61 protein-coding genes and 2 tRNA genes (2 of these 63 only partly in view) are annotated in these 53,967 nt (G+C 68.0%); 27 read left to right on the top strand and 36 right to left on the bottom strand.

Translation table 11 applies throughout. The features are described from left to right. Both F3H10_RS03165 and aglJ read right to left on the bottom strand, forming a co-directional pair. Positions 1-163 carry the 5' portion of an AI-2E family transporter gene (locus tag F3H10_RS03165; protein WP_149783387.1) on the bottom strand. 1,067 nt of this gene lie to the left of the window's left edge, so the window shows 163 of its 1,230 coding nt (coding positions 1-163); its start codon is at positions 161-163; the stop codon falls past the left edge of the window. 54 nt (positions 164-217) lie between these two features. Continuing rightward, entirely contained in the window at positions 218-1,240 is a 1,023-nt protein-coding gene (gene aglJ, locus F3H10_RS03160; RefSeq protein ID WP_149783386.1) for an S-layer glycoprotein N-glycosyltransferase AglJ, read from the bottom strand. Between the two features lie 125 nt (positions 1,241-1,365). On the opposite strand from aglJ, the gene F3H10_RS03155 reads away from it, so the two are divergent. Beyond that, entirely contained in the window at positions 1,366-1,746 is a 381-nt protein-coding gene (locus F3H10_RS03155; protein WP_149783385.1) for a DUF7522 family protein, read from the top strand. Positions 1,747-1,820: 74 nt separating this feature from the next. Here the strand turns inward: F3H10_RS03155 and F3H10_RS03150 are convergent, their stop codons facing one another. The 4 genes from F3H10_RS03150 to F3H10_RS03135 form a co-directional block, all read right to left on the bottom strand. After that, positions 1,821-2,189: a rhodanese-like domain-containing protein gene (locus F3H10_RS03150; RefSeq protein ID WP_149783384.1), complete on the bottom strand. Its 369-nt coding sequence runs from the start codon at positions 2,187-2,189 to the stop codon at positions 1,821-1,823. Beyond that, on the bottom strand, positions 2,189-2,515 hold the full coding sequence (locus tag F3H10_RS03145) for a cupin domain-containing protein (RefSeq protein WP_149783383.1): 327 nt from the start codon (positions 2,513-2,515) through the stop codon (positions 2,189-2,191). The genes F3H10_RS03150 and F3H10_RS03145 overlap by 1 nt, the downstream gene beginning before the upstream one ends. 47 nt (positions 2,516-2,562) lie before the next feature. Further along, entirely contained in the window at positions 2,563-3,513 is a 951-nt protein-coding gene (locus tag F3H10_RS03140) for an alpha/beta fold hydrolase (RefSeq protein WP_149783382.1), read from the bottom strand. Positions 3,514-3,599: 86 nt separating this feature from the next. Continuing rightward, entirely contained in the window at positions 3,600-4,481 is an 882-nt protein-coding gene (locus F3H10_RS03135) for an NAD(P)-dependent oxidoreductase (RefSeq protein ID WP_149783381.1), read from the bottom strand. A 311-nt stretch (positions 4,482-4,792) separates the two neighbouring features. On the opposite strand from F3H10_RS03135, the gene F3H10_RS03130 reads away from it, so the two are divergent. The 4 genes from F3H10_RS03130 to F3H10_RS03115 are packed head-to-tail and all read left to right on the top strand — an operon-like array spanning position 4,793 to position 8,938. Next, positions 4,793-5,905, top strand: coding sequence for a branched-chain amino acid ABC transporter permease (locus F3H10_RS03130; protein ID WP_149783380.1), 1,113 nt, complete (start codon positions 4,793-4,795; stop codon positions 5,903-5,905). After that, positions 5,902-7,278 (top strand): branched-chain amino acid ABC transporter permease, encoded by a 1,377-nt coding sequence (locus F3H10_RS03125; protein WP_149783379.1) that lies wholly within the window; start codon positions 5,902-5,904, stop codon positions 7,276-7,278. Before F3H10_RS03130 ends, F3H10_RS03125 begins: the two co-directional genes overlap by 4 nt. Beyond that, a complete protein-coding gene (locus F3H10_RS03120) occupies positions 7,275-8,237 on the top strand; it encodes an ABC transporter ATP-binding protein (RefSeq protein ID WP_223174177.1) in 963 nt (320 codons plus the stop codon). Before F3H10_RS03125 ends, F3H10_RS03120 begins: the two co-directional genes overlap by 4 nt. Further along, complete coding sequence (locus F3H10_RS03115; RefSeq protein WP_149783378.1) at positions 8,234-8,938, top strand: ABC transporter ATP-binding protein; 705 nt, start codon at positions 8,234-8,236, stop codon at positions 8,936-8,938. The genes F3H10_RS03120 and F3H10_RS03115 overlap by 4 nt, the downstream gene beginning before the upstream one ends. Before the next feature lie 151 nt (positions 8,939-9,089). Here the strand turns inward: F3H10_RS03115 and F3H10_RS03110 are convergent, their stop codons facing one another. Both F3H10_RS03110 and F3H10_RS03105 read right to left on the bottom strand, forming a co-directional pair. Beyond that, on the bottom strand, positions 9,090-10,361 hold the full coding sequence (locus F3H10_RS03110) for an ABC transporter substrate-binding protein (RefSeq protein ID WP_188127855.1): 1,272 nt from the start codon (positions 10,359-10,361) through the stop codon (positions 9,090-9,092). A 231-nt stretch (positions 10,362-10,592) separates the two neighbouring features. Further along, positions 10,593-11,222, bottom strand: a complete 630-nt coding sequence (locus F3H10_RS03105) for a class I SAM-dependent methyltransferase (protein ID WP_149783376.1) — start codon at positions 11,220-11,222, stop codon at positions 10,593-10,595. A 75-nt stretch (positions 11,223-11,297) separates the two neighbouring features. On the opposite strand from F3H10_RS03105, the gene F3H10_RS03100 reads away from it, so the two are divergent. Then, positions 11,298-11,855, top strand: coding sequence for a CinA family protein (locus F3H10_RS03100; RefSeq protein ID WP_149783375.1), 558 nt, complete (start codon positions 11,298-11,300; stop codon positions 11,853-11,855). An 82-nt stretch (positions 11,856-11,937) separates the two neighbouring features. Here the strand turns inward: F3H10_RS03100 and psmA are convergent, their stop codons facing one another. The 4 genes from psmA to thyA form a co-directional block, all read right to left on the bottom strand. Then, positions 11,938-12,729 (bottom strand): archaeal proteasome endopeptidase complex subunit alpha, encoded by a 792-nt coding sequence (psmA, locus tag F3H10_RS03095; RefSeq protein ID WP_149783374.1) that lies wholly within the window; start codon positions 12,727-12,729, stop codon positions 11,938-11,940. A gap of 109 nt (positions 12,730-12,838) precedes the next feature. Continuing rightward, positions 12,839-13,597: a competence/damage-inducible protein A gene (locus F3H10_RS03090; protein ID WP_149783373.1), complete on the bottom strand. Its 759-nt coding sequence runs from the start codon at positions 13,595-13,597 to the stop codon at positions 12,839-12,841. Positions 13,598-13,655: 58 nt separating this feature from the next. Continuing rightward, on the bottom strand, positions 13,656-14,186 hold the full coding sequence (locus F3H10_RS03085) for a dihydrofolate reductase (protein WP_149783372.1): 531 nt from the start codon (positions 14,184-14,186) through the stop codon (positions 13,656-13,658). Continuing rightward, the gene (gene thyA, locus F3H10_RS03080; protein WP_149783371.1) at positions 14,186-15,214 is read right to left on the bottom strand and encodes a thymidylate synthase; all 1,029 of its coding nucleotides are present in this window, start codon (positions 15,212-15,214) and stop codon (positions 14,186-14,188) included. Before thyA ends, F3H10_RS03085 begins: the two co-directional genes overlap by 1 nt. A gap of 205 nt (positions 15,215-15,419) precedes the next feature. Here thyA and F3H10_RS03075 point away from each other — a divergent pair, with 205 nt between their 5' ends. From F3H10_RS03075 to speB, 4 genes are all read left to right on the top strand, one after another. Continuing rightward, on the top strand, positions 15,420-16,592 hold the full coding sequence (locus F3H10_RS03075) for an aminotransferase class I/II-fold pyridoxal phosphate-dependent enzyme (protein WP_149783370.1): 1,173 nt from the start codon (positions 15,420-15,422) through the stop codon (positions 16,590-16,592). Position 16,593: 1 nt separating this feature from the next. Next, positions 16,594-16,863 carry a hypothetical protein gene (locus F3H10_RS03070; RefSeq protein WP_149783369.1) on the top strand — a complete coding sequence of 90 codons (270 nt, stop codon included), beginning with the start codon at positions 16,594-16,596 and terminating at the stop codon, positions 16,861-16,863. A 144-nt stretch (positions 16,864-17,007) separates the two neighbouring features. Continuing rightward, positions 17,008-17,385, top strand: a complete 378-nt coding sequence (locus F3H10_RS03065; RefSeq protein WP_149783368.1) for a translation initiation factor IF-5A — start codon at positions 17,008-17,010, stop codon at positions 17,383-17,385. Positions 17,386-17,392: 7 nt separating this feature from the next. Then, a complete protein-coding gene (gene speB, locus F3H10_RS03060; RefSeq protein ID WP_149783367.1) occupies positions 17,393-18,217 on the top strand; it encodes an agmatinase in 825 nt (274 codons plus the stop codon). Between the two features lie 55 nt (positions 18,218-18,272). Here the strand turns inward: speB and F3H10_RS03055 are convergent, their stop codons facing one another. Then, positions 18,273-18,524 carry a SelT/SelW/SelH family protein gene (locus F3H10_RS03055; RefSeq protein WP_149783366.1) on the bottom strand — a complete coding sequence of 84 codons (252 nt, stop codon included), beginning with the start codon at positions 18,522-18,524 and terminating at the stop codon, positions 18,273-18,275. A gap of 94 nt (positions 18,525-18,618) precedes the next feature. Then, a complete protein-coding gene (locus F3H10_RS03050; protein WP_149783365.1) occupies positions 18,619-19,470 on the bottom strand; it encodes a TatD family hydrolase in 852 nt (283 codons plus the stop codon). A gap of 120 nt (positions 19,471-19,590) precedes the next feature. On the opposite strand from F3H10_RS03050, the gene F3H10_RS03045 reads away from it, so the two are divergent. Beyond that, positions 19,591-20,067 (top strand): hypothetical protein, encoded by a 477-nt coding sequence (locus F3H10_RS03045; RefSeq protein ID WP_149783364.1) that lies wholly within the window; start codon positions 19,591-19,593, stop codon positions 20,065-20,067. A gap of 30 nt (positions 20,068-20,097) precedes the next feature. On the opposite strand, the gene F3H10_RS03040 is transcribed toward F3H10_RS03045, so the two are convergent. Both F3H10_RS03040 and F3H10_RS03035 read right to left on the bottom strand, forming a co-directional pair. Beyond that, a complete protein-coding gene (locus F3H10_RS03040; protein ID WP_188127852.1) occupies positions 20,098-20,832 on the bottom strand; it encodes a hypothetical protein in 735 nt (244 codons plus the stop codon). A 135-nt stretch (positions 20,833-20,967) separates the two neighbouring features. Next, on the bottom strand, positions 20,968-21,993 hold the full coding sequence (locus F3H10_RS03035; protein WP_149783363.1) for a succinylglutamate desuccinylase/aspartoacylase family protein: 1,026 nt from the start codon (positions 21,991-21,993) through the stop codon (positions 20,968-20,970). Between the two features lie 133 nt (positions 21,994-22,126). Here F3H10_RS03035 and F3H10_RS03030 point away from each other — a divergent pair, with 133 nt between their 5' ends. Continuing rightward, positions 22,127-23,479: a putative ATP-dependent zinc protease gene (locus F3H10_RS03030; protein WP_188127851.1), complete on the top strand. Its 1,353-nt coding sequence runs from the start codon at positions 22,127-22,129 to the stop codon at positions 23,477-23,479. Positions 23,480-23,488: 9 nt separating this feature from the next. After that, positions 23,489-23,902, top strand: a complete 414-nt coding sequence (locus F3H10_RS03025; RefSeq protein ID WP_149783362.1) for a Rieske (2Fe-2S) protein — start codon at positions 23,489-23,491, stop codon at positions 23,900-23,902. Between the two features lie 25 nt (positions 23,903-23,927). Here F3H10_RS03025 and F3H10_RS03020 read toward each other — a convergent pair whose 3' ends face one another. Continuing rightward, positions 23,928-24,524: a DNA-3-methyladenine glycosylase family protein gene (locus F3H10_RS03020; RefSeq protein ID WP_149783361.1), complete on the bottom strand. Its 597-nt coding sequence runs from the start codon at positions 24,522-24,524 to the stop codon at positions 23,928-23,930. A gap of 165 nt (positions 24,525-24,689) precedes the next feature. Here F3H10_RS03020 and F3H10_RS03015 point away from each other — a divergent pair, with 165 nt between their 5' ends. Then, complete coding sequence (locus tag F3H10_RS03015) at positions 24,690-26,675, top strand: 3-hydroxyacyl-CoA dehydrogenase/enoyl-CoA hydratase family protein (RefSeq protein ID WP_149783360.1); 1,986 nt, start codon at positions 24,690-24,692, stop codon at positions 26,673-26,675. A gap of 76 nt (positions 26,676-26,751) precedes the next feature. Next, positions 26,752-27,522: an SDR family NAD(P)-dependent oxidoreductase gene (locus F3H10_RS03010; protein WP_149783359.1), complete on the top strand. Its 771-nt coding sequence runs from the start codon at positions 26,752-26,754 to the stop codon at positions 27,520-27,522. A 22-nt stretch (positions 27,523-27,544) separates the two neighbouring features. On the opposite strand, the gene asd is transcribed toward F3H10_RS03010, so the two are convergent. The 3 genes from asd to F3H10_RS02995 form a co-directional block, all read right to left on the bottom strand. Beyond that, complete coding sequence (asd, locus tag F3H10_RS03005; RefSeq protein WP_149783358.1) at positions 27,545-28,588, bottom strand: aspartate-semialdehyde dehydrogenase; 1,044 nt, start codon at positions 28,586-28,588, stop codon at positions 27,545-27,547. A 335-nt stretch (positions 28,589-28,923) separates the two neighbouring features. After that, positions 28,924-29,265, bottom strand: coding sequence for a DUF5615 family PIN-like protein (locus F3H10_RS03000; RefSeq protein WP_149783357.1), 342 nt, complete (start codon positions 29,263-29,265; stop codon positions 28,924-28,926). Next, positions 29,265-29,546, bottom strand: coding sequence for a DUF433 domain-containing protein (locus F3H10_RS02995; RefSeq protein ID WP_149783356.1), 282 nt, complete (start codon positions 29,544-29,546; stop codon positions 29,265-29,267). Before F3H10_RS02995 ends, F3H10_RS03000 begins: the two co-directional genes overlap by 1 nt. Before the next feature lie 227 nt (positions 29,547-29,773). On the opposite strand from F3H10_RS02995, the gene F3H10_RS02990 reads away from it, so the two are divergent. Further along, positions 29,774-30,325 carry a hypothetical protein gene (locus F3H10_RS02990; protein ID WP_149783355.1) on the top strand — a complete coding sequence of 184 codons (552 nt, stop codon included), beginning with the start codon at positions 29,774-29,776 and terminating at the stop codon, positions 30,323-30,325. Between the two features lie 33 nt (positions 30,326-30,358). Here F3H10_RS02990 and F3H10_RS02985 read toward each other — a convergent pair whose 3' ends face one another. Then, the gene (locus tag F3H10_RS02985; RefSeq protein ID WP_149783354.1) at positions 30,359-30,880 is read right to left on the bottom strand and encodes a GbsR/MarR family transcriptional regulator; all 522 of its coding nucleotides are present in this window, start codon (positions 30,878-30,880) and stop codon (positions 30,359-30,361) included. A 139-nt stretch (positions 30,881-31,019) separates the two neighbouring features. Between F3H10_RS02985 and F3H10_RS02980 the strand changes: the two genes are divergently transcribed. Continuing rightward, on the top strand, positions 31,020-31,487 hold the full coding sequence (locus F3H10_RS02980) for an ArsR/SmtB family transcription factor (RefSeq protein ID WP_149783353.1): 468 nt from the start codon (positions 31,020-31,022) through the stop codon (positions 31,485-31,487). A gap of 6 nt (positions 31,488-31,493) precedes the next feature. Here F3H10_RS02980 and F3H10_RS02975 read toward each other — a convergent pair whose 3' ends face one another. The 7 genes from F3H10_RS02975 to phoU form a co-directional block, all read right to left on the bottom strand. After that, positions 31,494-33,656 carry a PAS domain S-box protein gene (locus F3H10_RS02975; RefSeq protein WP_149783352.1) on the bottom strand — a complete coding sequence of 721 codons (2,163 nt, stop codon included), beginning with the start codon at positions 33,654-33,656 and terminating at the stop codon, positions 31,494-31,496. A gap of 290 nt (positions 33,657-33,946) precedes the next feature. After that, positions 33,947-34,021, bottom strand: a tRNA-Val gene (locus tag F3H10_RS02970). Positions 34,022-34,104: 83 nt separating this feature from the next. Next, positions 34,105-34,374, bottom strand: a complete 270-nt coding sequence (locus F3H10_RS02965) for a DUF7553 family protein (protein ID WP_149783351.1) — start codon at positions 34,372-34,374, stop codon at positions 34,105-34,107. Positions 34,375-34,440: 66 nt separating this feature from the next. Beyond that, positions 34,441-34,974, bottom strand: coding sequence for a cob(I)yrinic acid a,c-diamide adenosyltransferase (locus tag F3H10_RS02960; RefSeq protein ID WP_149783350.1), 534 nt, complete (start codon positions 34,972-34,974; stop codon positions 34,441-34,443). After that, on the bottom strand, positions 34,971-35,210 hold the full coding sequence (locus tag F3H10_RS02955; protein WP_149783349.1) for a glutaredoxin family protein: 240 nt from the start codon (positions 35,208-35,210) through the stop codon (positions 34,971-34,973). Before F3H10_RS02955 ends, F3H10_RS02960 begins: the two co-directional genes overlap by 4 nt. Positions 35,211-35,282: 72 nt before the next feature. Continuing rightward, positions 35,283-35,678, bottom strand: a complete 396-nt coding sequence (locus F3H10_RS02950; RefSeq protein WP_188127850.1) for an acyl-CoA thioesterase — start codon at positions 35,676-35,678, stop codon at positions 35,283-35,285. 77 nt (positions 35,679-35,755) lie between these two features. Continuing rightward, positions 35,756-36,430: a phosphate signaling complex protein PhoU gene (phoU, locus tag F3H10_RS02945; RefSeq protein WP_149783347.1), complete on the bottom strand. Its 675-nt coding sequence runs from the start codon at positions 36,428-36,430 to the stop codon at positions 35,756-35,758. A 267-nt stretch (positions 36,431-36,697) separates the two neighbouring features. On the opposite strand from phoU, the gene F3H10_RS02940 reads away from it, so the two are divergent. From F3H10_RS02940 to F3H10_RS02915, 6 genes are all read left to right on the top strand, one after another. Next, a complete protein-coding gene (locus F3H10_RS02940) occupies positions 36,698-38,188 on the top strand; it encodes an extracellular solute-binding protein (protein WP_149783346.1) in 1,491 nt (496 codons plus the stop codon). Between the two features lie 2 nt (positions 38,189-38,190). Next, positions 38,191-39,195: a carbohydrate ABC transporter permease gene (locus F3H10_RS02935; protein ID WP_149783345.1), complete on the top strand. Its 1,005-nt coding sequence runs from the start codon at positions 38,191-38,193 to the stop codon at positions 39,193-39,195. Between the two features lies 1 nt (position 39,196). After that, positions 39,197-40,192, top strand: coding sequence for a carbohydrate ABC transporter permease (locus F3H10_RS02930; RefSeq protein WP_149783344.1), 996 nt, complete (start codon positions 39,197-39,199; stop codon positions 40,190-40,192). 4 nt (positions 40,193-40,196) lie between these two features. Beyond that, positions 40,197-41,396: an ABC transporter ATP-binding protein gene (locus F3H10_RS02925; protein WP_149783343.1), complete on the top strand. Its 1,200-nt coding sequence runs from the start codon at positions 40,197-40,199 to the stop codon at positions 41,394-41,396. Next, entirely contained in the window at positions 41,389-41,592 is a 204-nt protein-coding gene (locus F3H10_RS02920; RefSeq protein WP_149783342.1) for a hypothetical protein, read from the top strand. Before F3H10_RS02925 ends, F3H10_RS02920 begins: the two co-directional genes overlap by 8 nt. Before the next feature lie 124 nt (positions 41,593-41,716). Next, entirely contained in the window at positions 41,717-43,150 is a 1,434-nt protein-coding gene (locus F3H10_RS02915; protein WP_149783341.1) for an MATE family efflux transporter, read from the top strand. A gap of 16 nt (positions 43,151-43,166) precedes the next feature. Here F3H10_RS02915 and F3H10_RS02910 read toward each other — a convergent pair whose 3' ends face one another. Continuing rightward, positions 43,167-43,985 (bottom strand): polysaccharide deacetylase family protein, encoded by an 819-nt coding sequence (locus F3H10_RS02910; protein ID WP_149783340.1) that lies wholly within the window; start codon positions 43,983-43,985, stop codon positions 43,167-43,169. A gap of 118 nt (positions 43,986-44,103) precedes the next feature. Beyond that, a tRNA-Val gene (locus F3H10_RS02905) sits at positions 44,104-44,178 on the bottom strand. 160 nt (positions 44,179-44,338) lie between these two features. Here F3H10_RS02905 and F3H10_RS02900 point away from each other — a divergent pair. After that, a complete protein-coding gene (locus tag F3H10_RS02900; RefSeq protein ID WP_149783339.1) occupies positions 44,339-45,475 on the top strand; it encodes a M24 family metallopeptidase in 1,137 nt (378 codons plus the stop codon). Positions 45,476-45,546: 71 nt separating this feature from the next. Here F3H10_RS02900 and F3H10_RS15915 read toward each other — a convergent pair whose 3' ends face one another. Next, positions 45,547-46,878 carry a PKD domain-containing protein gene (locus tag F3H10_RS15915; RefSeq protein WP_188127849.1) on the bottom strand — a complete coding sequence of 444 codons (1,332 nt, stop codon included), beginning with the start codon at positions 46,876-46,878 and terminating at the stop codon, positions 45,547-45,549. A gap of 211 nt (positions 46,879-47,089) precedes the next feature. Here F3H10_RS15915 and F3H10_RS02880 point away from each other — a divergent pair, with 211 nt between their 5' ends. Then, positions 47,090-47,968, top strand: coding sequence for a hypothetical protein (locus F3H10_RS02880; protein ID WP_149783338.1), 879 nt, complete (start codon positions 47,090-47,092; stop codon positions 47,966-47,968). A 125-nt stretch (positions 47,969-48,093) separates the two neighbouring features. After that, entirely contained in the window at positions 48,094-48,282 is a 189-nt protein-coding gene (locus F3H10_RS02875; protein WP_149783438.1) for a multidrug transporter, read from the top strand. A 111-nt stretch (positions 48,283-48,393) separates the two neighbouring features. Here F3H10_RS02875 and F3H10_RS02870 read toward each other — a convergent pair whose 3' ends face one another. The 5 genes from F3H10_RS02870 to F3H10_RS02850 form a co-directional block, all read right to left on the bottom strand. Then, entirely contained in the window at positions 48,394-48,597 is a 204-nt protein-coding gene (locus tag F3H10_RS02870) for a hypothetical protein (RefSeq protein ID WP_149783337.1), read from the bottom strand. A gap of 100 nt (positions 48,598-48,697) precedes the next feature. Beyond that, positions 48,698-49,531 (bottom strand): ABC transporter permease, encoded by an 834-nt coding sequence (locus tag F3H10_RS02865; RefSeq protein ID WP_223174175.1) that lies wholly within the window; start codon positions 49,529-49,531, stop codon positions 48,698-48,700. Beyond that, positions 49,528-50,538, bottom strand: coding sequence for an ABC transporter permease (locus tag F3H10_RS02860; RefSeq protein WP_223174174.1), 1,011 nt, complete (start codon positions 50,536-50,538; stop codon positions 49,528-49,530). Before F3H10_RS02860 ends, F3H10_RS02865 begins: the two co-directional genes overlap by 4 nt. Further along, positions 50,538-51,695, bottom strand: a complete 1,158-nt coding sequence (locus F3H10_RS02855; protein WP_149783336.1) for an ABC transporter ATP-binding protein — start codon at positions 51,693-51,695, stop codon at positions 50,538-50,540. Before F3H10_RS02855 ends, F3H10_RS02860 begins: the two co-directional genes overlap by 1 nt. Position 51,696: 1 nt before the next feature. Further along, complete coding sequence (locus F3H10_RS02850; protein WP_149783335.1) at positions 51,697-52,815, bottom strand: ABC transporter substrate-binding protein; 1,119 nt, start codon at positions 52,813-52,815, stop codon at positions 51,697-51,699. Positions 52,816-53,044: 229 nt separating this feature from the next. Here F3H10_RS02850 and F3H10_RS02845 point away from each other — a divergent pair, with 229 nt between their 5' ends. After that, positions 53,045-53,967: the 5' portion of a pyridoxal phosphate-dependent aminotransferase gene (locus tag F3H10_RS02845; protein WP_149783334.1), read on the top strand. 247 nt of this gene lie beyond the right edge of the window; 923 of the gene's 1,170 nt are visible here — the first part of the coding sequence; it begins with the start codon at positions 53,045-53,047; its stop codon lies beyond the right edge, outside the window.

The following is a 53,967-nucleotide window of genomic DNA, read 5'->3' as shown; positions in this document are numbered from 1 at the left end:
GCGGGGGGAGCCGGAGCCGCTCGAGGTCGTGGTAGAAGCGGCGGGTGGAGTAGTACAGGAAGACGGCGACCGTGAGGGCGGCGACGAAGCGGTAGGCTATGTAGCCGGCGATGAGCGTGACCGTGAGGCCGAAGAGGGCGACGACGAAACGCTTCTCGTCCATGCGTGAACGTGTTCGACCCGGAACATAAACGATGTGGAAGGTTCGGGACGCGCTTCAGTTTCCCGCGGACTCGGCCGTGAGCCCGTCGTCAGTCCCGTCGTCTCCCGACCGCGAGGGTCCGCTTTCCGCGTCCGCGCCGCCGGCGTCCGACGCCAGCCGCTTCTCGACGACCCGGTCCTGTCGGTCCAGTTGCTCGCGGTGTAGGGAGAGGATCATGTCGGCGAGCACGCCGAACACGAGCAGCTGCATCCCGAGAATGATCGCGCCGGTCGCGGCCACCGCGATTATCTCGTGGCCGACGTCGAAGACGAGCCACCGATACAGGACGAACGCGGCCATGATCGCCCCGGCGGTCGTCGAGATCGTGCCGACGCTCCCGAAGTAGAAGAGCGGGTTGTTGGTCTTCGCCTTCCGGTACAACTCGAGAAATATCACGCCGCCGTCGCGGACCGGGTGGAGGTTCGTCGAGGAGCCGTCGGGGCGCGGCCGGTACGTGACGGGGACGACCGCCACCTCGATCCGCTGTTTCACGCACTCGACGGCCATCTCCGTCTCGACGCCGAACCCGTCGGCGGTGAGGGTGAGCTGGAGGAACGACTCGCGGGTGAACGCCCGGTACCCCGAGAGGATGTCCCCGTAGTCCTCGCCGTGGATCGCGCGGAACGCCCCGTTGATCAGGCGGTTCCCGAGGCGGTTCAGCCGCGTCATCGCGCCAGGACGCATGTCCGCGAAGCGGTCGCCGATGACGTGGTCGGCCTCCCCCTCGAGGAGCGGCCGCAACATCGCCTCGGCGTCCGCCGCGTCGTAGGTGTCGTCCGCGTCGGCCATCAGGACGTACGGCGCGTCGACGTGGTCGCGGACGGCCTCGCGGATCGCCTGTCCCTTTCCCTCGCCTGACTGTTCGACGACGCGTGCGCCGGCCTCGCGGGCGATCTCGCGGGTGCCGTCCGTCGACCCGCCGTCGATCACGAGGACCTCCCGGAGCCCCGCCTCACGGAACGAGGAGACGACGGTCTCGACCGTCTCGGCCTCCTCGAAGGTGGGCAACAGGACGCAGACGTCGTCGAAGTCGCTCATCGTCCGGGCGATATCGGCCGAGTCGCTAAACTCTGTCCCTCCGGTCGCGGGGTCCGGGAGCGTCTGCGGTCGCAAAACGCGAAGCGACCCATACGCTCATGTATCCCTTCGACATACGTGGTAGCATGTCACAGGCACTTGAGGAACACACCGAGGAACTGCTCAGCGCGGCGCGGACCGCGACGGGAGACGAGCTCCGGAGTCTCACGTACTTCACCGAGGAGGACGTCGAACAGCTCTACTTGCGGAGCGACCTGAGCCGGACCGCCGACCTCGTCGGGTTCGCCGAGAGCGAGCGACACGGGTTCCACGCCCAGTCGTTGTACGCCAACACGCAACTCGGCGACTACTTCTTCACCGTCCGGGTGTTCGAGAACGGCTACCTCACCCGCGTGATCGCCAACGGCCACGGCGTCTGGGTGACGACGGACTCGATGGAGATCGACCGCTTCGAGGAGCTCGCCAGCGCGCTCGCGGAGATCCTCCGCTCGTTCGATCCCACGTGACTCCGACGATCCGTCCCGCGTGATCCAACCATCCGTCCTCCGTGACTCCGGCGATCCGCCCTCGACGCGCTCGCTCAGAACGGCGCGTCGGGGTCCGCTTCCGCGTCGTCCTCGGACGGTGACGCCTCGAGATCGTGGTCGCTCTCCTGCCACGCCTCGATCCCGCCGCGAAGGCTCTCCACGCGGGCGTCGGCGGTCCCCTCGTAGCTGCCGATCAGCTGAGCGGCCTGCTGGCTCGCGATCCCGTGCGGACAGACCGTCACGATCCGCTCTGCGCCCTCCAACTCGGCGACGCGGGTCGTGAGCTCCGGGAACGGGATCGACTCGCTGTCCGGAACGTGGCCCCGGTCGAACGCCCGCTCGTCGCGAATGTCGACGATCCGTACGTCCTCGCCGTCCTCCAGCAGCGCGGCGAGCGCCGCCGGGTCGATCTCTCCGTCCATTACGGGAGCGGGCAGAGGCTCGCCGTGATCACGGCGCGCTCGTCGGTGTCGTTTCGAGCCCCGTGGACGTCCCCGCGGGCGTTGTGAACGACGGCGGGTGCGGCGAGGCGTTCGGACTCGTCTCCCCTGATCACGGTCGGCTCCCCCTCGAGGACGTGGAAGACGTTCGTCGCGTCCGCGTGCTCGTGGGGATCGATCTCGCTGCCGGCCGCGAGGACGAACGCCTTCACGAGCACGTCGTCGGTGACGACGAGCTCGGCGGTCGCGACCTCGCCGTCGGCGGGATCGAGGTCGCCGACGGCGTCGGCGTATCGGTCGAGCGTCATACCCGTGGAGTCGGGCCGCGGGGGTTAAAACGCGTCGGCGGGGGCAGTCACTCCCGTGCGCCCGGCGGCAGCGGGTCGGCGTGGTCCGCGACCGCCCTCGCGACGCGGTGGGGGTCCTCGTGGATCACCCAGTGGGTGGCGTCGTCGATCGTGAGGAGCCGGCCGTCCGCGCAGTGGTCGATGCTCTCGCCGGCCAGTCGTTTCTCGAGGAACGGGTCGTCCGCGCCCCAGATCACGAGCGTCGGGACCTCCACGCGGGGCGTCTCCGGCGTGGGTCGCTCGCGGACGATGGCCCGGTACCAGTTCACCATCGCCTCGAACGCACCGTCGCGGTCCCACGCCCGCCGATAGCGTCGGAAGTCGTCCGCACCGAACGTCCCCGGATCGCTCGTCTCGCGGAGGGTCCGCACGCCGATCCGCCAGTTTCCGGCCCGCGCGACCGCCTCCGGCAGCCGGGGGATCTGGAAGGCGAGCACGTACCAGCTCTTGCGGCGCTGCCGCCAGGAGCCTCGGAGCGCCCGCTCGAAGACGGTCAGGTGCGGGACGTTGACGGCGACGAACTCCGACACTCGGTCGGCGTGGTGGATCGCGAGCCACCAGCCGACGGCGGCCCCCCAGTCGTGTCCGGCGACCGCCGCCGTCTCGCGCCCGTACGCGTCGATCAGTCCGACGACGTCGCGGGCGAGTTCCTCGATCCGGTAGTCGGCGACGGCGGGCGGCTTCTCCGAGAGGTTGTACCCGCGCTGATCGGGCACGACGACGCGGTAGCCGGCGTTCGCGAGCGCGGCGATCGTCTCGTGCCAGCCGTACCAGAACTCCGGGAACCCGTGGAGGAGGACGAGCAGCTTTCCGTCCTCGGGGCCCGCCTCGACGACGTGGAGGCGGACGCCGTTCGTCTCGACGAACCGCGAGGTCCCGGGGACGCCCTCGGGGATCTCGTCGGACGGGACCTCGACCCCCCGTGCGGCCTCCGTCACGTCGTCCGCGGTACCGACCATATCGGGCGATCGGTCCCGGGCGACTAATAGCTACGTCCGACGACGGGGGAGTCGCCCGCGAGTCAGTGTGGGGACCGTAGCCTCGGTCACGCCGATCCCGGAGTGAACCGTCCCTCTCCGTCGTTGAGGAGCATCCAGTACGTGACGAGCGCCGCGGCGTGTCCGTCACCGTCGTCGACCCGGCGTGTGGTCGCCTTGTACGCCTCGCGGACCACGGCGGTCAACGGGAGCGCGGTTCCCCGCTCGCCAGCGAAGTCGGTGGCGTAGCCGAGGTCCTTGTTCCAGATGGCCAGCGTCCCCAACCCCTCCATCCCCTGGTCGAACTCGCCGGTGAAGTACCCCTCGTACAGGTCGAACTCGAGGAAGTCGGTGAGAAGCGTCGGGTCCACTCCGTTGTCGCGAACGAACTCGACGACCTCCGCGTCGACCGCGTGGTGGCCGGCGTAGCGCATCTGGAGCCCGAGTTTGAACACCGTCGCGTCGGGCACCGGTCCGACGCGGACGTGGTCGTCCGCGATGGCGTCCAGCACCTCCGCGGCTCGTTCGTAGCTCCCCTCGGAGCCGCCGGCCATGACGTGGTACCCCTCCCGCGGCGATCCGCCGGTGATGGGCGCCTCGACGAAGTCGACGCCGGCCTCGGCGCACAGTTCCTCACAGGCGACCGACGTGGCCGGGCGGGTCGTCGACACGTCGACGAGGAGATCCCCCGGGTCCAGTTCCGCGAGCAGCCCGTCCGCGCCCTCCATCGTCGCCTCGACCTCGGGCGATCCGGGCAGCGTCAGGACCACCACGTCGGATTCCCGGGCGAGGTCGGCCGGGCTCGAAGCGGCGCGAGCGCCGCGGTCGGTCGCGTACGCCGTCTGGTCGTCGTCGACGTCGAACACCGTCACGCGGTACTCAGCGTCGAGGAGTCGGTCGACGAGCCGCTTGCCGATGTAGCCGACGCCGATCAGGCCGATCGCGGTCATTGCCGGACGATCGGGGTGAGGCCTATAAGTCGTACCGGGGCGTCGCCGCCGCCGGCCGGTCGACGTTCCCGTTGACCGCTTCCCGCCCCGAGAACGGTCGGCGTGTGGAGCGTGGGCACGTCGAGCCACCGGGATCGCGTCGAACCGTCCGGACCGGAGCGCTTCAGGGGCAACCGATACGTGTCTCATATCTTATCTAAACGTCCGTTCTGCGACCGAATGTAGGGGATGCCGACCCTCGTCGGTCCGGACGAGAGGTAGTAAACGTCTTATACGTTGATTTCACACGGTACTTTGAGGAGTGTTATCACGTGAGTATCTCTGAAACGTACGTCCGATACCGCCGAACCCTCGGCGAGGAACCGCTCGCCATCGGGGTCGTTCTCGTGGCCCTCTGGATGGCATGGGCGCTCGTGAGCGGGCTCTGGACCGGCGGGATCCGGGTCAGCAGCCTCGCCTCGCTCGTCTGGGACGGGCTGCTTCGGGGGCTGATAATCGGCCTGGCGGGCATCGGACTCTCGATGACGTACAGCATTCTCAACTTCGCGAACTTCGCACACGGCGATTACCTCACGAGCGGGGCGTTCGCCGGAATGGCCACCAGCTACCTCATCGCGGGGATCGGCGAGAACAGCGTCGGCGCGCTGTTGCTCGTCGGTGCCGGCGGCTCGGTGTTCGGCGGCGCGATCGGGATCGGCGTCACCACCTCGCCGATCGCGGTCGTCCTCGGGGCGGTCGTCGCGGGAGTCTCGACGATCGCGCTCGCGCTCCTGATCGACCGGTTCGTGTACAGGCCGATCCGCGACGAGAGCGGCATCGCCCTGCTGATCACGAGCATCGGGGTCGCGTTCGCGCTCCGCTACCTCATCCAGTTCGTCTTCGGCGCCGGCGTCCGGGGGACCACCGCGGCGGGCTCCGTTCCCCGCATCGACGTCCCGGCGCTCGACGGGACCTTCCGGGTCACCGCTCACGACGCCTCGCTGATCGTCGTCGCCGGCGGGCTCATGCTCGGCGTTCACCTGCTCTTACAGCGCACCAAACTCGGCAAGGCGATGCGCGCGATGTCCGACAACGAGGACCTCGCACGGATCACGGGGATCCCGACCGAGCGGGTCATCCGCACCACGTGGATCGTCGGGGCCGGGCTCACCGGCGTCGCGGGGTACATGTTCGTCCTCTGGAAGGGGACGCTCGGCTTCAACGACGGGTGGCTCCTGTTGCTCTTGGTGTTCGCCGCGGTCATCCTCGGCGGGATCGGGTCGATCTACGGGGCGATCGGCGGCGGGATCGTCATCGGGCTGACCGCCTCGGTGTCCGTGATCTGGATCCCCTCCGAGTTCGGCCGCGCGGCCGCGTTCATGGTGATGATCGTGATACTGTTGTTCAAGCCCGAAGGCATCTTCAGCGGGAGGACCACGGCATGAGCGCCGACGACCTTCGCGGACGGTTCAGCGGGCTCTTCGAGCGCGACGTGACGCTCGCGCTCGCGGTCCTCGGAACGATCTATCTGGCGTACGTCCTCGCCGGGGTCGCGTTCGGCTACGGGCTCCGGGGACAGCTCAACTCGATCGCGAACCTCACGTTCTACATCGGCGTGTTCGGCATGCTCGCGCTGGCGTTGAACCTCCACTGGGGGTACACCGGCCTCTTCAATATCGGCGTCGTCGGCTTCATGGGCATCGGCGTCTACGTGACGGCGCTGGTCTCGAAGCCGCCGGTCGCACAGGGCGGCGCGGCGCAGGTCGGTGGGTTCGGACTGCCGCTCGGTGTCGGGATCGTCGCCGGCGTCGTGGTGGCGGGGTTGTTCGGGCTGTTGGTCGCGCTTCCCGCGCTTCGGCTGCGAGCCGACTACCTCGCGATCGTCACGGTGGCGTTCTCGGAGATAATTCGGTTCACGATGATGTCCCGGACGTTCCAGACGTTCACCGTCCCGGACACGATCGACCTGTGGCTGTTCACCGTCGATCCGACGGCCGACACGGTCGGGCTCGGCGGCGGCGGCGGGCTCATCCTGAACTATCCGGACCCGCTCGAGGCGCTCCTGCGAACCCTCTTCCTGTGGGAGCCGTACATGGGGTTCGTCGGGTTCGTCCAGCGGACGCTGATCCCGAACAACCCGAAGCCGGTTATCGACGGGCTCGTCTACGGGATCCTGCTTTTCGTCTGCGTCGGGCTGTTCTACCTGCTGCTCTCGCGGACCGGCAAGTCGCCGTTCGGGCGCGTCCTGAAGGCGATCCGCGAGGACGAGGACGTCGCGAACGCCCTCGGGAAGGACACCGACCGCTTCAAGCTCACCGCGTTCGTGCTCGGGTCGGCCCTGATGGGCCTCGGCGGGATCCTGTGGTACTCGAGCCGCGGGAGCATCACGCCGCCGTCGTTCCGGCCGAACATCACCTTCTTCGTCTGGATCGCGCTGATCATCGGCGGCGCGGGCTCGAACACGGGCAGCTTCCTCGGCGGCGCGATCTTCGCCGGGGTGTTGTACGAGGGGCCGCGATACGTGAAGAACCTCGTCGAGACCGCCTTCGAGCTGGGCGACGCGCCCGGGAACTTCGGCGAGGCGGTCGCGCCGATGGCCTCGTTCGACCCGGTCCCGTTCGTCCTCTACACGCTCGACAGCGTGAGCCAGCTGCGGCTCGTCATCATGGGCGTGGTGTTGATCTGGCTGATGCACAACCGCCCGGAGGGACTGCTCGGCCACCGCAAGGAGACGGCCTCGAGCATCGACCTCTCGCGACCGGGTGGCGAGGACGCGAGCAACGCCGCGGCCGCCGCCGACGGAGGCGAGAACCGATGAGCGAGAGCGACGACACCACGGACGGATCGACGTCGACCGAGGAACCGATCGAGAACGATTCGAAACCGGTCGAGACCGACTCGGAGACGGCCGAGGGGGATTCGACGGCTGCCGACGAGGACGGGTCGCCCGACACGACGGCTTCGGAGCGTACCCCCGACACGCCGGAGGACGCCGGCGTGCCGACCGGCTCGACGCCCCTCGAGGTCGAGGGGCTCCGACGGACGTTCGGCGGCATCGTCGCCGTCGACGACGTCAGCTTCGACGTCGAGGCGGGGACGCTGACCGGACTGATCGGCCCGAACGGGGCCGGCAAGTCCACCACGTTCAACCTCATCACCGGGATGTTGGAGCCCGACGCGGGGACGGTCCGGTTCAACGGCGAGGAGATCACCGGGCTCCAGCCGCACGAGATCGCGAACCAGGGGCTCGCCCGGACGTTCCAGATCGCCAGAGAGCTCGAGGAGATGACCGTCCTCGAGAACATGATGCTCGCGCCGAAGGGACAGGTCGGCGAGTCGCTGTGGCGGTCGGTCATGCCGATCACCCGCGACGAGGTGCGCGAACAGGAGACCGAACAGCTCGAGCGCGTCTGGGAGGTGCTCGACTTCTTCGAGATCGACCACCTCGCCGACGAGTACGCCGGGAACCTCTCGGGCGGCCAGCGGAAGCTTCTCGAGATGGCCCGCGCGCTGTTGACCGACCCGGACATGCTGCTTCTCGACGAGCCGTTCGCCGGGGTCAACCCCTCCCTCGAGAAGCGGCTGCTCGAACACATCCACGAGTTGCGCGAGCAGGGCTACACCTTCCTCATCGTGGAACACGACATGGACCTCATCATGAACAACTGCGAGCGGGTCATCGTCATGCACCAGGGCCGCGTCCTGAAGGACGGGACGCCGGCGGAGATCAAGGAGAGCGAGGAGGTCATCGAGGCGTACCTCGGGGGTGAGGTATGAGCCTCCTCGAGGTCCGCGAGTTGGACGCCGGCTACGGCGACCTCCAGATCCTCACGGACGTCGACCTCGACGTCGACGACGGCGAGTACGTCACGATCGTCGGTCCCAACGGGGCCGGCAAGTCGACCGTGATGAAGTCGGTCTTCGGGCTGACGACCCACATGGGCGGTACCGTGACGTTCGCCGACGAGGACATCAGCGGGACGAAGCCGGAGGACGTCATCCACAAGGGTCTGGGGTACGTCCCGCAGAACGAGAACGTCTTCGCGGAGCTCGACGTGGAGGAGAACCTCGAGATGGGCGCGTACATCCTGGACGAGGTGCCACGGGAGGAGCTCCGGAAGGTGTACGACCGGTTCCCGATCCTCGAGGAACGGAAACACCAGCAGGCGGGGACGCTGAGCGGCGGCCAGCGACAGATGCTCGCGATGGGCCGGGCCCTGATGCTCGACCCCGAGCTCCTGTTGCTCGACGAGCCCAGCGCGGGGCTCGCGCCCGACCTCGTCGACGAGATGTTCGACAAGATCGACGAGATCAACGGGACGGGCACCGCGATCCTGATGGTCGAACAGAACGCGAAGGAGGCGCTCAGACGCTGTGACCGCGGATACGTGCTTTCGAACGGTCAGAACCGCTACGAGAACGAGGGGACCGCGCTGTTGAACGACGAGGAGGTCCGCCGCGAGTTCCTCGGCGGATAGTTCGACGGAAACTCCACGGAACCGGCCGTCCGGCCCGTCCCGCCGTTTTTCGGACCGGAGCTCCCCCCGCGGGAGCCGTCGCTCACGTCGGTCGTCGGTGCCGTGAAAAAACGCGGGTCTCGACGCCGGTCCTCGCCGGCGGATCGGCCGATCAGTTCCCGCTCGAGAGCGCCTGCTCGATGACGTTGGAGTACGAGGACTCGCCGATGTTGAAGCTGATCTGGTCGTACACCTCGCCGTCGAACGTGTCCTCGAACACGCCGCTGAACCGCTCGGAGAGCTGCTGGCCGTAGTCGTTGTTCACGTACAGCGTCGCCGCGGTCTCGGCTTCGAGCCGCTCGGAGGCGACCTGCGCCATGACCCGACCCTGAAGCTGGTCGCTCGGGGCGGTCCGGAAGATGTAGTCGTCGTCCTCGAGGTTCGTCACCGACAGCGCGGTACTGGACGGCGAGCAGCCGACGACCTCGTTCGGGATGAGCGTCTCCTGACAGACCGGGACGTTGACCCCGGAGGAGGCGGTCCCACACACGGCGGGAACCCCCGAGCTGACCAGGGACTCGGCGCCGCTGACGCCCTGGTCGGGCGAGGTGTTCGTGTCCTCGAACTGGGCGTTCACGGTGAGGTCGAGGTCGGACTCGTTGACCTGCTGGGCCGGTAGCTCCGCGGCGCGGATCATCGGCTGGCCCGTCGACGCCAGGTCGCCGGTTTCGGGGAGCAAGATTCCGACGCTCACCTCGCGACCGAACCCGCCGGGCGACTCGTCCGCGGAGGAACCGGCACCGTCGGGGTTCTCGCCCTCGAAGTTCTGCGTCTCGTCGACCGCGACCGAGTCGGCGTCCTGCCCCTGGAACTCCCAGATGGAGTAGGCCGCGGACGCCGGGTCACCGTTCTCGTCGAAGTTGACGGCGCTCGATGCGCCCTGGTAGTTGATGTCCTCGCCGTTGGCAACCGCCTCGACCGCGTCGAGGAACCCCTCCGGACCGTATTCGGTGCCGCCCGGGTTCGCGATGCGTCGGAGCTGGTCGCGGATCGCGGTGCCGTCGTTCTCGCCCGCCGCGACGTTCGCCAGGATCAGCGCGGCGGCCGAGTCGTACGACTGCGAGGTGAACACGCCCGGCGACTCGTCGTAGGCGTCCTGATACAGGCTCTCGAAGGCCTCCTGGTTGGGTCCGCCGGCCGCCGGCGCGGTGCCGGTGACGTTTTCCATGTCGTTTCCGACCTGACCGGGCAGCGCGGGGTCCTGGAGCCCGTCGGGAATGAGGATGTCCTCGGCCCCGTCGGACGCGCTGTAGTAGTCGCGGAACAGCTGGATCCCGCTTTCCGGGTAGCCGATCACGGTGAGGAGGTCCGGCCCGCCGCCTCCGCCGCCTCCGCCGCCGTTGCCCGAGCAGCCGGCGACGCCGACCGCGCCAGCGACACCGATCCCCTTCAGCACGTCACGCCGTCTCTTGTGGTATGACATATCCACCCATATATGGTCCACTTTGATAAGTATATCCCTGTCAATATCTCCACACGTCTTGTCAATCAGGCGTATTTAAGGTGCGTTTCCACCCTCACGGCTCTCGACGGCCGTTTCGACGGTCATGATCGGGAGTTGAGGGGAACCCGTCATCGGACCCGACTCTCCTCGGCCGGCGGGAGCGATCGTCGCTCATCGTCCCTCGGGTCGCTCCGGGTACGACTGGCGGGAGCCGTGGGATCGGCGCGCGAGGAGTCGTGCGGTCGCCCGTCGGCGGTCGTCGGGACGCTCCTCGGTCGTCTCGTCGTAGTGGAGGACCGTCAGTCCGAGTCCCGCCCGCAGGAGTTCGTTCGCCCCGAACCGATAGCGGTCGGTGCTCGGCCCGGAGGGCGTCGGCTCGGCCGACCGGAGGTGTCCCTCGACGAAGAGGTAGCCGCCGTGGGCGAGCGACTCACGGAGGTCGGTGAACCGGTCGAGCGTGTGGTAGAAGCTCACCGTGATCAGGTCGTATCGATCCGCCGGGAACTCGTACTCCGTGGCGTCGGCGCGGATCGTCTCGATCCGTTCCGCGACCCCGCGCTCCGCCGCCCGGTCTCGAACGATGCGAAGCCCCTCCGCCGACGCGTCGAGCGCGTCGACATCGTAGCCGGCCGCGGCGAGGAACACCGCGTTTCGTCCGGTCCCGGTCGCCAGATCGAGCACCCGGCCGTCGGGGATCGAGGGCTCGTAGGAACGTAAGACCGGAGACGGCTCGGGGTCTCGGGGGTACTCGCCGGTCGCGAACCGCTCGTCCCAGTCGGTCGGCTCGTCGCCGTCGGTCATGTCTCCGGATCGTTGCCCCCGACGCATAACCTCCGCGCCGGACGTTTCAAGGACGGTGCGGTCGGACCTTCCCGTATGGCCGGCGACCACGAGGTGGACGACGACCGCTCGATAGATCAGCCGCCCGAGGCGGTGCTCGGCGAGTTGCTGACCGACCGCGGGGAGACGCTCGCGACCGCCGAGTCGCTGACGGGCGGGCTCGTGGGGTCGACGGTGACCGACGTGCCGGGATCGAGCGCCTACTTCGACCGGGGGTACGTGACGTACGCGTACGACGCCAAACGCGAGGAGTTGGGCGTCGCCCGCGAGACGCTCGACACGCACGGCGCGGTCAGCGGACCGGTCGCCCGCCAGATGGCCGCCGGCGCCCGCGACCACGCCGACGCCACGTGGGGCGTCTCGACCACGGGGATCGCCGGTCCCGGTGGCGGAACAGAGGAAAAGCCGGTCGGACTGGTGTACGTCGGCGTGGCCTACGCCGCGCCGTGGGGAACCGAGGAGTCGTTCACGCGGAGCGTCCGCGCGGAGTTCTCGGGCGGCCGCGACGCGGTCAAACGCGCGAGCGTCGAGCGCGCGCTCGCCGAACTCGTGCGGGCCGTTCGTGACGTGGAGGGACGCCGATCGGAGGGGTGACACGCCGGCCGAAGGGGTGACGGACGGGGGAGAGTGGTGACGGACGGGGTGGGACGGCGAGGGTGAAGGTCGCGCGCTCGGGTTACTCCTCGTCGTCGGCGGCGTCGTCCTCGTCAGCCGCATCGGAGTCCGCCGCGTCGTCCTCCTCGTCTCCCGTGATCCCCGCGGCCTCGAACGCCTCGGTCACCTCGGGCTCGGGAACGGTGCGATAGCCCTCGTCGTCCGTGACCGTGGCGACCGCGAGGTCGGCCGGGACGAACTCGTCCTCGTGGGCGGCGAGCGCGCGAACGCCGAGTTCGACCCCCTCGTCGAGCGAGAGGTCCTCCTCCCACTCCTCCTCGAGGACGCCCTGGATGTCCTGTCTCCCGCCGCCGATGACGGTCGCCTTCCACTCGTTGGGCGTTCCCGAGGGGTCGGCCGCGAACAGGCGCGGCTCGCCGTTCTCGATCCCGCCGATGAGCAGCGCCGCGCCGTACGGCCGGGTGCCGCCGCGCTGGGTGTTCTCCTGGATGTGGTCGGTGACGAACTTCGTCAGCGTCTCGACGCCGATCGGCTCGCCGTACCGGAGGCGATTGCCCTGCGCCTGCCGCCGCGCGAGGTCGATGAGCTGTCGCGCGTCCGCGACGTGGCCCGCGCTCGCGGTGCCGAGGTGGTCGTCGAGCTTGTGGAGCTTCTCGATGCTCTCGGCCTCCATCAGCGTCGAACTCGCCCGCGACATCGCGACGAAGACGATCCCCTCGGCCGTCCGAACGCCGAGGCTCGGCGCGCCGCGCGAGACCGCCTCGCGGGCGTATTCGACCTGATAGATGCGCCCGTCGGGCGAGAACAGCGACGTTCCGCGGTCGTACGCCTGCTGGTCGTTGCCGCCCATCATCGCTTCTCACCCGCTCGCGCGGTGACGTGCTCACTCATTACCCTTTATTACGCCGGCCGGTTGAAAAACCCTCCTTAACCGGTACGTGGTGAGTCCCCGTCCGAGTCCCCTACTCCCCGCCCCCGTCGCCCCAGTCCCGCGAGACGGGCGTCTCGCTCGCGTGTATCCGCGACAGCAGCCAGTCGCTTCCGGCGGCCAGCTCCCCGTCGTCGGTGCCGACGAGCTTCAGCCGGTTGTGACCGGCCTCCCGGTCGGGATAACAGCCGACCGTGAGGTCGTACCGTGCCATGACTTCCTCGAGGTCGGATACGATGTTCGCCTCGGGCTCGACCGTGTAGAGGAACTTCGACCGACGCTCGCCAGCGAACTCGTCGGCCACCGAGTCGAACATCGCCTTCAGCTCCTCTGGGATCCCCGGGAGGACGTAGACGTTCTCGAGGACGCACCCGGGCGCGAGCCCCGCCCCGTTCAACAGCGGGCGGCTGCCCTCCGGAAGCGCGGCCTCCGCGTCGACGTCAACGTCGAGGTCCCGGTCCGGGATCCGGGTCGCGATCTCCGCGAGCCGCTCCTCGACGTCGGCGCGAGTCAGCTCCGAGACGGCGAGATCGCGCCCGAACGCGTCCGCGACCGCCTCCATCGTCACGTCGTCGGGGGTCCCGCCGATCCCGCCCGTGACGACCACCCGGTCGAAGGCGTCGCCGTAGGTCGCCACCCGCTCGGCGATCGTCTCCCGGTCATCGGGGACGGAGAGGATCCGGGTCACCGTGACGCCGCGCTCGGCCAGCCGCGCCGCGAGCCAGTTGGCGTTCGTGTTCACCGTGTCGCCGGAGAGCAGCTCGTCGCCGACCGTGATCAACGCGACTTCCATCTACCCGCGTTCGGGTCGGCGGGGACATAGGCGTTGCCCGTCCCGGCGCGCCCGCGGATCAGCTACGTTGCTCCCCGACCCGCTCGTAGGTGACGAACGCGAGGTCGCCGTCCGTCTCCCGGTCGGTCTCCTCCCATTCGGTCGGATCCCAGTCCGGAAAGCGCGTGTCGCCGTCGGGAGACTCCGGGATCTCGGTGAGGACCATCCGGTCGGCGAGCGGAAGGAACGCCTCGTACACGCTCGCGCCCCCGATCACGTAGACCTCGTCGACGCCGCGGTCGGCCGCGGCCGACCGCGCCCGCTCCGCCGCCTCCGTCACTCCGTTCGCGACGACGGCTCCCTCCGGGAGGTCGAGGTCGCGCGTCGTCAACACGACGTTCGTCCGGTCCGGGAGCGGGCCGCCGATCCGCTCGGCGATGCTCTCGTAGGTGACGCGTCCGAGGACCACGGGATGGCCGGTCGTCAGCCGCTTGAAGTGCGCGAGGTCGGCCGGGTAGTGCCACGGCATCCCGCCGTCCGCGCCGATGACGCCGTTCTCGGCGACGGCGGCGACGAGGACGAACGACGCGTCGCGTTCCTTCGCCGTCATCACTCGGCGACCGCGAACGAGAGTCCCTCGGCGCAGTCGTAGTCGACGACCTCGACGTCGTCGTAGCGCAACTCCTCGAGCGGCACGTCGGCGATCTCGATCCGGGGGCGCTCGCGCGGCTCCCGCGAGAGCTGCTCGAGGAGGCCGGGCACGTGGTCGTATCCCTCATCGCCGTCCGCCTCCGCGGGGGCGGCCCCCTCCAGCCAAGACTTGACGTCGGGGTAGTCGGCCTTCGTCTCGACGTCCGCGAGCCGCTCCTGGAGCGCATGGAGGTTCTCGCCGTACCACTCCCCGCGGTCGCCCTGCCCGCAGTAGACGTGCGCGTCGACGATCGTGTGGCCGAACTCGCCGATCTCGAAGCCGGTCCGCTGTGCGATCGCGTTCGCGAGTAGCGCGTACGCCGCGACGTTGAACGGGACGCCGAGCGCGATGTCGCCCGACCGCTGGGTGAGGTGGAGGTTGAGCTTCCCGCCCTGGACGTTGACGACGAAGGTGTAGTGACACGGCGGCAGCGTCGAGGTCGCGGCGTTGGCCGGGTGCCACGCGTTCACAACCATCCGGCGGGAGTGCGGGTTCTCCCGGAGCGTGTCGAGCACGTAGGCTATCTGGTCGAAGGTGCGTCGTTCGGTTCCGTCCTCGGTCTCCTCGACGGTCACCCAGCGGTGTGCGTCGTCGGGCCACGTCTCGCCCGGGAGCGCGTCGGTCCCGTCGGGAACCGGGTACCGCCGCCAGAACCGGCCGTAGGCCGTGTCGAGGCGTCCCTCCTCGTCGGCCCACGCGTCCCAGATCTTCGTCTCCTCGCGGAGGTTCCTGACGTGCTCCTCGCCCGAGAGATACCAGATCACCTCGTGGATGAGCGAGTTCCAGCGGTAGCCGTCCATCCGCTTCGTGGTGAGAAGCGGGAACCCCTCCGCGAGGTCGACGGTGTACCCGGCGCTGAACGTCGCGATCGTGTCCACGCCGGTCCGGTTCGGCTTGTACGTGCCCGTCGAGAGCGCGTCGTCGACGAGGTCGAGGTACTGTTGCATCGTGGGTGGATGTCGTGGCTGTCGTGGGGCGAGCCCCCGACGAATCGGACGCATCCCGGCGTCGCCACGACCGGTCTGTCCGAATCCACGCGCCTTGTGATATAAACTTGCGTCCTTTTCGACGCTCGTCGCCGACGGGGGTACCGTTACCGACGCCGCCACCCCGACCGCAGCAACTAACCTCACGCCGCCCGGAGTGGGCCGCATGGACATCGATCCGTTCGGGCTCGAACGCTGGTTCGCGAAGTACGAACACGAGGCGGACGTCATGCTGGCGGAGAGCGGGATCCGGTCGCTCGAGGCGGACCGGTTCGACCTCGACCCCGGCGAGTTGGGATACGTGATCCCGACGAACGGCGACCCCGAGTTCCGCGCCCGCGTCGGCGAGCGGTACGGCCGGAGCGCCGACGAGGTGCTGTTCACCTGCGGCACCCAGGAGGCGAACTTCCTGACGTTCCTGGCGCTCGTGGGCTCGGACGACCCGGTCGGCGACGACGGGGTCGGCTCGGGCTCCCACGCGGTCGTCGTCACGCCGACCTACCAGGCGCTCCACGCGGTCCCCGAGGCGTTCGGCGAGGTCACCCGCGTCGAGCTCTCCCCGCCCGAGTGGGAGCTGGATCCCGACGCGGTCGCGGACGCGGTCCGCGAGGACACCGCCGTGATCGTCGTCAACAACCCGAACAACCCGTCCGGCCGCTACCACGACGAGGATCGGATCCGCGCGGTGTACGACCTCGCCGTCGAGAACGACGCCTACCTGCTGTGTGACGAGGTGTACCGGCTGCTCTCCTCGGACCCCCACGAGCCGGTGGCGAGCCTCGGCGCGCACGGGATCTCGACGACGAGCCTCACGAAGGCGTACGGCCTCGCCGGCCTGCGCTTCGGCTGGATCGCGGGTCCCGAGCCGGTGGTCGAGCGCGCCTGGCAGTGGAAGGACTACACCACCATCTCGCCGAGCCTCCTCGGCCAGCACGTCGCCGAGCAGGCGCTCGGCCGGCGCGAGGAGCGGATCCTCTCCGAGAACCGCGAGCTGGCGGAGAAGCACCGCCAGCGCGTCGCCGAGTGGGTCGACCGACACGGTCTGGAGTGGTACGACCCCGTCGGCGTCAACGGTTTCCCGACGATCCCCGACGGGTTCGAGGACGCCCGGGAGTTCTGCCGGACCGTCGTCGAGGAGGCGGGCGTCGTGCTCGCGCCCGGCGACCTCTTCGGGTACCCCGACCGCTTCCGGATCGGGTTCGGGCTCCCGACCGACGAACTGGAGGAGGGACTCGATCGGGTGAGCGGCGTCATCGAGGCACACGCAGAGGACGGCACGGAGACGGCCGAGGACGCGGAGACCGTCGACGACGCGGTCCCTGACGGAGGGAGCCGCTGAGATGGGGCTCGTCGGCGATCTCAAGGAGGACGTCGTCGGGCTCGTCCGGGACCCGACCGACGAACAGAAGGCGATCCTGGTCGCGATCGTCGCCATCGCGATCGCCGACCGGTACTTCCTCTGGATCGACTTCCCGTTCGTGGTGCGGACGACCGCCGCCGTCGGCGTGGGCTTCATCGCGCTGTTCGTCGTCAGCTACCTCCTCACCGGCCGGCTCGTCCCGCCGGACGAGGACGACGAGGAGGAGTACGACGACGAGTTCCACCCGTAGCGGACGGGGACGGCGTGGTCGTCGAAGGCACGAGGACGAGCGTCGAACGCGTGTGGTGAGCGATCGAACGCGCGACGACGACGTTTCGCGCCGCAGCGACGGCGTTCCAAACCGTTTATACCCGCGCCGGGGGTAAGCCGGTGTATGCCGCGAGAGCAGAAGCAGGTCCGAGAACTCCAGGAGGGGAGCTACGTGATGATGGATAGTTCCCCCTGTAAGATCAACCACTACAGCACCGCTAAACCCGGGAAACACGGGAGCGCGAAGGCCCGCGTCGAGGGGAAGGGCGTCTTCGACGAGAAGAAGCGCTCGCTCTCGCAGCCGGTCGACGCGAAGGTGTGGGTGCCGATCATCCAGCGGAAACAGGGCCAGGTCGTCTCCGTCTCCGGCGACGACGCCCAAGTCATGGACCTCGACACCTACGAGACGTTCACGATGCGGATCCCCGATGGCGAGGACTTCTCCTCGGACGACACCATCGAGTACCTCGAGTACGAGGGCCAGCGCAAGGTCGTCGGGTAATCGAGGCATGTTTCCCGGAGCGACCGCCGACCGCGACGCGGCATCGTACGTGGTCGTCGGCGCTCCCCTCGACGCCACGACCACGTTCCAGCCCGGAACCCGGTTCGGACCCGACCGGATCCGGCGATTCTCCGAATCGTACGACGACTACGACGACAGAACGGACGGCCACTTCTCCGCGCTCGGCGTCCACGACGCGGGCGACGTCACCCCCTGGGACGACACGCGCGAGTACCTCGACCACCTCGCCGCCGAACTCCGGAGCGTCGTCCTCGACGGCGCGGTCCCGCTCGCGATCGGCGGGGAACACACCGTCACCTACGCCGGCGTCGAGGCCGTCTCGCCGGAGACCCTCGTCGTCGTCGACGCACACCTCGACCTCCGTGCGGAGTACGCCGGGAACCCGTGGAACCACGCCTGCGTCACCCGTCACGCGCTCGACGTCGTCGACCGCGCGGTGGTCGTCGGCGCGCGCACCGGCTCCCCGGAGGAGTGGGACCGCGCCGCCGAGAGCGACGTGACGGTCGTCGCGCCCGAGGACGCCCGCGAGTGGGTCGACGACCTCGATCCCGACGAGTTCGCCGACGGGTCGACGTACCTCTCGGTCGACGTCGACGGGGTCGACCCGGGATTCGCGCCCGGCACGGGGACCATGGAGCCGTTCGGACTCCACCCGCGCGAGGTACGCGACCTCGTGCGCGCGGTCGCGCCGCACGCCGACGGCTTCGATATCGTCGAGGTGAACGACCGCGACGACGGCCAGGCGGCGGCACTCGGAGGGAAACTGCTTCGAGAGTTCGTCCACGCACACGCCGCCGGCTCGTCGACGTGAGACGCCACGCGTCGACCGTCCCGCGGGTCGGCGCGGTTCGCGTCGTTCCCCGTGCTCAGTGGAGCTCGGAGAGCCGACTGCGGGCGGCGGATACCGCCTCCATCGAGTCGATCCACTCGCGGGGGTCGGTACACCAGATCCGGTCGCCCTCGACGCTGACGCAGAACACCGACTCCGTCGACGGCGAGAGGGTCACGTCGTCGACGTCGGGACGGTCTCCGAGGTAGGCGTCGATCAGGCGTCGGGCCGTCTCGGCCTCCGAACGGAGGCGGTTCCCGGAGGCGTACTCGATGGCTATCTCGGCCATACCCCCCGATACGAACTACACGATTAATAACTACTGTTTCCGGGCAGCGATTGCGGGGTTCACGGATCCGAGCCGCGCCTCGCGTCCGTCTCGCTCACGTCTCCAGCGTCGCCTCGGTGTCGATCCCGTACACCGCGGCGGGCGTCTCGACGTGCGCGCGGCGGACGGCGTCCTCGTATCCCGACTCGAGCATCCACCGGACCCGCCGCGGGACGGTCTTCGGACCGAGGACCATCCCCGGCCTGTCGGGGTCGTCGACGAAATCCGTCTCCATCAGGAACGGTTCGCCCGACTCCGCGGCACGCTCGAGCCGGTCCTTCTCGCTCATCACGCTCGGAACGGGTCCCGCGAGCCGCCCGGCGGCGTAGTGTTTCACCACCCTGCCCGGGTCGAGTCCGACGTCCTCGGCGACGGCCGCGAGGTCGGTGAGGTCCTCGATCGCCTCGGTGTGAAGCTGGACCGCGCAGTCGACCGCCGCGGCCCGCTCGAACGCGTGGCGAGTCACCGCGTTCGAGGCCTCCCACACCGCGTCGCTCACGTCGTAGTGGGGCCGCCCCGATTTGAGCGCCAGCGCGCGGCCGGCGTCGACGAACTCGCTCGCGGCGTCGATCCCGCCGCACATCAGATCGCGCGCCTCCGCGGGCGTGAACCCTCGGTCGTCGACGAGCCGACTCACGAGTCCGGGGTGGACGCCGAGAACGGGCCACGCGCGGCCGGGCAGCGCCTCGGTCGCGTCGTCGACGGCGTCGATCGTCTCCTCGAAGACCGCCCGGAAGTCGTCCGGCTCCTCGACCTCCACGCCGAGGAGCCACGACGGCTTGTTGACGACGAGGAGGTGGGTGCCGCCGAGGCGAACGAAGTCGTCGACGGCGTCGATGCCGCGGCCGTGCCGGGGGTCGAGGTGGAGGTGGTTATCGAGCACCGGCGTGTCGAGGTCGTCGGTCACGTCTCGGATCGCGGGCCCGGATCGGATAGGCGTTCCGTGCCGTGACGGTTCCCACGATCCCGATCGGTCCTCGGCCTCGCGGCGGAAACCCTCTTATCGCGCCCCGGCGATAGCGGTTCCATGTCCCGGCACGTCTCCGTCGCGGTCCTCCTCGCGCTCGGCGGACTGTTGATGGCGAACCCGCTGTACCTGCCCGTACCGATCGCGGAGCCGACGACCGCGTACGCCCACGCGGTCCAGCCGGTCGGACCCGAGACCCCGCCGTACGCGGAGGGCGACGTGGTCGACCGCGACGAACTCGACGCCGACGCCCGCGACGCCTTCGATCGGGCACTCGAGTCGCCCGACGGCGGGTTCACGGTGGAGGACCCCGACGAGCGGGCCGAGTCGTTGTCGTACCCGACGGGCCCCACGCTCGGGGACGGGTTGATCGTCGTCGCTCACGACGGCACGCGGTACGAGTTCTGGACCAGATCGGTCGAGCGCGAGCCGCGCGAGGTCGTCCTCCAGCGGCTGTTGGTTCAGCCGGTCGGCTTCCTCGTCGGATTCCTCTCGGTCGTCGCGGCGGTCGCGGTCGGCGTCCGCGACCGGAACTGATCGGGGACGACGGAAACGGAGCCCTCGGTTCTACTCGCCGTCGCCTTTCTTCTCGTCGTTCCCGTCGGCCTCGTCGTTCCCGTCGGCCTCGTCGTCCTTGCTGTTCTCACCCTCCACGACGTCCTCGTCGACGACCTCGTCGATCCGCTTCTCGACGGTCTCCTCGACCGTCTCTTCTACCGTTTCCTCCACCGTCTCACCGACCGTCTCCTCCACCGTCTCTTCCACCGTTTCCTCGACGGTCTCCTCAACCGTTTCCTCGACGGTTTCGCCGACCTGCTCCTCGACGGTCTTCTCGACGGTCTCCTCCACGGTTCCCTCCACCGTCTCCTCGACGGTCTTCTCGACGTCCTCCGAGACCTTCTCGACGGTCTCCTCGACGTCCTTCGTCACCTCGCCGACCTTCTCCTCGACGGTGCGCTCGACGTCCTCAGAGACCTTTCCGACGCTCTCGTCGACCGCCTCCTCGACCTCGTCGGCGCGGGGGCGGCGGTCCACGCGGTCGTTCACCTCCTCGAGGCGCTCGATGACCGCGTCGACCTCGGTCTTCAGCGTCTCCTCGACGTTCTCCGTGACCTCCTGAGTCATCCACTCGGGGTCGAACCGGGCCATCTTCCAGAAGACGTGGATGGCGTACGAGATGAGTACGCCGAGCCCGAAGGCGATCCCGACCTGGTTGCCGACGACCGAGAAGAGGACGACGGCGACGAATATCATGAGCCCGTACGCCAGATCGACGACGAAATCGACCCGGTTGGGGTTCACCGCTTCCCCCCTCCGAGCCGTTCGATGGGTCCGGTCATTACGTTTCGCGTGTCCCTTCGCGGTCCAGCGGGTAATACCGATCGTTTCGTCGGGACTGCCCGGGTGGGACGAGCCGACGACCGACGAACTCGACGGTCAGCGCGATCCGGTCCCGGAGGCCGCGGTCTCGGACTCGAGGACGCGTTCGGTCGCCTCGTCGACCTCGACCAAGTGACAGAGCGGGTTCCCCGGATAGACGACCGGGTTCTCGAGGACGCCGATCAGCAGGCCGGTGAAGGGCGCTTTCACGCCGACCGCGTCCTCCTTGAACGGGTTGGTGATCGTCGCGATCCGCTCGCCCTCCTGAACCAGCGATCCGCTCTCGTAGTGGGTGTCGACGATCCCGCCCGAGTCGGCCCGGAGCCACGTCTTCTCGCCGGATCCCGCGACGATCGTGCGCCAGCCGGGCCAGCGGACCGACTCGGTCTCGAGCATTCCGTACTCCGCGAACGCCGACCTGACCCCCGCGAGCGCGTCGTCGATGAGCCGCCGCTGGAACCGGTGTGCCTCGCCCATCTCGACCGTTATCGTCGGGACCCCGTCCGCGGTCGCCTCCCCGCGAAGGGTTCCGCTCGGCCCGTCGCTGTCGATGATCACGCTCGAGCCGAACGCCATCGCGAGGCGATAGACGCCCTCGTCGGTCATGTCGCCGCGGGCGTGAAGCATGTTCGTCCGGCCCCGCGTCGAGGTGTGAAAGTCGATGCCGAAGTCGCACGGCTCGATGAAGTTCGCGTAGATCCGATGGGCCATCCGCTTCGAGCTCGTGGAGCCCGGCTTTCCGGGGAACGACCGGTTCAGGTCGCGGTCGTAGACGGGAAGGTACCGCTGTTGGGCGAGGAACCCGGGGACGTTGAGTACGGGCAGACAGACCAGCGTTCCACGGAGGTCGGAGAGGTCCCACTCGTGGGCGACCTCGCGGACGACCTCGATCCCGTTGAGCTCGTCGCCGTGGGCGGCCGCCGTGAGGAAGACGGTCGGACCGTCGCGTTCGCCGTTGACGATCGTCACCGGGATGCGAACGGGATCGCCGAGGTACGTCTCGCTTATCCCGTAACGGATGTTCTGCGTCTCGCCGGGCGGGACCGCGCCGCCGTTGTACGTGAACGCCCGGTCGTTTCCCATGTCACACGCGAACCGGGGGCCGGGTATATACGTGACGCACGCGCTGGCCGGGCGACGCGAGGACGTGTCAGACAGCTCTCAGGCATGTGAAACGATCGGACCAGTTTTCATCCCGGCCGTCACACTCCCTTGCATGACCACGGATCCGGTACGGGTTGGGGTGTTGTCGTTACACAACAGCAAGGAGACGAAGGCGATCTGTAACGCGGTCGAGGACCTCGGTCACGAGCCGGTGTGGCTCCGCGAGGAGAACGCCGCGATAAGCGTCGAGGACGGCGACGTGTCGGTGGAGCCCGACGTCGACGTCATCGCGAACCGCCTGCTTCTCTCGAACACCGACCAGCCCGCGGAGCTGCTCGGGCTCGCCGCGACGTTCGAGCGGATCCGCCCGATGCTGAACGAGCCGAACGCGGTGCTCGCGTCGATCCACAAGTTCGCCACCGCGGCGACGCTCGCCGACTGGAACATCCGCGTGCCCGACGCCCTGCTCGCGCTCTCGAACGACCGGCTCAACGAGGACCGCGAGCGCTTCGGCGAGGTGGGCGTCTACAAGACCGCGATCGGCACTCACGGCGGCGGCACCTGGAAGGTCGACCTCACCGAACGGGTGAACCCGAAGGTGGGCAACCGCCAGGCGTTCCTCCAGCAGCTCATCGACCGCGACGACGAGAAGCATCGGGACCTGCGGGTGTACATCGTCGGCGACGAGATCGTGGGATCGATGTACCGCTACGCGCCGGAGGGCGACTGGCGGACCAACGTCGCGCTTGGCGGCGCAGTCGAGGACGCCACCGACGACATGCCCGATGAGGCCGCCGACACCGCGCTGTACGCCGCGGAAGTGATGGACCTCGACTACGCCGGCGTCGACCTCGTCGAGGGGTACGACGGCTGGTACGTCCTCGAGGTCAACCCGACGGCCGGGTTCAAGGGCCTCTTCGAGGCGACCGGCACGAGCCCCGCCCCGCACATCGCCAAGCTCGCGATCGAGACGGTCGACGGCGAGGTCGACGACGACGACGTAGAACGGATCGCGGGCACGCTCGACGACTCCCGTCCCTCGTGTGCGCCGAAGCCGAAGACACGTCCGTCGGAACAGCCCGTCATCGGCTACATCGAGGAGGTCGTCGCAACCGGCACCTCCGGGTCGGTCCAGGCGTTCGCGAAGTCGGACACGGGTGCGACCCGGACCAGCATCGACACCCAGTTGGCCGCGGAGATCGGTGCCGGACCGATAAAGAGCATGACGCGGGTGAAATCCGGCAGCGTGAAGGGCGGGAAGGCTCGCCCCGTCGTCGACCTCGTGATCGGCATCGGCGGCAACCAACACACCGTCACCGCGAGCGTCGAGGACCGCGGGCACATGGAGTACCCGCTGCTTCTCGGCCGCGACATCCTCACGGACTACCGCGTCAACGTCCGGAAACGCGCGGACACGGACGAGACGGAGCGCGGGGAGAGCGGCGAGATACTGGAAGAGGAGTAGCGAAAGCGGATGTCCGACGAGACGCGGATCGTCGATCTCGAGGCGGTCCCCGAGAACGGGTCGTACCGCTTCACCGCCGAGGACCCGTTCACGAACGAGACGGAGCTGATCCTCGTCCGCTGTGCGGAGGAACCGGGGGTGCGCGCGTGGAGCAACACCTGCCCGCACGAGAGCCAGCGGCTCGACACCGGCGACGGCGCGGCGATGCGGGACGACGCGATCGTCTGTCCGCGACACGGCTCGCACTTCGACGCCTGCTCCGGGGCGTGTGAGGACGGCCCGGCGGCCGGGACGACGCTCCCGGGCGTCGAACTCGCGGTGGAGGACGGCACGGTCCACCTGGCCGACGATCGCTACACGTTCCTCCACGAGGGCGGTGTCGACGACGACGAGCCGGGGTCGACGTCGCACCTCTCGCTTTGAGCGGGATGCCCGAGGCGACCCGCCTTCAGGACTCGTACTCGGCCCAGACGTACCGCGTCCCGTAGCTTCGGTAGGGCCGCCACGCCTCGGCGATCTCGCGCATCTCCCCCCGAGTCAGCTCCTCGCCGTCGTTGTACACCCGCTCGATCCCCTTCCGCACCGCGAGGTCGCCGAGCGGCAGCACGTCCTCGCGGCCGAGCGCGAAGATGAGGTACATCCGCGCGGTCCACTCGCCGACGCCGCGGATCTCGGTGAGCAGGTCGACGACCGCGTCGTCGTCGACGTCGGCGAGTCCCACCCGAGTCAGATCGCGCTCGCCGTCGCGGAACGCCTCCGCGGCCGAACGAAGGTACTCGACTTTCGTGCGACTGAGGCCCGCCTCGCGCAGGTCGTCCTCGGCGGCGGCCAGCACGCGGTCGGGGGTCGGGTCGCCGCCGAGGACGCCGAGGAACCGCTCGTGGATGGCCGCCGCGGAGGCGGTCGAGAGCTGTTGGTTCACGATCGAGGTACAGAGGCGCGCGAACTCGTCGTCCGCGGGCTCGATCGCGAGCCGACCGTGGCGGTCGACGAGCGCCGCCATCGTCGGGTCCTCGCGTAAGGTCGCCGCGATCCGGTCGTCCATCGTTCCGCCGTTGGGCGCGGAGACACGTGTACGTTTCCGGTCGCGACCGGTGATCGAGGGCCGGGAGCCGCGGGCGGCGTCGGCTCGGTCCACCAAACAAACTTACAGTGAGTTTTTCGTTTGGGAAATGGAAACGTTGAACCGGAGCGCTTGCGACCCTCCCGTATGCGACTCGAAGACGTTCAGCGGATCGCGGTACTCGGGGCCGGAAACATGGGACACGGCATCGCCGAGGTCGCCGCGCTCGCCGGCTACGAGGTCGCGCTCCGCGACATCGAGGAGGAGTTCGTCCGGGACGGCTACGAGCAGATCGAGTGGTCGCTCGGCAAGCTCGCCGAGAAGGACCGTATCGACGACGAGGAGGCGGAGGCCGCGCTCGACCGCGTCGAGACGTTCGTCGACCTCGCGGACTCGCTCGCGGACGCCGACGTGGTGATCGAGGTCGTCCCCGAGAGGATGGCCATCAAGAAGGACGTGTACGACGAGGTGGTCGAACACGCCCCCCAGGAGGCCGTCCTCGTCACGAACACCTCCAGTCTCTCGATCACCGAACTCTCGGAGGTCACCGACCGGCCCGAGCGCTTCTGCGGGATGCACTTCTTCAACCCGCCGGTCAGGATGCAGCTCGTCGAGGTCATCTCCGGGGCCCACACCGACGAGGACACTCTCGAGCTGATCGAAGGGCTCGCCGAGGAGATGGGCAAGACGCCCGTGCGCGTCCGCAAGGACAGCCCGGGGTTCATCGTCAACCGCGTCCTCGTGCCGCTGATGAACGAGGCGGCGTGGATCGTCGAGTCCGGCGACGCGACGATCGAGACGGTCGACTCCACGACGAAGTACGACATGGGCCTCCCGATGGGTTCGTTCGAACTCGCCGACCAGGTCGGGATCGACGTGGGCTATCACGTCCTCGAGTACATGCACGAGGTGCTCGGCGAGGCGTACCGGCCCTGCCCGCTGCTCGTCGAGAAGGTCGAGAACGAGACCCTCGGGAAGAAGACCGGCTCGGGCTTTTACGACTACGAGGACGGCGGCGCCGAGATCCCCACCGGCGAGGGCGACGAGGACGTTCGACGGCGGCTGCTCGCCGTGATGGCCAACGAGGTCGCGGGACTGATCGGCAACGACGTGGCCGACGCCGAGGCGATAGACCGGGCGGTGACCCTCGGAGCCGGCTTCCCCGACGGTCCGGCGAAACTCGCCGACGACGAGGGACTCGACGTGCTCGTCGAGACCCTCGACGACCTCCACGAGGAGACCGACGAGGAACGGTATCGGGCGACCGACTACCTGCGCGAGGCCGCCGACGCGGGCGGGTTCCACGGGAGCGACGGAGCGACGGGCGGGGGAGACGACGATCCGCTCGCCGACTACGACACGCTCGCCGTCACCGTCGAGGAGCGGATCGGCCACGTCGAGATCGACCGCCCCCACCGGATGAACACGATAAGCCACGAGCTGCTCGCGGAGTTCGAGTCGGCGATCGACCGGCTCGACGCCGACGACGAGGTGCGGGCGATCCTGGTGACCGGCGCGGGCGACCGGGCCTTCTCGGCGGGGGCCGACTTCCAGAGCATGGCCGCGAGCGGCGTGGACCCGCTCGAGGGCGTCGAGCTCTCCCGGACGGGACAGCGGACCTTCGGGAAGATGGAGGAGTCGGACAAGCCGGTCGTCGCCGGGATCGACGGCTACTGTCTCGGCGGCGGGATGGAGCTCGCGACCGCGGCCGACCTCCGCGTCGCCTCCGAGCGCTCCGAACTCGGCCAGCCCGAACACGACCTCGGGCTGATCCCGGGATGGGGCGGGACCCAGCGGCTCGCACGGATCGTCGGCGAGGGGCGCGCGAAGGAGATAATCTTCACCGCCGACCGCTACGACGCCGAGACGATGTACGAGTACGGCTTCGTCAACGAGGTCGTCGAGAACGACGCGCTGACCGACCGCGCGTGGGAACTCGCGGCGGAGCTCGCCGCCGGCCCGCCGGTCGCCCAGAAGTACACCAAACGGGTCATCCACGCCGGGCGGGACGACGGCGAGGCCGGCCTCGAGGCCGAGTCGCAGGCGTTCGGCCACGCGATGAACACCGACGACCTCATGGAGGGGATCACGGCGTTCATGAGCGACGAGGAGCCGGAGTTCGAGGGGAAGTGAACTCGGGCCCGTCCGAACGGTTCGACTGCCGAAGGCCATAGATATATTCCGATTGACACTCCATCGTCGATCGAACATGAACGGAGTGGACGGCAACACGGCGGTCGTCACGGGAGCAGGGTCCGGGATCGGGCGCGCGACGGCCCTCCGTCTCGCGGAGGAGGGTGCCGACGTCGTCGTCGCGGACGTCGTCGAGGAGACCGGAACCGAGACGGTCGAATCGATCGAGGCCGACGGCGGGAACGCGACGTTCGTCGAGGTCGACGTGTCCGACGCCGAGTCGGTCGAACGCATGGTCGACGTCGCCGTCGAGACGTACGGGGGCCTCGACCTCGCGGTCAACAACGCGGGGATCCTCACCGGGTTCGCCGAGGTCACGGACGTCACGGAGGAGCAGTGGGACACGCTGATGGACGTCAACCTCAAGGGGATCTGGGCGTGTCTGAAGGCCGAACTCGACGTGATGGAGGCCCAAGGAGACGGCGTCGTCGTCAACGTGGCCTCGGAGGCCGGGCTCGTCGGGATGGGCGGGCTCGCCAGCTACTCGGCGAGCAAACACGGCGTGGTCGGACTGACGAAGACGGTCGCGCTCGAGTACGCGAACCGCGGGATCCGGGTCAACGCCATCGCGCCGGGACCGACCGACACGAACATCGCCGAGAACGTGCGGGGCGGCGTCGACCCGTCCACCCTGCCCTTCGACACCTCGACGATGAGCGAGGTGCCGATGGGCCGGAGCGCGGATCCGGAGGAGATGGCGGGCGTGGTCGCGTTCCTCTGTTCGGCGGACGCCTCCTACGTTACCGGCGTCACGATCCCGGTCGACGGCGGGCAGGCGGCGGATTGAGCGTCCCGTTCGGACGCGCCCCCTAGACGTAGCCTTCCTCGACGAGCAGCTCGCCGTTCAGGATCGACGCGCCGGCCGCGCCGCGGATCGTGTTGTGCGCGAGGCAGTTGTATTGGATCCCGTTGGTCGTCGCCTCGACGCCGCCGGCGACGATCCCCATCCCGCCGGCGTACGTGCGGTCGAGCCGGGGTTGCGGACGGTCCGGCTCGTCGGGACCGAACACTTTGATGAGCGGATCGGGCGAGCTCGGGAGGTCCGCGCTCTCGAACGCGCGCATGGCCTCACGGACCGCCGCCGGGTCGGGGTCGTCCGCCAACTCGGCGAACACGTTCTCGAGGTGGCCGTCGAGCGTCGGGATCCGGTTACAGGAGGCGGCCACGTCGGCGTCGTGGAGGGCCAGCTCCGCGCCGTCGAAGGAACCGAGCAGTTTGCGCGACTCCGTCTCCATCTTGTCCTCCTCGCCGCCGATGTGCGGGATGGCGTTGTCGAGGATCTCCATCGACGTGACGCCGGAGTAGCCCGCCCCGGAGACCGCCTGAAGCGTGGAGACGTGGACCGTCTCGAGTCCGAACTCGTCGAGCGCCGCGAGGGTGGGCACCATCGTGATCGTCGAGCAGTTCGGGTTCTTCACTAACGCGCCGTCCCAGCCGCGCTCGTCGCGCTGGACGTCGATCAGCCCGAGGTGGTCCGGGTTGATCTCGGGGATAGTCAGGGGCACGTCCGCCGCCATCCGGTCGTTCGACGAGTTCGAGGAGACGACGTACCCCGCCTCGAGGAACGGCGGCTCGACCTCGGCGGCGACGGACGAGGGAAGCGAGGAGAAGAGCAGGTCGACGTCGGCGTCGGCGATCGCGTCCGGGTCGGTCGCGACGACCTCCATCTCGGCGACGTCGTCGGGGATCGGAGTGTCGACGCGCCACTTCGCGGCCTCGCGATACGTCGACCCCGCACTCGAGGGACTCGCGGTGACCGCCGCCAGTTCGAAGGTCGGGTGGCCATCGAGCAGTTGGATGAATCGCTGACCGACCGCACCGGTCGCACCGAGGATGCCGACTCGTACAGACATTGGAAGACCGTGAGAGACAGTCACGTAAGTGCGTTCGGATACGCGCCCGTCGAGGCGGTACTCCACGGGTCGACGACCGACGGTTTAACACCGTTCGTCGTCTACGACCGCTCGCGTGCCCTCAGTCCCCGCCCGAGTACTCCCGACTGGGAGCGATGACCGCGCGGAGAACCCAGGCACGTGACATCCGGTCGCGGAAGCGACCCGCCCGTCGTCGCGCAGACGACCGCCCGCCACGAGGGTTTCCCGGTCGACGCGGCACGCCGCCGGAGATGAGACCGGTCGTTAGTGTCGCGGGCGACATTTCAAGTATCTATTAGCACCCAACGGCAGTTTTACAGCCAGTTTCGACTCACGTATTCGAGCGTCACGTCGGACTGGTCGATATGCTCGGAGAGTTCGTACACGACATCTCCTACCTCTCGGGCCGAAAGCGTCTGATCCTTCTGAAAGAGAATTCCAGCAGTATCTTCGATGTCGATCTGAGTAAAGAAGTCGTCATCTTGGGTGAGAACGAGACGGTTCGTCTCGCGTCCGTACGCAGCGATCGACCTATCGTCGGTGCCGAGATCGAGTTCCGCCACATCGCCGATCCACTCGACATCGTGACCGAGTTTCCGTAGATAATTGATCGTCGCCTGCTCGACGTTTTCGTCAGCGAGAATGCGATACCCCATCAATCACGCACGTCGTCGGGATCTGTCGTCAGGTGGTCGTGTTCTTCGATCGCGGATTGCCGCCGGCGTTCGACCGTACGCATCTCTTCGGGATGGTCGTGGTAGTACGTGAGCGCTCGATAGACATCAGCCACGTCTAGATCGTGGCGATCGGCGACCGTTCTCGGGTCGAGCTCCTGCTCTTCGATCCGTTCTTTGATGAACTGAACGGTAATCCGTCTGCCTTCGAGATGCGGTTCGTCATGAAGTTCCCGTACGATACGTCTCGTCACCTGGCTCATACGGTACGCTACGCAGCCACTATACTTGAACGTCTGGGCCGGAATTCATCCCGTTTTCACTTCCACCGAGCCTATTAGTAGAAACTCGCCTGGTAGTGTCGCGGGCGTTCACTTCGGGTCGGTAGTCGATTCGGTGATTCCAGAAGGGACGACACCGCGTCACGATCGGCGATTCGGCGCGGTCGATGTGTCGGTTTTATCTCTCGGCCGCCACACGCGTCGAAACGATGGCGCCATACGAGGCGTTCGACCGGGACGTACAGGTGAACGGCCGGACGGTGCTCACCATCGTCGAGGAGGCGATGGGACGGTTCTCGGAGGCGTACCGTGACCGGGCGTTGACGGCGCTCGCCGAGGAGGGGATCGTCGACCCCGAGCCGGGCGAATGGTACCCCCAGCAGGCGTGGCTGAACGCCTTCGAAACGATCGCGGAGGACCTCCAGCCGCACGTGCTCGACCGTCTCGGCGAGCAGCTCCCGGACGTGGCCGATTGGCCCGGCGACGCCGACGCCGTTCCGGAAGGGCTCGCGTCGATCGACGACGCCTACCGGCGGAACCACCGCGGCGGAGACATCGGCTTCTATCGGTTCGATCACGTGGACGACCGAACCGGCGAGGTCACGTGTCACAACCCGTATCCGTGTCCGTTCGACCGGGGGCTCGTCCGCGGGGTCGCTCAGGCGCACGCCCCGGTGGACGCCTTCGTCTTCCTCGAGGAGACCGGGGAGGCGTGTCGTCGTCACGGGGACGACACGTGTACGTACACCGTCTACTGGTAGGACGAGGGATCCGTGCGGTTCGTACGAGTCCGGCTACCGCTCGTACTCCTCGAGCGCCTCGCGGAGTTCGGAGGCCGAGTACTCCGAGGCGAGCCGAACGACCTCCGCGACGTCCTCGTAGGTCTCTCGAAGGTCCTCGACGCGCTCGCGGTCGTGAACGACGGCGTCGAGGGAGTCGTCGTCCGGGAGTTCCGATTCCGCCCGACGGATCGCCCGCAGCGTGGTCTCGACCTCCCGCTGGCCGTACTGCCGTAACACGTCCTGGAGGACGAACCAGACGTCCCGTTCGGCCGCGAACCGTACCCGCCTCCCGCCCCCCTCGGAGGACCGGCGACGGACGAGTCCCACCCGCGTCAACGTCCGCGTGACGTTACTCACCGTCGACTTCGCGTAGCCGGTCTCCTCGACCAGTTCCGGGATCGACAGCGGCCCGTCCGCGAAGTACAACACGCCGTAGAGGCGGCCGGCGCTACGGGTCAGGCCGTACACCTCCGCCGAACGCTCCATCGACTCGATGACGCGCTCGCGGGCGAGGTCCCGGTCTCCCTCAGTCATGGATCGAGCGTCGCGGTCTGCCCCCATGAGTCCCCTGCTGAGTCATATACGTCGTGTATATTCCGTAAGTATTAAATCGTTTGATTCGTTCGTTCGAGATGAGCCGAACAAGCGGAACGACCTCCCTCCGACACGATCCATGGCAAGCGTCTTTCCCCACCAACCGACGGTCGAGCACACTCCCCGGGAGCGAACGGACGTCGTCGTCGATCGCGACCAGCAGACCGACGTGCTGTCGGTCGTCTCCTCGGAGGCGGCCCAGGAGATCCTGAGCGCGTTACGCGAGGAGCCGTCGACCGCCTCCGATCTCGCCGAGACGGTCGACCGCTCGCTTCAGAACGTCTCGTACCATCTCCGTCGCCTGCGGGGAGCCGACCTCGTGACGCCCGTCGAGACCTGGTACTCCGAGAAGGGAACCGAGATGACCGTGTACGCGCTCACCGCCGAACGGATCGTCGTTCGGTTCGACGACCGAGGGGACGACCCCGGCGACGAGGGCGACGAGGACGACGGAGTCAACGGGAACGAGGGAGTCAACGGAGATGACGAGAGCGACGGAGACGGCGACGATCGGCGAACCCCTGCCGAGCGGGCGAGGTGTCGGTAGCGGATCTCACTCGCCGGCCGACGTCGATATCTCGAATCGCGCGCCGCCTGCCGGTCCGTTTTCCGCGGTGACCTCCCAGTCGTGGGTCTCGACGACGTTCTCGACGATGTGTAACCCGAACCCGGTGCCGCCCTCGACGGTCGAGTACCCCGCCTCGAACACGTCCGCGTCGGTCGCCGGGAGTCCCGATCCGTCGTCCGCCACGTAGAACCCCGTCTCGGTGTCACCGATCGTGACGGTCACGTCGTCGCCGCCGTGTTCGACCGCGTTCACGACGAGGTTCTCGAGCAGCTGTCGGAGTTGCTCCCGATCGGCTCGTACCGTCCGATCGGTCTCGATGCGGAGCGTCGCGTCCCCCGTCTCGATCGCGTCCCAACACGTCCGGGTGAGGTCCGCCAGTTCGACCCGCGAGACGTCCAACGCGTCCTCGCCGTCCTGTGCGAGCACGAGCAGGTCCTCGATCAGCCCCCGCATCCGATCCAGCGCGTCGTCGATCTCCTCGACGTGCTCGCTTTCGTGTTCCTCGCGGAGGAGTTCGATCCTTCCCTCCGCGACGGTGAGCGGGTTCCGGAGGTCGTGGCTCACCACGCTCGCGAACCGGTCGAGCCGCTCGTTCCGCTCGAGGAGTTCGGACTCCCGAGCCCGCTGTTCGGTGATGTCTCGGTCGATCGCGACGAACCGGTCCTCGCCGTCGATGTCCATCCGGATCAGGTGGATCTCGATCGGGAAGGTCGAGCCGTCCCGCCGCTCGAGTTCACCCTCGAAGCGCCTCGGCTCGTTCGTCGGGAGGCCCGCCCAGAACGAACGGGCTTCCTTCGGGTCGACCGTCGGGTCGAGGTCCCAGACCGTCCGCCCGACGAGTTCCGCTTCCGTATACCCGAGCTCCTCACACAGCCGGCGGTTCGCGTTCCGGATGACGCCGTCGGCGTCGTGAACCGCGATCATGTCCGGCGAATCGGTAAAGAGCGCCTCGAGGTGCGCGCTGTTCGAGCGCAGTCGATCCTCCCGTCGTTTCCGCTCCGTGACGTCGTCCTGAAACCCGACGAAGCGGTACAGGTCGTCGTCCTCGTCGTATATCGGCGCGATCCGGAGACGGTTCCAGAACTCCGTGCCGTCCTTCCGGTAGTTCCGTAGTTCGACGGTCACCGGCTCCTCGGCGTCGATCGCGGACCGGATCCGGTCGATTCGCTCCTCATCGGTCCGTTCGCCCTGAAGGAACCGGCAGTTCCGGCCGATCACCTCGGACCGGTCGTACCCGGTGAGGTCGCCGAACTCCTCGTTCGCGTACACGATCGGGTTGTCGTCCGCACGCGGGTCGGTGAGGACGATCCCGATCGGCGCTTCGTCCATCGCTCGTTCCTTCGCCGAGAGGTCACGGGAGACGGCTCCGTCGGCGTTCGATCGGGACAGCGTACAGATGAGCGAGCCGTCGTCGGTGTACGAGAGCGTGTGATCGACCTCGACCGGTTCGTCGTCCCGCCGGATGAACGTGGTCGGCCCCCGCCACCGGCTCTCTCGCGCTTCCGGGAGCAACACGTCGTAGACCTCCTCGACGTCGTCATCGCGATAGAACGTCTCCCAGTGGCGGCCGATCAGGTCCTCGCGGTCGTATCCGAGGACCTCCGCACACGCGGTGTTCGCGTACTCGACGTGGCCGTCCTCGCTCAGGATGCTGATCCCGTCCCGGGCGGTTTCTATCGCCTCCAGCCCGCGGTTCATGTAGCGCTCCGCCCAGTATCGCTCGACGGCGTTCCGGATCCGGTTCGCGAGCACGCGGTACTGCTCCGTTCCGCCGCTCTTCTGGAGGTAGTCCGTGACGCCCGCCGTGATCGCCTCGCTGGCGATCTCCTCGCTTCCCTTCCCCGTGAACAGCACGAACGGGAGGTTCGGTCGCTCCCGTCTGACCCGCTCCAACAGCTCGAGGCCGTTCAGCCCGGGCATGTCGTAGTCGCTGACGACGCAGTCGTACGCCGTCTCGTCCCCTCGGAGGGCCGCGAGCGCCTCCCGAGGGTCGGTCTCGGTGTGAACCGAGAAGGCCTCGTGCTCGCGCTCGAGAAACGTCGAGACGAGGTCCGCGAAGCTCCGGTCGTCCTCGACGTGGAGGATCTCGATGGTCTTCGAGTCCGGGAGGAACGACGACCGATCGTCGAGACCAGAGCGCGTACTCATACGCCGACGTGGTCGCGACGCGTAATGGAATTATTGATCGGTCGCCCCCTCCGGTCGAGTTTTCGAAGACGGCCGTCGCTCGCCAAGTCGTGTCACCTCGTCATGGCCGAGACGGTCGAAGCACCGACCGATCGCGGTGGAGGGACGTGTTCGCCGCCCCAGCAACGGTCCCGTTCTCATCGGTCCGATTCCCATCGGAACGCGTTCTACAAGCACGACTCAACGACCGGCCGTCTCCGACGGATATCTGTTTACAGGGCGTCAGCTCCGCGGACCTGATTCGTCAGAAGTGGGTCGGGGCGGAGTTGAACCGCCGACCTGCTCCGTGTGAAGGAGCCGTCATAACCGGACTAGACCACCGACCCAGGCGATCCCACCTTTCCGATGTCGGGACTTAAGAGTTGCTTTGTCGCTCACCGCCGAGATGTCTCGCGACGGGCGGGGAGGCTCACTCCGCGTCGCGCGTGCGATACGCCTCGACGCGCTCGCGAGCCGACTCGACGGCCTCGCGGGCCTCGCCCTCCGCCCGCTTTTCGAGGTCCTTCAGGTCCGCCTGGAGCTTCTCCAGACGGGACGGCTCCGGCTCCTCCTCCGGCTCGTCGCCGACGAGCTTCGAGACCCGCTCCTGGAGCGGCTCGAGCTCCTCCTTGACGCCCGCCTTCGCGTGTTCAGCGGCTCGACCGAGGTAGTATTTCGCGTCCTCGAAGTGCTTGCTCATATCTGTCCTTTGGTGAAGGACGAATATATGCTTTGTGGAGATGGGGGCGAAGGCGGACGCGCCCGGTCAGTACGACGGCGACTCCTCGGGCTCGCCGTCGCGTGCGTTCGCGACCCGGCCGAGCGTGAACAGCAGGTCCGAGAGCCGGTTGAGGTAGGTCACGACGGTCTCGTTTATCGGCTCGGACCGGGCGAGATCGACGGTCCGGCGCTCCGCGCGACGGACCACCGTTCGGGCGTGATGGAGCGCCGCGCCCGCCCGGCCGCCGCCGGGGAGCACGAACGACCGCAGCGGCTCCAACTCCCCGTCGAACCCGTCGATCCGCGTCTCCAACGCCTCGACGTGTTCCGGTTCGACCGCCGGGTCGTCGGGGGACGGATCGGGGTTCGCGAGGTCCGCCTGGACCACGTGGAGATGGTTCTGGACGGTCTCCAGCAGGTCGTCGAGGTCGTCGTGGCCGGTCGGCCGGATCGTTCCGATCAGCGCGTTCGCCTCGTCGACGGTGCCGTACGCCTCGATCCGGTGGCTGGACTTCGACACCCGGCTCATGTCGCGGAGGTCGGTCTCGCCGTCGTCGCCGCGGCCGGTGTAGATCGTCATGCGAGCGTGCGCTCGACGTACTCCATGACGTTCGCGCTCTCGGCCATCGTCACCCCGCGCTCCTCGTCGACCAACACGGGGACGCCGCGCTGGCCGCTCACGCGTTTCACCTCGTCGCGGTCGGAGTGTAACGCGTCGACCCACGTCGTCTCGTACTCGATCCCGGCGTCGGCGAGCGCGTCGTGAACCTTCTCACACCACGGACATCCCTCGAGGGCGTACAGTCGGATCGACATGCGTGAAGCGTGGGCCCGCGCGGGCAAGAAGGTACGTGTCCGGCTCGGACCTCGCGGTGCTGCGTGTCCGGCTCAGAGCCCGTGGTACGTCTCGATCGCCTCCCGGTATTCCTCGGGGATCGGTCGCGAGGACCCCTCGTCGTCGACGGCGACCTGGACCGACTCCGCCTCGGCGACGGTCTCGCCGCCCGCTCGGACCTCATAGGCCATCGGCACGCTCGACTCGCCGAGTTCGGGCACGTCGACCTCGACGGTCACCGCGCCGTCCTCGAGTTCGACCGGCCGCCGGAACTGGATCGACACCGACGCGAGGACGGTCGCGACGCCCGAGAGGTCCGCCCCGAGGACGTCACGGAAGTAGTCCGTCCGGGCCTGTTCGAGGTACGTCGCGTACACGGCGTTGTTCACGTGGCCCATCGCGTCGATGTCGCGAAAGCGAACGGGAACGTCGGTGGTGTACGTGCTCATGTGCGCTTCTCGTCGGCGCGTGATATGTACGCGTCGGAAGACCAGTCGGCGGGGGTGGGTCGGTACGACGGTCGGGATCAGTACAGCAGCTCGTCGTCGTTCTCGATCATGTACAGCGCGCGGGCGGCGATGTTGACCGCGTGGTCCCCCACGCGTTCGAGGTCGCGGATCGTCAACAGCAGCCGGGAGACGTTCGCCATCGTCGCCTCCACGTCGCCCTCCTCGCCGAGGTCGTCCTGCTCTATCAGATCCCGCACGACGAGGTCGCTCGCCGTCTCACAGGCGGCGTCGAGGTCGTCGTCCATCTCGGCGACCACGTGACACCGATCCGAGTCGGACTCCGCGTAGGCCGTCATCGCGACGTCGAGCATCTCGAGGGTGTCGTCGCCGATCCGCTGGACGTCGACGTCGGGGAACACCTCCCGTTCGGCCTGGCCGGCGTACTCGCCGAGGTTGGTCGCGAGGTCGGCGATCCGCTCGAGGTCGGTGATGATCTTGAACGAGGCCGCGATGAACCGCAGGTCGCCGGCCACCGGCTGTTGAAGCGCGATGAGGTCCGTACACTGCTGTTCCAACTCCAGATAGAGCTCGTTGACCTCGGCGTCACCCGTGATCACCCGCTCGCCGAGTTCGGCGTCCCGACGTTCGAGGGCGTCGAGGCCCATTCTGAGCCGATCGGCGACGAGTTCGCTCATGTAGAGCACGTCGTCGCGGAGGTTCTCCAGTTTCGTCTGATACTGTTCCCGTGGCATCGTCTCGGTCGAAGACCACGCCGAACGGATAAAAACACGTCGCCGACCGCGCGACGGCGACCGACCGATCACCTCCGCCGATCTGTTGATGGACCGAAACTTTTTGTCGTCGGCCTCGATGATATGATGGATCGGCCTCCCGGCGGCGGCGTCCGGCCCCGAGTGTGACGTTCGACCCTCCCCCGACGTTCACTCGCACAATTAGTTACTACCGGTGTTGTAATAGCCACCATTAATTATAAATAGACACAAATAACACGATCTGCCATGGAGGACAGTGGTTCACACGATGTGAGTCGGACCGGATCGAGCGTCTCCCGCCGGAAGTTCATCAAGGCCACCGGGGCCGGAGGGGCGGCAGCGAGCCTCTCGGGATGTATCTACGGCGGCGACGAGGGTAGTTCCGGGTCGTCCGTGACGATCGCCATGGGCTCGACCACCATCGAGGACATCAGGGAGGACATGCCCGGACTCCTCTACGAGAACGGCCTCAGCGAGGACGTCGAGATCGAGTTCAGCGAGCAGTCCAACGACACCGGCGAACAGCGGGACCAGTACGTCTCCCTGCTCCAGGCCGAGGAGACCAGCCCCGACCTGTTCATGATGGACACCGGCTGGGCGAACGTCTTCATCCAGCGGGGCTACCTCGCGAACCTCTCCGAGGAACTGGACGACGAGACGCTCTCGACCATCAACGAGGACTACTTCCAGGCGTTCACCGACACCGTCCGGGACACCGAGAGCGGGGACCTGTTCGGCGTCCCGCTGTTCCCGGACTACGCGGTGATGATGTACAACAAGAACTACGCCCGCGAGGCCGGCTACACCGACGAGGACTTCGCCCAGTGGGAGACCGAGCCGATGACCTGGCAGGAGTGGGGCGAGATGGCTCAGGAGATCGTCGACGCCTCGAGCGCCGAGTTCGGGTTCTCGACGCAGATGGACGTCTACGAGGGCACCGCCTGTTGTAGCTTCAACGAGGTCATGACCTCCTTCGGCGGCGCGTACTTCGGCGGCAACGAGAACCTCCAGGGCCCGGTCGGCGACCGTCCGGTCACCATCGACGAGCCCGAGTTCATCGAGGCGCTGAGCATGATGTACACGCTCGCGGCGACCGAGGACGACGAGAACACCCTCGACGCGTACCCCACCGGACTCGCCTCCCCGGACATCACGTCCTGGACGGAGAACCCGGCGCTCGCGCCGTTCACGGAGGGACAGGCCGCCTTCCACCGCAACTGGCCGTACGCGATCGTGGAGGCGCTCACGGGCGACTACGAGAGCTTCGACGACGAGAGCGACCTCGGCACGATGCCGATGCCGTACGCGGTCGAGGACGGCGAGGGCGCGTACCCGGGCACCGGCGGCTCGACCTCCGCACAGGGCGGTTGGCACCTCACGATGAACCCCAACTCCGAGAACAAGGAGGCGGCCTTGGAGGTGCTTCGTGCCACCACGCAGGACGACTTCAACATCGGCATGCTCGAGACCATCGCGTGGCTCCCGCCGAAGCCGGACCTCTTCGAGGCGGACGACGTGACCGACCCCGAGAGCGTCGGCGTGGTTGCGAACTACATGGGCACGCTTCAGGTGGCCGGGCAGGGAGCGATGCCGCGGCCGGTCACGACCCAGTGGCCCTCGCAGTCGACGACCATCGCCGAACAGGTCAACTCCGCAGTCGCCGGCGACACGAGCCCGGCTGACGCCGCATCGACACTTCAAGACGCCATCGAAGCGAGCGAGGAAAGCGGGTCGTAACGATGAGCACCGGACGCGAACACGAATCGAAGTGGCCGGGACCCGTCGTCTCGTTCAGCCGATGGCTCGAGAACCTCGGCGAGACCGCGTTCGCCTACCTGCTCTTGACTCCCGTCTTCGTCCTGCTCGGGGCGATCGCCTTTTACCCGCTGTTACGGACGTTCGAGCTGTCGCTTTTCACCGGCGTGTTGGGCGCCGGCGAGCCGACGTTCGTCGGACTCCAGAACTACGTCGACCTGTTCACCGGCGCGGCGAACCCGAGTCTCCCCGGGTCGGTCACCTTCCTCCCCGACGTGACGACGTCCGGGAGCTTCCCGTTCGTCCACGTCGACGGATGGGTTCGAAGCACCCTGATCGTGACCCTGCTCTTCACGCTCGTGAGCGTCTCCTTCGAGACGATCATCGGGTTCGGGCAGGCGCTCATCCTCGATAAGGACTTCTACGGGCGGCGGTGGGTTCGCGCGGCGATCATCATCCCGTGGGCGATCCCGCTCGTCATCCAGGGAATGATCTTCTATCTGATGTTCCACCCGAGCACCGGCTTCCTGACCAGCTACCTCGCGCCGCTCGGCCTCGTGGCGGAGACGAACACGCTCAACGACCCGGCGAGCACGTTCCTGATCATCACGGTGGCCGACATCTGGAAGACGTCGGCGTTCATGGCGCTCCTCATCCTCGCGGGGCTCCAGAGCATCGACCGGAACCTCTACGACGTGGCCAAGGTCGCGGGCGCGAGCCCCTGGCAGCAGTTCAAGCTGATCACGTTCCCGCTCGTGTTGCCCACGCTCATCATCGCCGTCCTCTTCCGGACGATCAACGCGATGCGGATCTACGGGCTGATCGACACGGTCTCGAGCTGTACGACCGTCCCGTCGCTGTCGTGTATGGTCGTCGAGACGTTCTACACCAGTCGCGGGCTCTCCTCGGCGATCGCGTTCGTCACCGCGGGGATCGTCGGGATGATCGCCTCGGTCGTCATCTACCAGCGGTACAAGGAGGGGTTCTGACATGGCAACCACCGACGGATCGAACGACTCGACGGAATCGGAGGGCGGTCCGCTGGCGCGGTGGACCAGCAGCGTGATCGAGAACCAGGAGAAGCGCGACCGGCTCTACCGGGCGCTCTTCATCGTCGCGGCCGGCTTCTTCCTGGTCACGACGTTGTTCCCGTTCTACTGGCTGCTCGTGTTGGCGTTGACGCCGACGAGCCAGATCCTCACGGGCGACTGGTCCCTGCCGATCATCGGGATCGAGTTCCCGCACCCGCAGGGGTTCAACGTGTACGCGTTCGTCGAGATGTTCGAGCAGGTGCCGTTCCACCTGTTCATGTTCAACAGCTTCGTGCTCGCCATCTCGACGACGGTGATCGTCCTCGCGGTCGCCACGCTCGCCGGGTACGTCTTCGGGCGGCTCGAATTCCCGGGCCGGGGGCTCCTCATGCTCGTCGTGTTGATGATCTCGTATTTCCCGCCGGCGGCGTTCCTCGTGCCGCTCTTCGACGCGTTCCTCGGGAACGCCGTCGTGATCCCGTTCCTCGGGATCGAACTGTTCGAGTCGCCGCGGCTCGTGAACACCCCCGCGAGCATGGTGTTGCCGTTCAGCGCGCTGTTCTTACCGCTCGCGATCTTCATTCTCACGACCTTCTACGCGCAGATCCCCGACGGGCTGGAGGACGCCGCGAGGGTCGAGGGAACGACCCGGCTCGGCGCGCTCGTCAGGGTGATCATGCCGCTTTCGGCGCCGGGACTCGCGACCGCGGCCGTGTTGACGTTCATCACGGTCTACAACGAGTACTTCTTCAGCTCGATCATGGCGCTGGAGAACAACCCCGAGAACTGGTCGCCGCTTCTCGGCGGTATCCTGAGCTACCAGACGCAGTACACGACGGAGTTCAACCTCATGGCGGCCGCGAGCATCGTCGGGGTGTTGCCGATCGTGATCATCGTCATCGTCGCACAGGAGCGGATCGTCAGCGGACTGACTGCGGGCGGACTCAAGGAGTGATTCCATGGCCAACTTAACACTCGAACACGTCACGAAACGCTACGAGGACGTCACGGCGGTCGACGACATGAACCTCGACATCGACGACGGGGAGTTCATCTGTCTCGTCGGCCCGTCGGGGTGCGGCAAGTCGACCACGATGGAGACGATCGCCGGGCTCACGAAACCGACCGAGGGGACGATCACCATCGGAGACCTGGACGTCACGAACCTGCCGCCGAAGGACCGCGGGGTCGCGATGGTGTTCCAGAACATCGCGCTGTTCCCGCACATGGACGTCTACGAGAACATCTCGTTCGGACTCCGGCTCCGCGATTACGACCCGGACGAGATCGACCGACGCGTCGAACACGCAACCGACGTCGTCCAGCTCGAGGGGATGCTCGACCGGATGCCCGAGGAGATGTCCGGCGGCCAGCGGCAGCGGGTCGCGATCGCCCGCGCGATCGTCCGCGAGCCGGACGTCTTCCTCATGGACGAGCCGCTCGCGAACCTGGACGCCAAGCTGCGCGTCCACATGCGGACGGAGCTCCAGCGGCTCCACAAGGAGCTCGACACCACCATCATCTACGTCACCCACGACCAGGCGGAGGCGATGACGATGTCCGACCGGATCGCCGTGATAGACGGGGGCGAGCTCCAGCAGATCGACCCGCCGCTCGTCTGTTATAACGAGCCGGCGAACCTCTTCGTGGCCGGCTTCATCGGCTCGCCGTCGATGAACCTGCTCCCGGGGAAACTGACCGCGAACGCGGCGGAGACCGACGACTTCTCGATCGATCTCGACGTCGAGAACGTCCCCGACGCGTCCGCGGGCGACGACGTCACGGTCGGGGTCCGACCCGAGGACGTCTACCCGACCGACACGCAGGGAGCCATCTCGACGCCGTCGAAGCCCATCCACGTGACAACGGACGTGCTCGAACCGATGGGCGACCAGATCTTCGTCTACCTCACCTTCGACGAGACGGACGGCGGGACGATGAAGGGCGACGCGGCCGGCTCGGACCAGCTGTTGATGAGCGTCGACCCGGACCGGGAGATCGAGGAGGACGAGTCGATGGAGGTCGTCTTCGACCGTACGAAGGTCCACCTCTTCGACAGCGCCTCCGGCGACGCGTTGGTCCACGGCGTCGACGACCTCTCCGCTTCGGGCTTCGAATCCCGGGTCTCGGACACCCGCTCGGGTGGTGGCGATGAGTAACGTCGTCGCCTTGGTCTACTACGGCGGGATGACCGTGCTGTTCTTCTTCTGGGCGTACGGGATCGTCTCGTTCGTGCTCGACGTCAAGAACAAGCTGATCCCGGGGATCCGGGAGTACCGAGAGGGTCGGAAGCAGCTGAAAGCGGAGGCAGAAGAGGAGGAGGAACGGGAGTCGCGGGAGCGACAGCTGTACTGACTCGGTCGGTTCCGGTCGTCGCCGCCGATCGCCGCTTTTCTCCGCCGGGCCGCTTCGCCTTCGAACTCCGGCAATCGACTCCGGAAGCCGCCAGAGCGAAGTGCCGTCCGGGCCAGTACAGTCCATGCCGACCCCTCGTGACGGTCCGATCGACGCCCTCGGGAGACTCCTCGATCGCTGGGGGATCATCGACGCCGATCGGTTCCGTCCGACGCTCGATCTCGCCTGGCCGCGGGTGGTCACGGGGTTCGCGATCATGTCGAAACAGACCGCGGACCTGGCGATGGTCGGGATCGCCATCGGCACCGCCGGAACGGCGGGGCTGGCGTTCGCGCTCGGCTACTGGAGCATCGTCGTCCTGTTGGGGCTCGGACTGGCGGGCGGGACGGTGAGTCTCGTCTCACAGAACTACGGCGGCGGTCGCACCCGCCGCGCCTCGCGCGTTGTCACACAGAGCGCCCTGCTCGCGGCGGCGGTGTCGCTTCCGGTCATGGCGCTTTTCGCGCTGTTCGCCCCCGAGCTGATCGCCGTGTTGGGTGCCGGGCCCGAGTCGCTTCAGTACGGGACGACCTACCTGTTGTACGTCACGCCGGCCGTGCTGTTCGAGACGCTGAACCTCATCGCCAGCCGGACGTACACCGGCGTCGGGGACACCTTCACCGAGATGGTCGCCCGAACGGGCGGCGCGGTGCTCAACGTCGTGCTCAGCGCGCTGTTCATCTTCGGGCTCGACATGGGCGTCGCCGGGGTCGCGTTGGGGACGACGCTCTCGACCGGCGCGGTGATGGTCGTCCTCGGGTGGGGGATGCTCGGCCGCTCGTACGGCGGGCTGGGAATGGAGCCGAGTCCGGTTCCGATCTCGATATCGAGACCGGTCGTCGACGCGGGGATCGTTCGGCAGTTGCTCGAGGTCTCCGCCCCCGAGATCGGCCGTCGGCTCGCACAGGGGCTCGTGGTCTTCCCGCTTTTATGGGTCGCCTCCTCGTTCGGACCGGTCGTCGTGACCGCCCTCGAGGTCGCACGGCGGGTTCGTGCGATGATAAACAGCGTCAACTGGGGGATGTCGCTGGCGTCGAGTTCCCTCGTCGGCCAGCGGCTCGGTGCCGACGAGGAGGAGGAAGCCGGCGCCTACGGCGCGGAGATCATTCGGCTCGCGATGGTGATCTACGTGCTCCTCGCCGCGGTCGTGGTCCTGTTCTCGTCGCCGCTCGCGGAACTCTTCGTCTCCGGGCCCGAGGAGGTCGCCGCGACCGCGACGTTCATCGCCGTCGCGGCCGTGAGCGCCGTCGGACTCGGCCTCGACGGGACGGCCTCGGGCGCGCTCGTCGGTGCCGGCGACACTCGGTGGCCCTTCGTCGCCTCGCTGCTCGGTCGGTACGTCTTCGCGCTTCCCGCCGCGCTCCTCGGACTCGTCACGCCGCTCGGCGTCGTCGGGCTCTACCTGGCGCTGATCCTGGAGCCGTTCGTCCCGGGGATCATCAACTACGGGCTGTTCCGGTCCGGCCGCTGGAAGGTCGTGAGTCGACGCTACCGGTCGAGCGCGGGCGGCGACGACTGAGGAACCCCCGTCGCGCCTACCCCGAGAACGACTCGACGACGGTCGAGACGTCGGCGAACTCCGTGTCGGGGAGTTCGCTCACGTCGTCGATGAACGCCTCGAGCTCGGCGACGAACGGGGCGCGACCGGCACACTGCGGGTGTAATAACAGCGTCAGGACGCCCTCCTCGACGCGTTCGCGCATCCATCTCAGTTCCGTCCGCCAGCGGCCGAACACGTCGGGCTCGTGGCCGTAGGAGACGAACTGCGGGTCGGAGGCCACGGGGAAGAGTTGGAGCCAGTCGTCGCGGTGCCACGGGACCGGGACCGTCACGAGGTCGGTCCGCTCGCCGCGTCGGTACGGCGCTCCGGGCTCGACGGTCCCCCGTTCGCGGAGGTAGTAGGGTCGGAGGTCGCGTTCGGTGCCGCTGGAGTCCCACTCGAAGTCGAACTCCCGAAGCAGGTCGACGGTGTGTTCCGAGAAGCCGCCCGCGGGGTTCCGGAAGCCGGTCGGCGTCTCGCCGGTCAACTCCTCGATGGCCTCGATCCCGCGGACGAAGTCGCGGCGCTCGGCCTCCCGCGAGCCGAACGAGGGGAGCGGGTCGTGGCTCCACCCGTGGTGTTGGATCTCGTGGCCGCGGTCGTGGATCTCTCCGGCGGCCTCGGGGAAGCTCTCGATCGTGTGTCCCGGAACGAACCACGTCGAGGGGACACCGGTCCGGTCGTGGAGGTCGAGCAGTCGCGGGACGCAGGTCTCGGCCCCGTAGACGCCCCACGATCGGTACTCCGGCATTCCGGCGCTCGTCCACCCGGCGACGGCGTCGAAGTCGTACGTGAGACAGACGCTGTGTGGCATGGGTCGAGGTCTCCCTCGAAGAAAATAAATCCTCGACGGTCGCTCGACGACCCGGGTTCCGGAACGCGCTCGAGAACGCGACACGACTCATCGCCGTCGCTCGTCGTGTCGTCGAGAATGGGTTGGGGCAGATTTGAACTGCCGGCCTCCTCCATGTCAAGGAGGTGTCATAACCGGACTAGACTACCAACCCGCCGGGGCTTACTGACGCATCTCGTCGTTTCCGGGGGACGTAATTGAACCTTTCGTTTCGGGGCCCGCGGGACGATCGCGGACTCGGATCGACGGCCGCACACCGCCGCACCGTCGACGGCTTTCGACCGGTTTTACTGCGTCGGCGCGAGCCGTGTCGTATGGTCGACCTCTCCGCTCGCGCGGACCGGTTGGACGAATACCTCGACGCCCGCGGGCTCGAGGCCGCGTGGTTCGCCGAGCCGAACGGGTTCGCGTGGCTCACCGGCGGCGACAACGTCGTCGACGCGGACGCGCGACACGGTATCGCCGCCGCCGGCTACGACGGCGAGTTCCGCGTGATCACGAGCGACATCGAGGCCCACCGGCTCGCCGACGAGCAGCTGCCGGACGCGTTCGCGGTCGAGTCCTTCCCGTGGTACGCGGACTCGCTCGCGGGAGCCGTCGCCGACCGATCCCCGCTGCCCGCCGCCGTCGACTTCGACGCGCCCGAGTTCGACACGCCGGAGTTCGAGCCGATCGAGGCGAGGCGACTCCGCCAGCCGCTCACCGACGACGACGTGGACCGCTACCGCGAACTCGGTCGCGAGGCCGCGGCGGCGCTCGAGACCGTCTGTCGGAACCTCGAGCCGGAGGACCCGGAGTACGAGGTGGCCGCCGGGATCGACATCTCGCTCTCCTCGCGGGACGTGAACACGCCGGTGGTCCTCGTCGGGGGGGCGGAGCGCGCACGGTCCTACCGCCACTTCGTCCCCACCGACGAGACGCTCGGCGAGTACGCGCTCGTCTCGATCACCGCCGAGCGTGACGGGCTGTACGCCTCGCTCACCCGGACCGTCGCGTTCGACGCTCCGGACTGGCTCGAACGACGCCATCGGGCGGCCACGCGCGTCGAGGCCACGGCGCTCGCCGCCACCCGCGCGGCCGCCGCCGGCGACCTCGGCGCCGGAGACGGGCCGGGAACCGCCGGCGACGTCTTCGAGGCGATCCGCGAGGCGTACGACGCGGTGGGCTTCGACGGGGAGTGGAAACGGCACCATCAGGGCGGGGCCGCCGGCTACGCGGGGCGCGAGTGGATCGCGCGACCCGATCACGACGAACCCGTGGTCGAGCCGATGGGATACGCCTGGAACCCGACCGTCGACGGCGCGAAAAGCGAGGACACCTACCTCGTCGACGGCGACCGCCACGAACTGCTCACGAAGACGGGCCAGTGGCCCACACACGAGGTCGAGTCCGTCGCCGTCGACGGCGTCCCCGCGGAGACGTTCGAGCGACACGCGCCGGCGATCCGCTGACTCGTCGACGATCGTCGTCGGTCGAACGGGGTTGAGATCTCAGTCGGCCGAGGTCTCAGTCAGCTGAGGTCTCAATCGGTCGTATCCTCGACGGAACCGTCGGCGCGTCGTTTCATCAGGTATCCGGCTCCGCCGAGGGCGGCGAGTCCGCTCCCGATCCCGAAGCCGGGGACCTCGATCGTCGATTCGCCGTCCGCCACGGAGACGGTCTCGACGGTGCTGGCGCTCGCGTCCCGGTCGTCGGTGACCGTGAGCCGGACGTTGTATCCGCCGGGATCGGCGTACGCGTGCGTCACCGTCTCGCCGGATCCCGTCTCCCCGTCGCCGAACTCCCACTCGTAGCTGACGATCTCGCTTCCCGGCGCGGCGGAGTCGGCGGCGTTGAACGCGACCTGCGTCTCCGCCGCCGGCTCGGACGGTTCGTACTCGAACGCGGCGGTGGGTTCCCCGTCGGCATCTCCTCCGGCGTCTCCGCCGCTTCCTTCGTCGTCCTCGTCGCTTCCGTCGCCGCCACCTCCATCGCTTTCGCCGTCTTCCTCGTCGCTTCCATCGCTGCCATCTCCACTGCTTTCGTCGCCGTCGCTTCCGTCGTTCGATCGGTTGGCATGGATCCGGGCGATCTCCTCTGCGGACAGCCCGGCGTCGTAGATCCGCAGGTCGGACAGCTTTCCGACGAGGAGGTCGTACCAGTCCGGATTCCCGGTTCCGTACCAGCTCCCGATCGTCTGATGCGACCAGTAATTCGTGTTCCGCGGGCTGTAGCCGTCCATCTCCGTGTCGACGAACCGCTCCTCGCCGTCGAGGTGGAAGCGCAGGGATTCCTCCGGCTCCACGACGAAGGCGAAGTGGTGCCACCGGCCGACCGAGGCGTACAGCTCGTCGTCGGCGTGATCCAGCGTGGAGTAGCTCTCGCCGCCGCCGAGGTCGCCGATCCGGAAGACGAACTCGACGGTGTCGTTCGCGTCCGTCTCCGGCGTCGCGAGGAGCGTGTACTCCGCGTCGTTCCGCAGGACGTGGTGGCTCGCGGGTTCGTTGTTCGGTTTCCCTCCCTCCGCTCGGTCGAAGTACACCCAGCCGGCGATGGTGACGGGACCGTCGCCGGACTGGACGAAACTCATCTCCGGGTTGTCGCCGCCGCTGCCGATCTGGACCCCGTCGTCCCCGTCGAACCGGACGGCCCGCCGCCCGTCGTAGCTCCCGACGGTCGGGTCGCCGTAGGCGGCCGTGCCGTCGATTCCGCCGACCGCGTCCTCGAGCCCGTTCGCGAACGGCCAGCGGGCGATCAGGTCGTCCCCGCGGACGAGCTCCTGGCCCGCCGCGCCGCCGGGGACCGCGGCGGCGACGAGGGCACCGCCGGCGGTCGCCCGCAACACGTCACGTCGGGTGAGACCGTTACCGTTCATCCGAACCACCCCTCCGGACGACTCCGTCGAGACGATCGAGACGACGATCGAACGAGACTCCCGCTCCGGAACCGGCGAGCAGACTGCGATCCATGACTGTGTGTCGACGTGATGTCGGTAACCGGACTTACTTTTGCCGATGGTCACCCCCCTTTGCCAGCGATCCGTCGGCGGGGGAAGTTTCATGGCGATGGAACCCGACCCCTCTCCCATGTCAGACGAGCCGTATCGCGGCCCTCGTTCGGCGCTCGAGGCCGCGGCCGGAAGGCGGGGGATCGACGACCCGGGCCCGGACGCGGGTCCGCGAGTCGCACGGGTCCCGGAGTCACACGTCCAGGACACCTTCGAGGTGGGTGGACTCGAGACGAAGCGCGACGAGTCGCTTTTACAGGCCGTCCTCGCGGACCACGACGGCGTCAGCGCCGCCTCGGCGACCCAGCGAAACGGGACGGTCGGCGTCCACCACGACCCGTCCGTCTCGCGGGCCGACATCAGGGAGACGCTGGAGTCGTACGACCTCGCGGTCGCCCCCGGTGACGAGGCGTTCGCGAGCCGTCGCGCCTCGCAGTTCGCCTCCGCTCGCGTCGCCGTCGCGGTCCTCTTCGGACTCATGGTCGCGACGCCGTACATCGGCGTGTTGTACCCCACGCGCGTCGAGTGGCTGTTCTACGACCCGGTCACCGTCGAGTACCTCCGGTCGATCCTCGACTCGCGGGTGGCGACGCACTTCTTCGTCAACCTCGCGGCGCTGTCGGGGGTCGCGTTCCTCGTCGCCTGCGGGCCGACGATCCGACGGGCGGTCGCCGCCGCGACCGAGGGGCGGATCACCCGAGAGGTCGCCTTCGTCGGCGGCGTCTGTGCCGTCTTCGGCTACAGCACGCTCGCGGCGTTCACCGGCTTCGACGGCGCGGTCCACTACGACCTCGTCGCGTACGCGGTCGCGGGCGTCACCGTCTGGAAGCACTTCGCGGTCGAGGAGGCGTCCGTCGAGCGGCGCGCGACGGAGCCGGCGGCCGCGGCGAGCGGGGCGGAGTCGGCCGGCGACTCCGACGCCGACGACCGCGTCGCGCTGACGGACGGCGGCCGGTAGCCGCGGCGGTCCGGGTTCGTTCGTCCGCCTCCGTTCACGTCCGCAGCCGATGACCCGCTTTGATCCGGTTGCGGTCGATACGGGCAATGACTTTTGACACGAGCCGGGTAACACACACGGCAGAGATGGTCTCCGGGTTTCACAGCCAGTCGCCCGTGGTAACCGCATTCGGCGTCCTCGTAGCCGTCGTCGCGATCGTGGGAACGCGGTTCTTCGGGTGGGAGTGGGGATCCGGACGGCTCGGTCCGACGATCGTCGGCGTCGTCGCCGCCGGGATCGCGGTCGTCGTCGTCGCCCGAAGAGTCCTGGACTGAACGGGGTCGATCCCTCGGTCTCTCGTCGATCAACTGACGACTGCCGTTCGGTTCCGTTTCACGACCGTCCACGGAGTCCCGCTCGGGTCGTCCCGGAGGGACGGAACGCCGCTACCCGATGTACGCGTGACCGACGACCGCGACGAGAAGCGCGGCGACGACGATCCACGCGAACGGCTCGGCGACGAGCAGCGCGAACGGCCGGAGAACGGACTCGTCGAACCCGAAGAGCAGGCCGGCGACGACCACCGCCGCGACCACGGTCGCCGCGACGACCGCGGAGACGCCGAAAAGCGCCGCGTCCGGAGCGTCCATATCCGGTCTGTGACGGCGACGGACAAAAACGTCCCGTCGCCGGGGCGCGCGGCGGCGGTCAGCCGGCGGCGATCCGTCGGCGACGGTCCGTCGGTCCGCGTCAGCGCCGCGCGATCAGGTCGACTCGCGTGAGCGAGACGGCCGCGAGCACCATCGACACCGCCACCCCGAGGAAGACGACGCTGATGACGTTCACCTCCGGCGTCACGTTGTACCGGATCTGGTTCCAGATGTACACCGGAAGGGTGGGATCGCCCGACCCCTTCACGAAGTAGGTGTAGACGAACTCGTTGAACGAGAGGGTGAACGCGAGCAGGCCGCCCGCGACGACCCCCGGGAAGACGTTCGGCAGGGTGACCTGCCGGAAGGTCTCGAACTCGTCGGCGCCGAGGTCCTTCGAGGCCTCCTCGAGGCCCCTATCGAAGGACATAAACGTCGGCAGGATGACCAGCGTCGCGAAGGGGATCGTCCGGATCACGTGGGCGATCACCACCGACACGTAGTCGGGGAGCCCGAGGGTGCCGTTGAAGAACAGCACCATGGCCACCCCGGTCACCACGAGCGGGACGATGATCGGCAGCGTCGAAAGCAGCTGTAGCCAGTTGCGCCCGGGGAAGACGTACCGGTCGACCGCGTACGCGATCATCGTCGACAGCGCGACCGTGATCCCCGTCGCGGGGACCGAGATGGTCAGCGTCGTGACGATGGCGTCGAGCGCGGCGTCGTTCGAGAGGAACACCCGGTACCACCGGAGCGTGAGCTCGTCCGGCGGGAACGACAACACGCCGCCGTCCGCGAACGACATGAACACGAGCACGCCGATCGGCAGCCAGAGGAACGCGAGCACCGTGACGACCACGAGCGAGGCCATGCGCGAGGCGTGCGCCTGCGTGAACCGCTCGAACGGGTCAGTCACCCGATCGATCGCGCTCACGACTCCTCACCTCCGGTTCCGAAGAGGCCGCCGCCGAGCCGCGTCGCGAGCAGCAACAGCGCCACGACGACGACGGAGATCACCATCCCGATGGCCGCGCCGAACGGCCAGTTGAACGCGCTCTTGAACTGGTTTTCGATCACCATCCCGATCATGACGTTGTTCGTCCCGCCGAGCAGTCGCGGCGTGATGAACGAGCCGAACGTCGGGATGAACACCAACACGACGCCGGTCACCACGCCGTTTACCGTCATCGGCAGCGTGACCGAGAGGAACGTCCGGATCGGCCCCGCGCCGAGGTCCTTCGAGGCCTCGATGAGGTCGCCGTCGAGGTTCGTCAACGAGGCGTAAAACGGCAGCACGGCGAGCGGCAGCCAGACGTACGTGAACCCGATGAGCACGGCCGTGTCGGTGTACAAGAGCGAGAGCGCCGGCAGTCCGACGAGGTTCAGTACCGAATCGAGGACGCCGTCGCTCTGGAGGATGTTGATCCACGCGTACATCCGGATGATGTAGCTGGTCCAGAACGGCAGGATGACCAAGAGGAGGAGCAGCGTCGTCCGCCGGGAGAACCGGACGATGCTGTACGCCAGCGCGTATCCGACCGCCGCCACGATCGCGGTCACCTGAACGCTGATCAGGAACGTCCGCCAGACCACCGTGAGGTACGTGTCCGAGGTGAGGAAGTCGGTGTAGTTGCGCAGCGTCCACGCGCCCCCGATCTGGTCGGCCTGAAAGGAGACGACGAGCATCGCGAGAAGCGGGATCGCGAAGAAGACCACCAGGAGCCCGTAGGGCGGCCCGGCGATCGCGAGCGTCCGGAGCCGCGGGCGTTCACGGAGGTAGGTCGTGAGACCGCTCACCCGGCCGTCGACGCCGGAGACGGACCCGCCGTCGGTGGCGAGTTCCCCGCCGGACTCGGTGGTCCTCCCGTCGACGGACTCGGCAGTCCCTTCGTCGACGGACTCGGCGGCCCCTCCGTCGTCGGAACGCGACGGCTCCGGCATCAGGTCCCTCCGTCCGTGTCGGGGGACTCGCTCCCGTCGCGGCGGTAGACGTGGACGTCCGCGGCGTCCCACGCGACCGTGACGCGGTCGTCGACGTCGAAGGAGGCGGAGCGGACCTCCGCCGACAGCCGCCCCCAGCGATCCGTCTCGATCCCGTACAGGGAGTCGCTTCCCTGATAGCTCCGGCTTCGCACGACGCCGGTCGTCGCGAACGCCCCGTCGGCGTCGGCGGGATTCGACGCGTCGTCGGAGTCGGACGCACCGGCGGACCCGGCGGACTCGACGCGAACCTGGAAGGGTCGGACGCAGACGTCGACGGCGTCGTCGACCGCGACGTCGGCCGCGGCGTTCCCGGCCGCGGTACGGGGGACGGCGACCTCGTCGTCACCCGTGTCGACGACGATCTCCGCGTCATCGACGGCCGTCACGCGTCCCTCCACGGCGTTGACGTCGCCGATGAAGTCCGCGACGAACCGGCTCGCGGGCGCCTCGTAGAGCTCCTCGACGGTCCCGACCTGCTGGATCTCGCCGTCGTCGAGGACGACGAGCCGGTCCGAGACCGCGAGCGCGACCTCTTGGTCGTGGGTGACGTAGAGGAACGTCGTGTCCGTCTCGATCTGGATCCGCTGGAGCTCGCTTTGCATGTGCTGGCGGAGCTTGCGGTCGAGCGAGGAGAGCGGCTCGTCGAACAGCACGAGCGCCGGCTCGTTGACGAGCGCGCGGGCGAGCGCGACCCGCTGTTGTTCCCCGCCCGAGAGTTCGGCGGGCGAGCGGTCGCCGTACCCCTCCAGACGGACCATCTCCAACATCCGCTCGGTCCGCTCGCGGCGCTCGTCGGCCGGAACCCCCGACTGCTTCAGACCGTAGCCGATGTTCTCCGCGACCGTGAGGTGCGGGAACAGCGCGAGGTCCTGAAACACCATGTTCACGTCGCGCTCGAACGGGGGAGAGCCGACGATCTCGACGTCGTCGAGGGCGATCTCGCCGTCGGTCGGCTCCTCGAACCCCGCGACCATCCGGAGCACCGTCGACTTCCCGGACCCGCTGGGGCCGAGGATGGAGACGAACTCGCCGTCCTCGATGTCGAAGCCCACGTCGTCGACGGCGACCAAGTCACCGAACTCCTTCGTCAGCCCGCGGACGCGCAGCAGCGACATTCTAGGCGGCCTTCACGGCGGTCCAGATCTCGTCGTACCGGGAGCGGACCTCGTCGGAGAGGGTCTCGGAGAAGACGAGGTCCCACTCGTCGGGCCAGTTCGTGAACTCGGCGTCCTCCTCGGAGAGCTCGTCGCTGATGTCGACGGCGGGCTGGTAGCCCATGGTCTCGAACAGCTGTGCCGCGTTCTCCGTCTCGCTGGCCCAGTTCGTGAACTGGAGGCTCGCGATCGGGTTCGGCGCGCCCTGCGGGATGACGAAGAGGTCGCTCGTGTACATCGCCCCCTCCTGGGGTGCGGTGTAGTGGACCGGCGCGCCCTCCTGGAACCGCGCCGTGTAGGTCCGGCCCATCGTGAGCGGCCCCGCCACGACGTCCTCGTTGACGAAGAGGCTCATGCCCTGCTGGTAGTCGCCCCAGTAGGTCTGGAGCAGCGGCTTCTGCTGGATGAGGACCTCCTCGATCTCGTCGTAGTCGTCGGGCTGGATCGGGTCCTGTCCGGTGTACAGCGCGGCGATCTGACAGGAGACCGTGGCGTTGTCCCACATACAGAGGTCGCCCTCGTGCTCCTCGTCCCAGAGGACGCCCCAGGAGTCGGGTGCCGAGTCGAAGTACTCGTCGTTGTACGTGAGCGGGTACAACACCAGCGCCTCGGGGATCCCGTACACCGAGCCGTCCTGCTGGTAGGAGCTCGCCTCCTTGATGCGGTCGCTGATGTTCTCCCAGGCCGGCATGACGTCGACCGGCAGCTCGTGGAGGAAGTCGTTCTCGATCGACCGTTCGACCCAGTTCGTCGTGGCAGCGATGTTGTCGATCTCGTCGTTTCCGGCCTGGAGCTGGGAGTACCACTGGTCCGCCGAGGAGTACCCGGAGTTGGTCACCTCCACGTCGAACTCCTCGCCGAAGGCGTCGATCGCGTACTCGGCCCAGGAGTCGTACCAGTTCCACATGTTCAGGTTCGACTCGAGGTCCTCGGGCGGCCACTCCGTGACGTCCATCGGGACGCGGTCGCTGCCGCCGTCGCCGCCGAGACAGCCCGCGGCGGCCGCGACGCCCGTCGTCGCCGCGCCCTGAAGGAAGCGGCGGCGCTTCAGGCTCGGCGATCCGTCGGTTACTTTACGCATGCTGTCCCTCCGTCGAACGATCCGTCGCCGAATCGCGAGGCTTGCGAGCGATCACGTCCGACAAACATACGATCCTCCATCATAAGCGTATCGAGGTCGAGAGACGATCACACGCGGTCGGCGTCGTCCGGCGACCGACGACCACGTCGTCGGCCGATCCACGTCATCGATCACGGAGGGACGCGGCCGGAACCCGATCCGTTTTCCCGGTCGCCTCGGTAGCGAGGGTATGACCTTCGAAAACGCGTTCGATCGGTCGCTCGGGAGCCGCCGCGTCGGCGGGATGAACGAGTCGGTCATCCGGGAGATGACCCGGGAGGCACACGCCCACGACGCGATCAACCTCTCACAGGGGATCCCGGACGAGGACGAGACGCCGCCCTCGGTCAAGGAGGCCGCCCGGGAGGCGATCGACACGGACAGCCAGTACACCATCACCTGGGGGCTCCCCGCGCTGCGGGAGGCGGTCGCCGACCGCTACGCCGACTGGAAGGGGGTCTCCTACGACCCCGAGACGGAGGTGACGATCACGAGCGGGACGAGCGAGGGCCTCATGTCCGCGCTTTTAGCGCTCTGTGACCCCGGCGACGGCGTCGTCTACTTCGAGCCGACCTACGAGAGCTACATCCCCGGCGTCCAGTTCGCCGAGGGGGAGCCGGTCCCGATCGACATCACCGACGGGCTGGCCGTCGAGGCGGACGCGCTCCGCGAGGCCGCCGCCGACGCGTCGATCCTGATCTTGAACCACCCGCACAACCCCACCGGGAAGGTGTTCACGCCCGAGGAACTGGAACTGATAGCCGAGGTCGCCGTCGAGGAGGACCTGATCGTGATCACCGACGAGATCTACGAGCACATCGTCTACGCGGACGACTACCGGAGTCCGGTGACGGTCGACGGCCTCGCCGAGCGGACCGTCGTCTGTACGGGGATGTCGAAGACGTACTCGGTCACCGGGTGGCGCGTCGGCTTCGTGCTCGCGCCCGAGCCGCTCTCGGCGGAGCTGCGGAAGTTCCACGACTACACGAGCATCTGCGCGCCGACCCCGTTCCAGCACGCCGGCGTCGAGGCGCTCTCGCTGCCCGAGAGCTACTACGAGGAGCTCTCCGATTCCTACGAGCGCCGGCGGGAACAGCTGTACGACGGCCTCCG

It is taken from the genome of Halorubrum aquaticum (assembly GCF_900113615.1).
GTDB classification, from domain to species: domain Archaea; phylum Halobacteriota; class Halobacteria; order Halobacteriales; family Haloferacaceae; genus Halorubrum; species Halorubrum aquaticum.
This window is presented reverse-complemented; position numbering and strand designations above follow the sequence as displayed.

Coding starts and splice junctions, on each gene's coding strand:
- F3H10_RS03035 (WP_149783363.1), bottom strand. CDS start 21,993: ATGGGAAACGACCGGGCGTTCACGTACAACGGCGGCGCGGTCCCGCCC.
- F3H10_RS02950 (WP_188127850.1), bottom strand. CDS start 35,678: ATGAGCACGTACACCACCGACGTTCCCGTTCGCTTTCGCGACATCGAC.
- F3H10_RS02960 (WP_149783350.1), bottom strand. CDS start 34,974: ATGACGATCTACACCGGCCGCGGCGACGACGGCGAGACCGACCTCCGC.
- F3H10_RS15915 (WP_188127849.1), bottom strand. CDS start 46,878: ATGAACGGTAACGGTCTCACCCGACGTGACGTGTTGCGGGCGACCGCC.
- F3H10_RS03030 (WP_188127851.1), top strand. CDS start 22,127: ATGACCACGGATCCGGTACGGGTTGGGGTGTTGTCGTTACACAACAGC.
- F3H10_RS02920 (WP_149783342.1), top strand. CDS start 41,389: ATGAGTAACGTCGTCGCCTTGGTCTACTACGGCGGGATGACCGTGCTG.
- F3H10_RS02955 (WP_149783349.1), bottom strand. CDS start 35,210: ATGTCGATCCGACTGTACGCCCTCGAGGGATGTCCGTGGTGTGAGAAG.
- F3H10_RS02990 (WP_149783355.1), top strand. CDS start 29,774: ATGGCGCCATACGAGGCGTTCGACCGGGACGTACAGGTGAACGGCCGG.
- F3H10_RS02995 (WP_149783356.1), bottom strand. CDS start 29,546: ATGAGCCAGGTGACGAGACGTATCGTACGGGAACTTCATGACGAACCG.
- F3H10_RS03140 (WP_149783382.1), bottom strand. CDS start 3,513: ATGGTCGGTACCGCGGACGACGTGACGGAGGCCGCACGGGGGGTCGAG.
- thyA (WP_149783371.1), bottom strand. CDS start 15,214: ATGCAACAGTACCTCGACCTCGTCGACGACGCGCTCTCGACGGGCACG.
- aglJ (WP_149783386.1), bottom strand. CDS start 1,240: ATGAGCGACTTCGACGACGTCTGCGTCCTGTTGCCCACCTTCGAGGAG.
- F3H10_RS02915 (WP_149783341.1), top strand. CDS start 41,717: ATGCCGACCCCTCGTGACGGTCCGATCGACGCCCTCGGGAGACTCCTC.
- F3H10_RS03150 (WP_149783384.1), bottom strand. CDS start 2,189: ATGGACGGAGAGATCGACCCGGCGGCGCTCGCCGCGCTGCTGGAGGAC.
- F3H10_RS02855 (WP_149783336.1), bottom strand. CDS start 51,695: ATGTCGCTGCTGCGCGTCCGCGGGCTGACGAAGGAGTTCGGTGACTTG.
- F3H10_RS03045 (WP_149783364.1), top strand. CDS start 19,591: ATGTCCCGGCACGTCTCCGTCGCGGTCCTCCTCGCGCTCGGCGGACTG.
- F3H10_RS03065 (WP_149783368.1), top strand. CDS start 17,008: ATGCCGCGAGAGCAGAAGCAGGTCCGAGAACTCCAGGAGGGGAGCTAC.
- F3H10_RS02975 (WP_149783352.1), bottom strand. CDS start 33,656: ATGAGTACGCGCTCTGGTCTCGACGATCGGTCGTCGTTCCTCCCGGAC.
- F3H10_RS02870 (WP_149783337.1), bottom strand. CDS start 48,597: ATGGACGCTCCGGACGCGGCGCTTTTCGGCGTCTCCGCGGTCGTCGCG.
- F3H10_RS03015 (WP_149783360.1), top strand. CDS start 24,690: ATGCGACTCGAAGACGTTCAGCGGATCGCGGTACTCGGGGCCGGAAAC.
- F3H10_RS03155 (WP_149783385.1), top strand. CDS start 1,366: ATGTCACAGGCACTTGAGGAACACACCGAGGAACTGCTCAGCGCGGCG.
- F3H10_RS03070 (WP_149783369.1), top strand. CDS start 16,594: ATGGGGCTCGTCGGCGATCTCAAGGAGGACGTCGTCGGGCTCGTCCGG.
- phoU (WP_149783347.1), bottom strand. CDS start 36,430: ATGCCACGGGAACAGTATCAGACGAAACTGGAGAACCTCCGCGACGAC.
- F3H10_RS03085 (WP_149783372.1), bottom strand. CDS start 14,186: ATGACGGCGAAGGAACGCGACGCGTCGTTCGTCCTCGTCGCCGCCGTC.
- speB (WP_149783367.1), top strand. CDS start 17,393: ATGTTTCCCGGAGCGACCGCCGACCGCGACGCGGCATCGTACGTGGTC.
- F3H10_RS02930 (WP_149783344.1), top strand. CDS start 39,197: ATGGCAACCACCGACGGATCGAACGACTCGACGGAATCGGAGGGCGGT.
- F3H10_RS02875 (WP_149783438.1), top strand. CDS start 48,094: ATGGTCTCCGGGTTTCACAGCCAGTCGCCCGTGGTAACCGCATTCGGC.
- F3H10_RS02980 (WP_149783353.1), top strand. CDS start 31,020: ATGGCAAGCGTCTTTCCCCACCAACCGACGGTCGAGCACACTCCCCGG.
- F3H10_RS03090 (WP_149783373.1), bottom strand. CDS start 13,597: ATGGAAGTCGCGTTGATCACGGTCGGCGACGAGCTGCTCTCCGGCGAC.
- F3H10_RS03010 (WP_149783359.1), top strand. CDS start 26,752: ATGAACGGAGTGGACGGCAACACGGCGGTCGTCACGGGAGCAGGGTCC.
- F3H10_RS03135 (WP_149783381.1), bottom strand. CDS start 4,481: ATGACCGCGATCGGCCTGATCGGCGTCGGCTACATCGGCAAGCGGCTC.
- F3H10_RS02940 (WP_149783346.1), top strand. CDS start 36,698: ATGGAGGACAGTGGTTCACACGATGTGAGTCGGACCGGATCGAGCGTC.
- F3H10_RS02985 (WP_149783354.1), bottom strand. CDS start 30,880: ATGACTGAGGGAGACCGGGACCTCGCCCGCGAGCGCGTCATCGAGTCG.
- F3H10_RS03145 (WP_149783383.1), bottom strand. CDS start 2,515: ATGACGCTCGACCGATACGCCGACGCCGTCGGCGACCTCGATCCCGCC.
- asd (WP_149783358.1), bottom strand. CDS start 28,588: ATGTCTGTACGAGTCGGCATCCTCGGTGCGACCGGTGCGGTCGGTCAG.
- F3H10_RS02880 (WP_149783338.1), top strand. CDS start 47,090: ATGTCAGACGAGCCGTATCGCGGCCCTCGTTCGGCGCTCGAGGCCGCG.
- F3H10_RS02850 (WP_149783335.1), bottom strand. CDS start 52,815: ATGCGTAAAGTAACCGACGGATCGCCGAGCCTGAAGCGCCGCCGCTTC.
- F3H10_RS02935 (WP_149783345.1), top strand. CDS start 38,191: ATGAGCACCGGACGCGAACACGAATCGAAGTGGCCGGGACCCGTCGTC.
- F3H10_RS02925 (WP_149783343.1), top strand. CDS start 40,197: ATGGCCAACTTAACACTCGAACACGTCACGAAACGCTACGAGGACGTC.
- F3H10_RS03000 (WP_149783357.1), bottom strand. CDS start 29,265: ATGGGGTATCGCATTCTCGCTGACGAAAACGTCGAGCAGGCGACGATC.
- F3H10_RS03120 (WP_223174177.1), top strand. CDS start 7,275: ATGAGCGAGAGCGACGACACCACGGACGGATCGACGTCGACCGAGGAA.
- F3H10_RS03115 (WP_149783378.1), top strand. CDS start 8,234: ATGAGCCTCCTCGAGGTCCGCGAGTTGGACGCCGGCTACGGCGACCTC.
- F3H10_RS02965 (WP_149783351.1), bottom strand. CDS start 34,374: ATGAGCAAGCACTTCGAGGACGCGAAATACTACCTCGGTCGAGCCGCT.
- F3H10_RS03020 (WP_149783361.1), bottom strand. CDS start 24,524: ATGGACGACCGGATCGCGGCGACCTTACGCGAGGACCCGACGATGGCG.
- F3H10_RS03125 (WP_149783379.1), top strand. CDS start 5,902: ATGAGCGCCGACGACCTTCGCGGACGGTTCAGCGGGCTCTTCGAGCGC.
- F3H10_RS02910 (WP_149783340.1), bottom strand. CDS start 43,985: ATGCCACACAGCGTCTGTCTCACGTACGACTTCGACGCCGTCGCCGGG.
- F3H10_RS03100 (WP_149783375.1), top strand. CDS start 11,298: ATGGCCGGCGACCACGAGGTGGACGACGACCGCTCGATAGATCAGCCG.
- F3H10_RS03075 (WP_149783370.1), top strand. CDS start 15,420: ATGGACATCGATCCGTTCGGGCTCGAACGCTGGTTCGCGAAGTACGAA.
- F3H10_RS02860 (WP_223174174.1), bottom strand. CDS start 50,538: ATGCCGGAGCCGTCGCGTTCCGACGACGGAGGGGCCGCCGAGTCCGTC.
- F3H10_RS03055 (WP_149783366.1), bottom strand. CDS start 18,524: ATGGCCGAGATAGCCATCGAGTACGCCTCCGGGAACCGCCTCCGTTCG.
- F3H10_RS03105 (WP_149783376.1), bottom strand. CDS start 11,222: ATGACCGACGGCGACGAGCCGACCGACTGGGACGAGCGGTTCGCGACC.
- psmA (WP_149783374.1), bottom strand. CDS start 12,729: ATGATGGGCGGCAACGACCAGCAGGCGTACGACCGCGGAACGTCGCTG.
- F3H10_RS03025 (WP_149783362.1), top strand. CDS start 23,489: ATGTCCGACGAGACGCGGATCGTCGATCTCGAGGCGGTCCCCGAGAAC.
- F3H10_RS02900 (WP_149783339.1), top strand. CDS start 44,339: ATGGTCGACCTCTCCGCTCGCGCGGACCGGTTGGACGAATACCTCGAC.